Here is a 57,671-nt window from a genome sequence, read left to right as displayed (position 1 = left end):
TCTTTAGCGTGTATTTCAAAGTCAGATGCTTGACCTTGGAAACCACCTAATGGTTGGTGAATCATCACGCGTGAATTAGGTAAACAATAACGTTTGCCTTTTGCACCAGCTGTTAATAAGAATGCACCCATGCTAGCCGCTTGACCAACACAAATTGTACTTACATCTGGTTTAATAAAATTCATGGTGTCGTAGATTGCCATACCCGCAGTCACTGAACCACCCGGTGAATTGATATATAAAAAGATATCTTTTTCTGGGTTTTCTGACTCTAAAAATAACATTTGCGCTAAAATTAGATTCGCCATGTTATCTTCAACTTGGCCCGTTAAAAATATGATTCGCTCTTTTAATAGTCTCGAATAAATATCATACGAGCGCTCGCCTTTTGCTGTCTGTTCAACAACCATTGGAACTAATGCATTTAGAGGATCTGTAATACCAGTGTTCATACTTATTTTATTCCTTATGCGCTTATACTTATCCTTATTATAAGAAAAGCATAGTTATCTTTTTGGCAAAATTGAAGGCCACAAACTAAAATGGCTCGGGCACGCTGCATAAAACAGAGTAACACGAGCCATTTAATCGTTAGCGAGGGCTTAAGTCAATGACTTATTAAGCACCTTGCTGCGGATTCATGATGTCATCAAATGCTTTTTCAACGTCAGTTACATTTGCTTTAGCTAAAATAGCTTCAACAGCTTGCTCTTCCATTGCTACATTACGCATCTGCTGCATAAGTTGATCATTTGCTTTGTAGTATTCTACAACTTCAGTTGGATCTTCGTATGCTGAAGCCACTGTTGCAATTAACGCTTCAACTTTTGAATCATCAACTTTGATCTCGTTCGCTTTAATTACTTCACCTAATAATAGGCCAGTTTTAACGCGTGTTACAGCTTGCTCGTGGAACAATTCAGCTGGAAGCTCAGGCATGTTTTTAGCGTCGCCACCAAAACGTTGTGCAGCTTGCTGACGTAGTGCATCAATTTCTTGATCTACTAGCGCTTTAGGCACGTCGATTTCGTTGTTAGCTAAAAGACCTTTGATTGCTTGGTCTTTCACGTTCGCTTTAACCGCTTGGTCAAGTTCACGTGTCATGTTCTTTTTAACTTCTTCTTTAAGTGCGTCAACGCCGCCTTCAGTTACGCCAAATTTAGTTGCGAACTCTTCGCTTAATTCAGGTAGCTCTTGCGCTTCAACTTTCTTCACAGTGATTGTGAATTGAGCTGCTTTGCCTTTAAGGTTTTCAGCGTGGTAATCTTCAGGGAAAGTTACGTCAGAAACAACTTCTTCGCCTGCTTTTTTACCTACGATGTTATCTTCAAAACCTGGGATCATACGACCTTGGCCAAGTTCTAATGGGAAATCTTCAGCTTTACCGCCTTCGAACACTTCACCGTCGATAGTACCTACGAAATCAACCGTTACACGGTCTTTCTCGCCAGCAGCTGTGTCAACTTCAGCCCATGATGCATGTTGCTTACGAAGTGTTTCTAGCATGTTTGCTAAATCTTCGTCAGTCACTGATACAGCAGGTTTTTCTACAGCAATTTTATCTAAACCTTGAACTTCAACTTCAGGGTAAACTTCAAATGTTGCAGCAAATTCTAAATCTTTACCCGCTTCAAGTGCTTTAGGAGCAAATGTTGGTGCGCCAGCTGGGTTAATTTTTTCAGCTACGATTGCTTCGTAGAAGTTACGTTGCATTAATTCACCAGCTACTTCCTGACGAACTGCGCCACCGTAACGTTTGTTGATTACAGACGTTGGTACTTTACCTGGACGGAAACCATCAATACGCTGGGTTTTAGACAGTTGTTGTAAGCGTTTTTTTACTTCGGTCTCAACGTTCTCTGCAGGAACGGTGATGGTCAGACGGCGCTCAAGGCCTTGAGTCGTCTCAACAGAAACTTGCATGATATACCTCAATCTTCAATTTTGGCGACTGTTCGCCTTCCTTACAAACACGGTGATCACTATGCGGTTTGGTACGTTTGAAGTCATTTAAACAACTTTTCTACGCCATATTCACTATAAGATACCAATGCTGCTCTGCCCTTCGGGCACTATGTTAAACAATAGACGCGGCATTATAACCTAATATTTATGATAGTCGAGTGTAGGGGGCAATTATTTGGTCAGATCACGGATTATAGCAGTTGACTGGGTGAAAAGTAGGCGGTTGTGCTATCAGCTATCAGCTATCAGCTATCAGCTATCAGCTATCAGCTATCAGCTATCAGCTATCAGCTATCAGCTATCAGCTATCCGCTATCAGCTATCAGCTATCAGCTATCAGCTATCAGGAAAAGAATAATGAAACTTTGAGTTAATAAACAATCTTTATAGATGTTAGATGTTAGATGTTACTTATTAGATGCTGAGAAAGTGGTCGGCGATGCAGGATTTGAACCTGCGACCCCTTGGACCCAAACCAAGTGCGCTACCAAACTGCGCTAATCGCCGATATTGAAGACTAAACTTCATATTTCTATTGAATACTTAAATTTTGATTTTAAGACCACTTTTGAGAAAGTGGTCGGCGATGCAGGATTTGAACCTGCGACCCCTTGGACCCAAACCAAGTGCGCTACCAAACTGCGCTAATCGCCGATATTCTTTTTTTGTAAATGGGGTGACTGATGGGGCTCGAACCCACGACAACCGGAATCACAATCCGGGGCTCTACCAACTGAGCTACAACCACCACTGTACTTACATGTTTTCAAAATGGCGCACCCAGAAGGATTCGAACCTTCGACCGACGCCTTAGAAGGGCGTTGCTCTATCCAGCTGAGCTATGGGCGCATCGAAAACTTCATAGCGAACCAATAAGCTTCTCTTTTAATTAAAAAAAGTGGCTAGCGTTTCAGATTTAAACCTGAGACTGCATGAGATATACCCAGACCAACTATCACTATTTTTATCATTAAGAAAGTGGTCGGCGATGCAGGATTTGAACCTGCGACCCCTTGGACCCAAACCAAGTGCGCTACCAAACTGCGCTAATCGCCGATGCTTACTATTGTCTGCGAGTGACCTCGTTGACAACGGGGTGCATAATAGTGATTTGACCGAGTCAGGTCAAACCTTTTTTTAAGAAAATAAATCAATCGGTCATTTTTAGTTCATAATGGCTAAATAATGTAAAAACAAGCTAAAATTTCAACTCTTTTATAGAATTAGCGGCTATATCAGAAAAGCAACTTGGCGCTTTAACGCTTTTCTGCGAAAATAGTGGGCAGATTAAAAACGAGTAATAGAGAACATATTCTTTATTAGCATGATTACCCCTATTTTTGTATGCATTCGTTTTTTAAAGTATCGGTATTAAGTTAACTAACCCCAATTAAAGGTCACCCATGACGGCAAACATCATCGATGGTAAGGCAATAGCTAAACAAGTACGCAGTGCGGTAGCACAACGAGTAACTGAACGTGTTGCAAATGGTCTACGCGCGCCAGGACTTGCAGTAGTACTTGTAGGGCAAGATCCTGCAAGCCAAGTATACGTAGGTTCTAAACGTAAAGCCTGTGAAGAAGTTGGTTTTGTATCAAAATCATTTGATTTACCTATAGATACAAATGAACAGACATTATTAGATTTAATCGATGAGCTAAACGTTGACCAAGAAGTTGATGGGATTTTAGTTCAACTACCATTACCTGCAGGCCTTGATGCTGAGAAAATTCTTGAGCGTATTACCCCACTTAAAGATGTAGATGGCTTTCACCCTTATAATATTGGCCGCCTCGCGCAGCGTATGCCTGCTCTTCGCCCATGTACACCAAAGGGGATCATTACATTACTGGATTCAACCGGCGTAAAATACAAAGGCATGCATGCCGTTGTGGTCGGTGCTTCAAATATTGTTGGTCGCCCTATGGCACTTGAACTATTACTTGCTGGTTGCACTACCACGGTGTGTCATAAATTTACCCAAGATTTAGAAACTCATGTGCGCCGTGCTGACTTACTGGTAGTCGCGGTAGGTAAGCCTGAATTTATTCCAGGTGATTGGGTTAAAGAAGGCGCGATAGTCATTGATGTAGGGATTAACCGCTTAGATACCGGTAAACTTGTTGGTGATGTGCAATACGATGTTGCAGAACAAAAAGCACACTTTATTACTCCAGTGCCAGGTGGCGTTGGTCCAATGACAGTGGCAAGCTTAATTGAAAACACCCTTGAAGCCTGTGAAAAATATCATAGCTAAAAGCCATTAATTTTTGCTTTTATTAATATTAAAAGGGTTGCTGATCAGCAACCCTTTGTTGTTAAGAAAAACAGCTTTGTTAGGCTATTTTTGCTGAGCGCTGGTGCCGTGTTAGTTTTAACAATTGCGGTAGCACAGAGAAAAAAATCATTAACGCCATGAGCGTGTATTGCCACGGTTGATATTGCTCGCCCAATAACACCACTGCGCAAATAATTCCTGCAATTGGGTTTGCTATAGTGCCAAACGTAAATTCAACCACCGTCATTCGCCCAAGTAACCAAACATATAGTGCATAAGCAAGCGCAGTATTAGGCACAACTAACCAAAAAAGTACAAACCATTGGCTTGGTGTAAACGCTTTAGCGAGGACCTGGTAAGCTTGTGGCTCAATATAAAACGCTTGTACTGCTGCGGCAATTAGCAACACTCCACCACCTAGAATGAGTTGCCAAGTTAGTACTGTCCACCAATGAATATGTGTGGTGATCTTTTGTACCAAAGTACTGCCAATCACTATTGTTAATAATGCCCCTATCAACGCAGCAATACCTAACATATTGACTGCAACGTGCTGTGGATCGAATAGCCGCCACGCCAAATAAACTAATGTTAACGCACACATAGATTGTAATAGCGCAGGCCGTTGCCCTTTAAACAACCATGCATACAATAAAGCAACAACAGGCACTGATACCATACCCACCCCAGCAATTGCAGCAGGCAAATTAATCGCCATCACAAAAATAAAACTAAAAAATAAAGCGATATTGACTAAAGCTAATAATATCAAACCTCGCCATTGGTTACGTTTTGGCCACGTTGGCTTGATAAGTAATAATAGTAAACCAGCGGGTAATGCCCGTATTGCACCGAGTAAAACGGGCGGCCAATCTGGTGTTGCATATTTTGTTACCGCATAGGTGGTACCCCATAGAAATGCGGGGATCATAGCAAGAAGAATATTCATTTCATTCCTTTAATAAATTAAGAAATGCAAACATAAAACCTCAAGCTAAGTTGAGGTCAATATACAAAAAATAAAAAAGGTCGCCAATTTGGCAACCTTTTTTAACTTTTTTAACGAATAGACTTACGCTTTACGCCAGGTTGTTTTACCGGCAGAGTCTTCAAGCACTACACCTAATGCGTTAAGTGCATCGCGAGCTTCATCGGCGGCAGCCCAGTCTTTACTTGTTCGCGCTTCATTACGCTTAACGATTAATGCTTCAATTTCTGCCACTTCGTCATCTGCTTGACCGCCTTGTAAGAAGGCCCCTGGTGCTTGTTGTGCAACCCCTAATACTTCACCAAGGCTGCGCAGTACAAATGCTAATTTACTTGCATGCTCTGCATCAGTGTCTTTTACACGGTTCAGCTCTTTGGCTAATTCAAACAACACCGGTAATGCTTCTGGCGTATTAAAATCATCGTTCATGGCTTTTCTAAACTTAGCCACATAGTCGTTGCCGTCAAGCTCACACGCGATAGGTTCAACACCACGCAGTGCAGTATAAATACGTTCAAGTGAAGAACGGGCTTGGTCTAAATTCTCTTGCGAGTAATTTAGCTGACTACGGTAATGGCCTGAGATCAAAAAGTAGCGTACTGATTCAGCATCATACTCTTTAAGCACATCACGCACGGTAAAAAAGTTATCTAATGATTTAGACATTTTTTCTTTATTTACCTGCACCATACCTGTGTGGATCCAGGTATTTACATACTTACCGTTATTTGCACAGCATGATTGCGCAATTTCATTTTCATGGTGTGGAAACTGTAAGTCTGAACCACCACCGTGAATATCAAAATGCTCTCCAAGATGCTTTGAACTCATTGCCGAACATTCGATATGCCAACCAGGGCGACCTTCGCCCCAAGGAGAAGACCACGATGGCTCACCCGCTTTGGCTTTTTTCCACAATACAAAATCAAGCGGATCATCTTTGTCCTGTGCCACTTCAATACGCGAGCCCGCTTGCAACATAGTTAGGTCTTGTTGAGAAAGCGCACCGTATTGCTCAAACGTCGATACGTCAAACAACACATCGCCATCAGCGGCTACATAAGCATGGCCTTTAGTAACAAGGCGTTCAACCATTTCGATAATTTCATCCATGTGGCCTGTCACTGTCGGTTCAATATCAGGGCGAAGCATATTGAGATTATCAAAATCTTCATGCATTGCTTTAGTCATACGTACGGTTAAATCATTGATCGCTTCGCCATTTTCATTAGCTCGCTTGATGATTTTATCGTCTACATCAGTGATATTGCGCACATACTTTAAATCATAACCAACGTGGCGCAGGTAACGAACAATCACGTCAAAGCTTACAAATGTACGTGCATGACCAATATGACAAAAATCATAAATGGTGATACCACACACATACATGTCGATTTTGCCATCGACCATAGGTTTAAATTGCTCTTTTTGACGCGTGAGTGTGTTGTATATATTTACCATTTACTATAAGTCCTTGACTGTTTGCTTGATTGACTATGTTAACACTTGAAAAGCCCCTGCTCTAGCGCTTTATCAATTGAATAAGCACTTTGTTAATCTTAGCTAACTAAGATAAAATAGCGCCAATTAATTCAGCTAATAGGAAACCTCATGGTTGTTCTACACACAAATTTTGGTGATATCACCATTAACATGCACAAAACCGAAGCGCCAAACACAGTTAAAAACTTTTTACAGTATGCAAATGCAGGTTTTTATGACGGCACTATTTTCCACCGTGTAATTGACGGCTTCATGGTACAAGGCGGCGGTTTTGAGCCTGGTATGACGCAAAAAGAAGTACATGACCCTATTCAAAACGAAGCAAACAATGGCCTTTCAAATAACAAAGGTACATTGGCAATGGCACGTACGCCGGATCCACATTCAGCTACTGCACAGTTTTTCATTAACGTGAACGACAATGACTTCTTAAACTTTAGCAGTGAAACTTCACAAGGCTGGGGTTACTGCGTATTTGCTGAAGTTGTAGAAGGCATGGACGTAGTTGAGAAAATTAAAGCCGTTGCTACTGGCAGCACAGGCTTTCATCAAGATGTACCGCTTGATGACGTTATCATCAAAAGCGTAACTGTAGACTAAGTTAGCTTTGTGCTCACTTAGTCTCAAGCTCGCGAATTGGGGCTGGTGGGTATATTATAAAGCGGATGTAGTTATCCGCTTTTTTGTTTCTTCGTTATTAACCACGAGTCCTCATGCGCCAAACATACTTTATTGCCGATCTTCATTTAAGTGAAAACCGTCCAGATATTACGACGGCATTTTTTCAGTTTTTAGAAGCTCATATTCTTGATCAAGATGTTGATGCACTTTACATCTTAGGTGATTTTTTTGAAGTATGGGTAGGCGATGACTATGTCACAGAACTCTCAACAGAAGTTGCAAAGCATTTAAAAGCAGTGCGAGACAATGGCACACCGGTTTACTTTGTATACGGTAACCGTGATTTTATTATGCGCGATAAATACGCCAAACAAGCTGGTATGACTTTATTACCAGAACAGCTGGTGATTGATTTGTATGGCACACCAACAGTTATATTACATGGCGATGAAATGTGTACTCAAGATATTGAGTATCAAAAGTTTCGCAAAAAAGCCCGTGGTTGGTGGTGGCCAAGATTAATGTTGGCTATGCCGCTGTGGTATCGTCGTAAAGTAGCGCAAAACGCCCGAGAAAAATCAAAAATGAACCAAGCTGGCAAAGCGTTAGAGATTTTAGATGTGACCGAGCAGGCTGTTCTTGATGTTTTTGCCAAACATCAAGTAACTAATATGATCCACGGACACACCCACAGGCCCGATGTTCATCATTATCAAGTAAACAATAAAACCCTCACTCGCACGGTGCTTGGTGATTGGTACGACCAAGGCTCTTATTTAGTGGTTAACACCCAAACACAAACCCTAGTTAATAAGCCATTCGCACAAATCTAAATAATTAGCTACGCTTACAATATTGTCAGTTGCAAACACGGGCTACAATGTTAAAACGTTGCTTCATACTAGTTTGGCTACTTTATACAAGCCATGTACACAGCCAAGATAAATGGCTTTTTGTTACTGAGCCTTTCCCTCCCTACTTTGCTGAGCAACTGCCACAACAAGGTTGGTTAGCTGATATTGTGATCAGTGCATTAGCCACTCAAAAGGTTATGGTCGATATTGAATATACAACCTGGGGACGTGCCATCAAGCTACTTGAGCGAAATAAACGAACTGCGGTTCTAGGTGCTTACTTTAGTCCCGAGCGAGAGAAAACCTTCTATTATTCTCGACCACTAGCACGTTCATTCACTGGGTTATTTAAACGAAAAGACAGTGAAATACATTACGATGGTACACTGACTTCTTTATTACCTTACAGTATAAGCATAGGCAGCGATTACATTGTCAGCGATGACTTTAGCACACAACCGGATTTAGCGATTACAGAGACCCAAGATTTGCTCAGCAGCTTACGTATCTTACAGCTTGGACGTGTGGATTTGGTCGCTGGTACTAAAGAAGTAGGTGAGTATTGGTTGAAAAATAACGTCAACTTACAAACTAATAGCAACGCTGATATTGAATATATTGAGCCACATTTAGCTTATCATCATCTTTACATTATTTTTTCTAAGTCTTCTGTACATAGTAAACAGCAGCTTGCCCAGCTTGAAGCTGGCTTAACAACTATAATTATCAATGGTGAAGCAGCTAACGTTCTAGCAAGCCACGGTTTTTCAGAAACTGAGCAAAAGCAATACCTAGAATTTTTAAAGCGTTAATAGCTCAACACGAACCCTTTCATTACAATTAAATCGTCGAAATATCTATAGGTAACAATATTTCAAATTGAGTTGTCATCTCATCTGGCAAATGCTTGTTTTGAACTAAATGCATACGGCCTTGCAAAATTTTCGTCACCCATTGATGGACCATATAGAGCCCTAAACCAGTATGTCCATCCTTACGACCTGTGGTAACAAAAGGGTCGAATAAGTTATCAATTAAACTGCTATCAATCCCTTTACCATTATCAGCAACCGTAATACAGACAATATCTTTTCCTAAATTGACCGCGCGTACTTGAATAACTCCCGACTCACCTTCAGCAAATGCATGCTCAATAGCATTCAAAATCAAATTCTCGATAATCTGCGAAATAATTCCGGGACGACTCATAAGCAATAACGTTACATCTAAGTGCTTTTGAACATCAATTCTAGTGGCTTTAAAACGAGGCGATAAACTAAAAAATAAGTCATCAACTATTTTATTAATATCGCAACTGACCAGTTGGTCGCTTGCCCTATCTATCGCCATTCGTTTAAAGCTTTTAATATGTTGTACTGCTTTATCTAAATTGATTCGAGTAAGCTGCAAATTATCATCCATAGATATGAGGCTTTGCGTTAAAAATGTTTTAGTGACGCCGCTGTCTATTTGCTCTTGCAGCTTTTTACTAATGGCTTGGGTATTAGAGGTAGCAATAACCGCCCCGCCAACAGGTGTATTCATTTCATGTGCTATACCGGCGACCATCATACCCAATGATGATAACTTTTGAGCTTCGACCAAATCATCTTGCAACTGTTGTTGTTGAGTTACATACTTTTTTAACTGTTTATTAGCAGCAGTGAGTTCCAATTGCTCACCCTTAAGCAGTATAGATGCGTTTAATAGCTTTAACTGAAAACGATAGTCACGATATAAATATGCGCCACTAAAAAGTAATAAAATAAAGCTGCATATAAATCCATACATTAATGCCTGATTAAAAGCAGAATCAAAAACATGTACCGCGCTACCCGCCAAAATAATAATATGGTTATCTTGTGCCAAAGATGAATTACTGGTGAAAGTCGCCAACTTAAAAAAGCTCATGAGTGCATCTTCAGAAAAAGACACTATCTTTTCAGCGGCAGAATTATTGATCTTAGCCCATAACGCCGGTGATTCTACCGCTAATGTCTGCTCGTGGAGGCTTAACATGAACCCCCACTCTTTGTCGCGTTGCTTATTTAGCAACCAATAACCATTAGAGTTTAAAACTTGCAACTGGGTTAAGGGCTCAATACTAGCTCTGAGCTGAGTGAACAGTTCAGATAAATCGAAATTGACCACTAATAATCCATTAACTAAATGATCTTCAGCTAATGTACGGTATGTCACACGGATTGTCGGTTGGTATGGGTCCACAATCACTTGATGTTCAATATTTAGATCTAACGCTGATGTATATATATCCGGAGGACTTACCAATATACCTTGCTGAAAATAATACCGAGATAATTAATTTTGCAGCTCATTTCGCGCTACTACCTCATAATTACCTTTAGTAAAATTAACTCGGTACTGCTCTTGTCCTTCGGTATCCAACCAACGTATTTGCGATATATTCCCCGCGGCTTGGCCAAAATCAATAAAGTACTGTTTTAACTGCTCCACTTGCCAGTCATCATCCATGGGCTCAGTTCTTCTAAGCGCTTGATTGGATACAAGCAACTTAACTAATTTTCGAATATTGCCTAACTCTTTACTAAACGCCGTATTTGCATAAATAATACTTTGCTCTTGCGACTGCCTTATTTTCGTTAAATCGTGCTGGTAAGATAGGTGGAACACCAACCAACTAACCAATAATGTGATTAGACAAACAAAACTAAATTTAATAATCGCTCTGTGCGTTATAACGCTGACTTGTTGTTTATTTAATTCCATTTACTGACGGCCATAGTAAGATTCTAACCAACTAAGTACGTCATCAATAAACATCGGTTTTGCGTATAAGTAGCCTTGGCCTTTATTACAGCCAATTGACGCTAGCCAATCATGTTCAAACTCTGTCTCTACACCTTCTGCAATCACCTCAAAATTAAACTTATCAGCAAGCATAATAATCATTTCAATGATGTGCTCACTCGATTTGTTTGTTCGTAAGTTACTTACAAAACACCGATCTATTTTTATCGCATGAGCTGGGATTTCAGCAATATGTGCCAGTGATGAATAGCCAGTGCCAAAATCATCGATACTTATTTTTAAGCCAAGATCTGCGAACCGTTGTAGGCACCGATTAATTTTCTCATAATTATAAATTGCTTGTGTTTCAGTTACTTCTAATTCAAGCAAGTGCGGATTAACGTGCTGACTTGCTATTTTTTCGGCTATATCATCAAAATAGCTTTGTGATAATAAATCATACGTGGAGGCATTAAAGGAAATAGGTAACTCAAACCCCGCAATGCGAAGCGTGTTTATCGCAATTAAGATTTGATCGAATATTTGTTTATCCAAAACGTTAATCAAACCCGCTGTCTCTGCTAACTCTATAAACTCATCAGGCCTAACAAAGCTGCCATCTTCAAGTTGCCAACGTGCTAAAGCTTCAAAACCAACTGGTTCTCTTGTTTGTAAATCAACCTTTGGTTGCAACGCAATGGTAAGCTGTTGTTTTCTGATGGCTGTACGTAATTGTTGTAACAGCGTGTAACGACGTGTTAATGCTTGGCTATCATGACTGGTAAAGCGGATAAACTCAGCAGCTTTAGATTTGTCGTCATTTAATGTTGATTCCGCCAAATTAAATATTTGTGCAGGTGTATTCTGCGCAACATAACTTAAATCCACAGCTAAAACTTTCACATCTAATAACTGGGTAACCCCGTCAACTTTAAATGTTTGTCGTATTAATCCATTGATAACTTGTTGGCTAAATTGAATGTCATTGGCAATTAATACTCCCAAAGCATCTTTATTGAACAACGCAATGCGTGGCTGATTGCCTGCAAACTGCTGCCTTATATTACGCTGTAAGCTTTTTACCAATTTTTTGCAGTAATCAAACCCAAAACTGAATAATTTTTCATCATACTGAAGTATTTCAAATACTAATAGCTGGGTTGCTTGTTGCTCAACGGTGTTCATATTTTCGATTTCACGTTGCAGCCAATTACGATTAGGCATATTCAAGGTCACATCGGCATAAGCTAACTCTGTCAGGCGATTTAATAGAGCAATATTTGAGAACCCCGTACTCACATTTTCACTAAATACCCTGAGTAAATAAATGTTTTGTTCATCTATTGGGTTGACCGACTTAACGATGGTTATATAGTGATTGATATCTATATCATGGGTATCAAAATAAAAAACCGAGTAATGAGAAGTAAAGACATGTTGCTTGGTTTTTATTGCAGTCTGTACATCTAGATAAACCTGCTCCTCAATTATATCTTGAGTCAAGTTTCGCCCTACAATATTTTTAAAGCAACCACTGGTGCTAATTACCTCAGGGACCGCCGCCGATTGACTATTACCAGAGCACAATACCCCACCGCCTTCAGATATTTTCAGTATTTTACCTATTTCCTCTAACACCGCCTGTGAAAAGGAGCGAAGATCATGTTTACTGCTAATACTTCTTGCCGCATCAAGAACCAGCTGCAAGCCGTTTTTAGCATTAGAGATTTGTGCAATATAATTATAAGTTCTTAAATTACTGGTGACGATTGATTGCAGTTTTTCGATATTAATATCTGACTTGTTCCAATACTCATCAATGTCTAATGACTCCATAACTTGGCGTTCAGGCGCAAAACTTGGTTGGCCAGTTAATAGTACAATTCGCATCTCACCATTGCCGATAACATTACGAATGGTATCAACTAGTCGCAAACCTGAGTCATCCTCTTCCATTACAACATCAATAAAAACGAGGGCGATATCTTTGTGGATAGATAAAATAGAGGCCGCTTCGGCCACAGACTGAGCGGTTAATAATTCTAATTGGTAATCACCGTCTATTGAAATGGCCTTGAAACTATTCAGTAATGCACTCTGGTAATTATGATCGTCTTCAACGGTGAGGATTTTCCAACATTGTTGTTTTTTTTCTGTTTGAGTCGTCTCTTGGGCAAACTTAAAATGAGGCTCACTCGTGACCATAAAATTCTCCATGACTAACCGAAAATAAAAACGTGCAGTATTTCCTATTACTAAAACAATAGCCCATAGCTCGAACTTATGACAAAATTTTCCGTCAAATAGTCTTAAAATCACAATAAAAGATGAGGTTATATAATTAGATTTGCAAAAAAGGGGAAGTGAAGCATGACAATGAAGGTAATGATATAAACCTGAACACTCGCTCCAATGCTTTATCAAGCCGGTTCAGGTTAGATAATAGATAACAGTTAAACAGGTACCCCACTGTGGAACTTAAAATCGGTGTCTGGTGTAGCAATCAATTCAGCTTCAATATCGCCAAAAAACGTCACCCGCTCACTAATATCAAAACCAGCAATTTCTTGAGCAAGCGTTAGATAATCTTGGAAATGGCGCGCTTCTGAGCGAAGTAATGAGATATAAAAATCGCCTAAGCGTTTATCTACATGGGGCGCAAGCTTTGCAAAACGTTCACACGAGCGCGCTTCGATGTAAGCACCCACTATGAGCTTATCTACTAGCGCATCAGGCTCAAAGGTTTTTACATGCCTGAGCATGCCTTTAGCGTAACGACACGGAGTAATATTTTGATACTCAACACCGTATTCATCCATAATTTCTAATACTTGATAAAAATGGTGCAACTCTTCTTTGATCAGCATCACCATCTTATCAACCAAATCTTGCCCATAAGCTGAATCAGATTTTGGGATCACGGCTTTAGTCAGTTTATTTTTCGCCGCAAGATCGCGCCAATTCCCTTCCCGCTTATAAATAAGTGTTTCAAATGGCTTAAGCCACTCAAGCAATGCGTCACTGCTGTCTTTATCAACGGCATATTTACGAATCAAAAACATTGCCGACTGCGCGGCCTTAAGCTCACAAATCAGATGATCAATTAAAATAACCGCGAGGTTTTCCTTTTTAACGGCTTCCTCAATCCATGCTTGAGGCGTTTCGCAAATAAGAAACTCATTGATTGGTTGTAAAAGTTGGCTGTATGGCACGGGTTAAGCTGCTCATTAAAATTAAATTCATTGAACGATTATTTTACCACGAAACCATCGAGAGAATAAAACCAAGCTAAATTTTAATGTGGTTATGCCTATATATTTTTCACAGAGCGGTTGCTTGACAAGGCCCCACAACTGAACCATAACTTAATACAAGCTGTATAAAAATAAAACAGCGTCTACTTCCTTTTATGGGGCACACACTATGATATTAAACCATTTATGGGGCATTTATGCTCATCCACTCGAAGAGTGGCAAACAATTGATAATCGTCACGAAAGCTTGACCTATAGCCTTTCGCATATATTACTGATCGCGTTATTTCCTTCAGCAATGGGCTATTATTCGTCCGTTTATTTAGGCTGGAGCATCGGGGCTGGTAATCCAGTATTTTTAACTCATGATAGTGCACTATTAATTGCAGCAGCGATGTATGCGGCTTTAATTGTCGGTGTATTTGCGTTGGCTTATTTAGCGCATTGGATGGCGGTAACATTTGGCGCTGAGCCTACCTTTACCCAAACGCTAGAACTTGCTGCCTACACTTCAACACCGGTATTTATGTCTGCACTGGCGGCATTTTGGCCAGAGTTATGGTTTGTGGTCTGTGCAGGTATGGTTGCCTTAGCTTATTCAGTTTATTTATTGTATACGGGAGTACCAATTTTAATGCACATACCGCAGGAGCGTGGCTTTATTTATGCAAGTTCAGTGGTAACCTGCGGATTGATTTTGTTGGTGATTATTTTAGCTGTCACCGCCATATTGTGGACCAATGGTATTGTAAGTCCTAGTTTTACATAATTCCTAGTTTCACGTTAGCAGCTGTAAAATGTAGTAAAAAGTAGTGTTATTATTTCTTTCCTTCACAAAAAAGGAGCTTAATATAGCTCCTTTTTTTATGTCTAGAATTTAACGAAAGCGTTAATCCGAACCATTTTCTTCTTGGTTATGTAACTCTAAACCAGAAGACATTGCACTTTCACGGCTACTTTTTGCTGAGTCATTGCGTAGTTGTTCGATGCGATTTAAGTAATCTTGGTCAATTCCGCCAGTAATATACTGGCCGTCAAATACTGACGTTTCAAAGCGTGTGATCTCTGGGTTTTCTTGCGATACCGCAGCAATCAAATCAGGCAATGATTGGAAAATCAAACCATCAGCACCAATGCTTGCATTGATGTCTTCAACTTCGCGACCATGAGCAATCAACTCCGCAGCTGATGGCATATCGATACCATAAACGTTCGGGAAGCGAATTTCTGGTGCCGCAGAGGCAAAATAAACGTTTTTAGCGCCAGACTCACGAGCCATTTCAACGATTTGAGCTGAGGTAGTACCACGTACAATTGAGTCATCCACTAATAATACGTTTTTACCTTTGAACTCACGGTCAATCGCATTAAGCTTTTGACGCACTGACTTTTTACGCATTTCTTGGCCAGGCATGATAAACGTGCGACCAATGTAACGGTTTTTAACAAAGCCTTGACGGTACGGTAAATCAAGTACGCGGGCAATTTCCAGTGCAACATCACATGATGTTTCAGGAATTGGAATAACTACATCAATGTCTTTGTCAGCCCATTCACGTGCTATTTTCTCACCTAATTTAGTACCCATATTAACGCGAGTGGCGTAAACAGACATACGGTCAATGTTTGAATCTGGACGTGCGAAATAAACAAACTCAAAAATACACGGTGAGTAAGACGCTTTATCAGCACAGGCTTGTGAATAAAACTCACCGGCTTCAGTTACATAAATTGCTTCACCTGGGGCTACATCGCGGACAAATTCAAAACCGTCGGTTTTAAGTGCCACACTTTCAGAAGCAAACATGTACTCAGTACCGTGTGCGGTTTCACGCTTACCAAATACTAATGGACGAATGCCATTTGGATCGCGAAACGCAACAATACCGTGGCCAATAACCATCGCAATAGTTGCATAACCACCTTGAACTTTATTGATAACTTCAGTAATGCCGTTAAAAATATCTTCTGGGTCAAGCTTTAGTTTGTTTGGTTTACTTAATTCATGAGCCATGATGTTAAGTAAGATTTCAGAATCTGACGTTGTGTTAACGTGGCGACGTGCTTCACAGAACAATTGCTCTTTAAGCTGCTCTGCATTAGTTAAGTTACCATTGTGTGCTAAAGCAATACCGAACGGTGAGTTAACATAGAACGGTTGTGCTTCTGACGAGCTAGACGAACCAGCAGTCGGGTAGCGTACATGACCGATACCAATAGTACCTTGTAAGCGCTTCATATGGCGGGTGTGAAATACATCTTTCACTAAGCCATTCGCTTTACGTAAACTAAAGGTGTTGTTTTCAATGGTAATGATGCCCGCAGCATCTTGGCCACGGTGTTGCAAAACAGTTAAGCCATCATAAATCGCCTGATTTACAGGAGATGTTCCGACTATTCCAACGATACCACACATGAAATTTTTCCTCGCCGATTAACGGTTGACCGAATTTAAAAAGCTTGAATTGTTTTCGAGGTATGAAAAAAACCACTCAACAACAAAGCCAAATTCTGGGATCAAAATAGAGTTACCCCACCAGTGCGTATTGGGTGCACCAGTAAAAGCATCAAGAAAGAAGAGTAACGCGCTCACGACCAACACGCCACGAAGTGCACCAAAGACAATGCCAAAAACACGGTCTGTGCCAGATAAGCCAGTACGATGTACCAGTTCACCCAGCAGGTAGTTTAACAATCCGCCTAACAATAGCGTCGCAAAGAATAATATGGCAATGGCCGCTGCATTTCTTAAAAGGGGTTCAGAAATACTGGTTAGGAAGGAAGCTAAATATTGGTAAAACAAACTAGATATGATGAATGCACCTGCCCATACAGCTAAAGACATTGCTTCTTTTATAAAGCCACGAATTAAACCTATGATAGTAGACAGTGCAATAATGCCAAGTATGGCGTAATCAACCCAGATCATAATAACCAACTAGTCGTTAATTTGGGGCGCATTCTATAAGAGGTCGACACTAAATGCCAGATCATTTTGTTACTTCAAATTGGGTAACTTTACCATTGAGTTTAGTAAGCGCTTTTAATTCAGGGAGTTTGCTCTCAAGCTCCGCCTTATTAAGCGACGGACCCACAAAAACTTTGGTTAAAGTGCCGTTGGGTGTTTTAACTGGACGAGTAAAGGTTTTAAACCCTTTATCACTAAGTTTCGCCTGTAACGATTTAACGTTTGCGGCGTGTGAAAAACTTCCCAGCTGAATTACATAAGCCATTTTAGATAAGTTTTCTTCAGGCTTACGCACGGGCTCTGGTTGCTTTTCAACAGCGTGTGGTTTTGCTGTGGCAGCCACTTGGTTAGTGGAAGCTTCAACAACCTGTTGTTCTGCTGGCGCTGATTCCACGACTACCTCAGCTGCACTGGTGAGCAGCTCATCATCTGCTGAAATATCTTCCTCAGCTTCTGCTTTTGGCTGCTGTGCGTTGGCCACTTGGTCATCTATCGCATCTTGAAGATCGATAGTTTTGAACTCAGGACGTTCAGGAATGGCTTTAAAGCCTTCTTTGTAATGTACTTTTTCGCCATCGAGAATGTTAGGAATAAACACGATAGCTGCAATCACCACAATAGTTGTGCCGACTAAACGATTTATAAAGCCTGAGTTCACCAGATTCCTCTCTATTTTTTCCAATAATTAATGGCAGCTGCAACAGTAAAAAATGAGCCAAATACAATCAGTATCGATTTATCATCTAATTGCGGCAATACCGTATCTAGCGCATCATCAACACTTTGATATTGTTCAATCGGCGCTTGTGTTTGCACATGACTCATCGATTTAGCTAAGTTCTCTACTTTATCGCCACGAAAGCAATTTAGTCCAGCTAAATACCAGATATCCACTACCGAGTTTACTTCATTTAATACCGCAACTTTATCTTTGTCAGCCAGCATAGCGACTAACGCATGAACTTTAAAGCCTTGATCTTGCAGGTGAGCTAACTTTTTAGCTAAATAGCGTGCCGATTCAGGGTTATGCGCCACGTCAGTATAGACCATAGGTTCACTGCTTAGTTGCTGAAAACGCCCTTCAACCACTAAATTTGTTAAACAATTGCGGATCATTGCCTCGTCCGGCAATAAGTTTAACACCGCTAATGTGGTCAGCGCTGTCGCTACGTTTTGACACGGAATAGATGGTTTCGTTAATTCAAGCTGATGCCCTTGATATTGCCAACTAAACGTCTGTTCATTTTCTGCAAAAATAAACTGTTGGCCTGATAAATACATATCAGCATTAATCTCGCGGCCATAATCGGTCACTGTGTGCGGTATATTTAAATCGCCGACAATAGCCGGGGTACCGGTACGAAAAATACCTGCTTTATCATAACCCACTAACTCGCGTGTATCGCCTAGGTATTCTTTATGATCTAAATCGATGGTGGTGATCACACTGGCAAATGGGGTAACAATATTAGTGGCATCGAAACGCCCGCCTAAGCCCACCTCAAGCAGCACATAATCAACAGCATGGCGTTTAAAAATCGCCAATGCGCCTAGTGTACCATATTCAAAATAAGTGAGTGGTGTGTCACCACGACCCTGCTCTAGTAAATCAAATGCATCAACATGGAATTGATCATCAAGCTCTGCGCCATTTATGCGTACGCGTTCGTTGTAATGAATTAGATGAGGTGATGCATAAGTACCCACTGAATAACCTTGAGCAAGAAGCAAAGATTCTAAACAGCGCGCAGTGGTGCCTTTGCCGTTAGTGCCACCAATGAGGATTATTTTGCTAGGTGTGTCGAGTAAGCCTATTGCATTCGCGACGTGGGCAACGCGTTCTAGCCCCATAGCAATATTTGCCGGGTGAACACTTTCTAAATAACAAAGCCAATCATCAAGGCTTGATGATTGGCTAGGAATGTTTTTGGTCATAGCGTGTGATCAGTAAAGCTGAAATTTACGCTACTCTATGCTCTTGTTCCGTAGAAGGCAAGTCCATAAATTTAGCCAGTATACGGGCAAGCGTATCACGCATTTCACGGCGGTCGATGATCATATCGATAGCACCATGCTCTAGCAAGAACTCACTACGCTGGAAGCCTTCCGGTAAGGTTTCACGCACTGTTTGTTCAATAACACGAGGACCCGCAAAGCCAATTAAGGCTTTTGGCTCTGCAACGTTGATATCACCAAGCATGGCGAGTGATGCAGAAACACCACCCATGGTTGGATCAGTCATTACTGAAATAAACGGGAGGCCTTTTTCGCTCATTTTTGCAAGTGCAGCACTGGTTTTAGCCATTTGCATAAGCGACATCAGCGCCTCCTGCATACGTGCGCCACCTGAAGCTGAAAAACAAATTAGCGGCATGTTATGTTCTAAACATTGATCAACCGCATCAACAAAACGTGCTCCAACTACCGATGCCATTGAACCGCCCATAAATGAGAATTCAAATGCAACAGCTGCAACTGGAATGCCTTTTAAGCGCCCTTTCATCGCGACTAACGCGTCTTTTTCACCACTTGATTTTTGCGCGGCTGCAATACGGTCTGAGTATTTTTTTGAGTCTTTAAACTTTAAAATATCTTTTGGTTCGTGTTGCATACCAAGCTCTTGACGATCATTATCATCCAAAAAATGTTCAAGACGTTTACGGCCACTCACACGCATGTGGTGATTGCACTTAGGGCATACATTGAGTGATTTTTCTAATTCCGCTTTATATAAAATCGAATCACAATCTGTACATTTCGCCCAAACACCTTCAGGTATCTCTTTACGAGCCGAAGACTTTGTTGTTTTAGGTAGGATTTTTTCTAACCAACTCATTTGCAACTCTCTTAATACTATTCTGTGCTTTGCTGCGTTCCTGCCAAATAATAATTGGCAGACAAATTTTTTCAATTAAAACATGAATTACGCACTCACGGTATAAAAAACTGGTCTTAGTAGTGAAGTGCCTGCGTAAATGCGTTTAAATTATCACCAATTAAACCTCAGTATCAGCTAAAAATAAAGGGCCTAGCGGTGTTGATGGAATTTCAAACTGCTGTGGATAATCTACATCCACTAAGTATAAACCTGCCGCTTTCGCTGTGGCACTGGCTTTAGCGCGCTCTTTTAAATCAAGTAACTCTTTAAGCCACACGGGTTGCTGCTTATTTAACCCAATATCCATCAAGCAACCGGTGATATTACGCACCATATGGTGCAAGAATGCATTTGCTTTTATATCGATGATCACATAACTGCCCTGGCGTTCAACAGATAAATGATGAATGGTGCGGGTAGCAGTATTAGCTTGGCAATGTAATGCACGAAACGATGTAAAATCATGCTCGCCGATTAAGTACTGACATGCTTGTTGCATTTTAGTTTCATCGAGTGGGTGATGAAAATGCGTCACTCCGTCACTTAAAATAGCACCTCGAAAGGAGTTATTATAGATAACGTAGCGATAACGTCTTGCTGTAGCACTAAAACGAGCATGAAAAGTTTCACTCACAGGTTTTGCGTAGCGAATAGCAATATCTTTCGGTAACAAGGTGTTCATACCCATAGTAAACGCAACCATATCGCGTTCAGCGTGAGTATCAAAATGCACAACCTGCCCAGTACCATGAACTCCCGCATCAGTGCGGCCCGCACAAACGATTTCGACAGGATGATTACAAATACGCGAAAGCGCGGTTTCTACTTCTTGTTGTACGCTATTGACATGCGATTGACGTTGCCAACCACTGTAACGGGCGCCGTTGTATTCAACTCCAAGTGCTACTCGCATAATTACTGCTTTACCTACTGTGCTAAAGGACGGGCATTTTATGCTATATGCTAATCTAATAAAAGTAACTCATAGCAAATAAGCGCCGCAACCCTTTTCAGATTAACGAGTTTAAACTAATTTAGCTTTTAAACTTAGTGCTTCTTCCTGCACTTCTTCAGGGCCGTTGGCAATAACCTCTTCAATGGCATCAAGTGCAGAGTCCATATCACCAATTTCTATGTAAGCACGGGCTAAGTCGAGTTTAGCGGAAAAACCACCACTTTCTAAATCAACATCTGTAGGGTTATCCCCTGCTAACAAAGCGTCAAACTCACTTAAACCAACATCCATATTTACATCATCATAAGGTTCATGATCTAAGCTTGCATCATCACTTTGTTCAAGTAATGAATCTATATCGACAAACTCTTCTGCAATTTTATCATCGTTGATTGGCGCAGTTACTTGCTCACCTTCTTGCTCGGCCGTTTCCATATCATCGGTCGCTGAGAATGCTTCAAGCTCTGCAAGGTCTTCACTAAGCAATGCATTAAAATCAACTTCAAAATCACTGCTATCATCAATTTCTAACGACTCAGGTTCCGCTAATTCACTCAGCAATGCATCAAAATCTGTTTGCGTAAGATCAGCCATAAAATCATCATCAAGCTGATCATCTGATAATTCGTTTTGCTGTGCATCTAAATTACTATCAAGTGCCTGTGGTTGCTCAAGCGGATCGTCAAGTTCAATGTCTAAATCATCGTCAACCGTTAACTCATCAATCGTTTCATTAGCGCTTTGATTTTCACTCTCTAATGGTGTATCAACAGATGCTTTGACATCTTCATCATCAGTAAGCGTCTCGGTAAGTTGTGGCTCTTCGTAAGCAGAGTCATCTTCGCTTACTAATTCATCTTCGCTTGCTAATTCATCTTCGCTTGCTGATTCATCTTCGCTTGCTGATTCATCTTCGCTTGCTGATTCATCTTCGCTTGCTGATTCATCTTCGCTTACTAGTTCATCTTCGCTTACTAGTTCATCTTCGCTTACTAGTTCATCTTCGCTTAAGAGCTCATCTTCAATTAATAATTCATCGTCAAAATCTTGCTCTAAACTATCTAAATCTTGCCCAGCCGCCATTGCATTGGCTAGATCTTGCTCTGCTTGGCTAAGTTGCAGCTCAGGGGAGTCATCATTAGATCCCTCATCGAGTAACTCGTTTTCATCACTTTCTTGATCATCGAGCTCAAGCTCTGGGTAACCGTCAAGCTCTACACTGGGTGTCACTGTATCAGCGTTTAGAGGCTCATCTTCTAGCGTTAAATCAAATTCATCGCCAAGCTCGTCATCTGCAAGCGGGTCATCCCCTAAGTCTATTTCAACTTCCTCAATTTCATCATTGAGCTCATCAACGTCAGACCATTCTGGCGGCTCAACGTAATCATCTTCTTGCTGTAATTCATTGAGTAAATCATCAACGCTTTTTAGTGAGGGATCATCATACTCATCTAATAAATCTTCTTCGTCGAGTAGCTCATCGCTAGACTCTTCACTGGTTTGTGCCAATAAATCATCATCTAAATCTGCAAGTTCTGACTCAGGTTCAACGTCATCAACAAGACTAGATGCTATAGATTCAACCTCTTCTGCACCCAGTTCATCTTCTACATTCGATAACTCTTCGATAGAATCAGATAACGCTTCATCAAGCTGCGTGCTGTGCGTTTCATCCGTTAAACTATCACTGCCCTCTAACTCATTCTCAGCTTCAGCTTCGATATGGTCAGTGCCAACTTCGGGTTCAGACTTATCACCTACGGGTTGGTCTAATAAACTATCAATATCACCAAAATCAAACTCATCGTATTCGTCGATAAGCTCAGGCTCAGCATCTTCTGCAGCCGCTTCATCGATAAGACTGTCTATATCATCTACTTCAAGTTCGTCATCTTCTAAAACAGGCTGTGGCTCAGCGTCCTCTGCAACTGGCTCTGGCTCAGCATCTTCTGCAGCCGCTTCATTAATAAGACTGTCGATATCATCTATATCAAGTTCGTCATCTTTTAAAGCAGCAGGCTCTGGCTCAGCGTCTTCTGCAACTGGCTCTGGCTCAGCTTCTTCTGCAACCGCTTCATCAATAAGACTGTCGATATCCTCTATATCAAGTTCATCAGCGTCTTCTAAGGCTGGCTCTGGCTCAGCATCTTCTGCAGCCGCTTCATCGATAAGACTGTCTATATCATCTATATCATCTATATCAAGTTCGTCATCTTCTAAAGCAGACTCCGGCTCAGCATCTTCTGCAGCCGCTTCATCGATAAGACTGTCTATATCAAGTTCGTCATCTTCTAAAGCAGGCTCTGGCTCAGCGTCTTCTGCAACTGGCTCTGGCTCAATATCTTCTGCAGCCGCTTCATCAATAAGGCTGTCGTTATCATCTATATCAAGTTTATCATCTTCTAAAGCAGCCTCCGGCTCAGCATCTTCTGCAGCCGCTTCATCGATAAGACTGTCTATATCATCTATATCAAGTTCGTCATCGTCTTCTTCAACTAGTTCAGGCGCTGCAGCAGTGGTGTCACTCGCCGCTTCATCAATCAGGCTGTCGATATCATCTAAATCAAACTCGTCGTCTTCTTCAACTAGTTCAGGCGCGGCTTCAGTGGTGTCACTCGCCGCTTCATCAATCAGGCTGTCGATGTCATCTAAATCAAAGTCGTCGTCTTCTTCAACTAGTTCAGGCGCTGCAGCAGTGGTGTCACTCGTCGCTTCATCAATCAGGCCGTCGATATCATCTAAATCAAACTCGTCGTCTTCTTCAACTAGTTCAGGCGCTGCTTCAGTGGTGTCACTCGCCGCTTCATCAATCAGGCTGTCGATGTCATCTAAATCAAACTCGTCATCTTCCTCAACTAGCTCAGGCGCTGCTGCGGTATTGTCACTCGCTGCTTCATCAATCAGGCTGTCGATATCGTCTAAATCAAACTCGTCGTCTTGTTCAACCGGCTCAGGCGTTGCTGCAGTATTTTCAACCGCTGCTTCATCAATCAGGCCGTCGATGTCGTCTAAATCAAACTCGTCGTCTTGTGCTGTCGATTCAGGCTTAGCGGGTTGATCACTGCTTTGCTCATCAATCAATGCATCAATATCAAAATCATCATCTGCTAATTCTTCACTCAACGCTGCTAAATCGTCATCTGAATCAAGTGAATCATCGGTATCTGCCGTTGCTGGCTGTTCCACGTCATTAGCAAATAAATCATCTAAATCTGCGGCGCTTAATATATCACCATCGTCAGAGTCAGCTTTCATATCTAAGTCGATATCATCGCCTAAGCTATCATCATCTGTTTGATCAAAATCTTGCTGCATGAAAATATCGAGCTCATCATCTTGCTCTTTATGTTCATCATCAAAGACGATGTCATCACTAAGTAGGCCATCAAGTTCATCTTGATTTAATAAGCTATCGCCATCTTCAAATGCTTCATCGATACTATCATCAAAAATAATGTCATCGTCGTCGGGTAAAATATCGTTATTTTCATCATCCAGCTGCACACTTAAGTCATCAATATCACTGGGCACTGGATCGGGAATAATTGGATCAAGTGAAGGACCCAAATCAATATCTTCATCGGCAGTGTAACTTGGGCTTTGTGGTAAAAACTCATCATCATCAATCTCTTCATCTTGCTTGTTATTGCGCTTACGCAAAAACATCACAATTGCAAAGATGATCAATAATGCAGGTATCGTCATTAATAGAATGAGAACTAGCGGATTGGCTAATAGTCCAGCAAAGTCAAATTCGCTAGTCTCTTCGAGCTTTTTTGCATTTTGTTGCTCTATAATTTCGTTTTGCTTGGCAATTAATTCTTTCAGTTGTCGTTGAATTTCGCTGTCTTGGCCGAGCTGTTCACGGATGTTTTCAAGCTCTTTAGAAACACCGGTCAGTTGTTGCTTTAATTTATTATTTTCAACTAAGATTTCTTCAACGTTATCCACTGATGATTTGAACTGTTTTTGTAGTTCAACCAGTTGCGTACCTTGCTGCGTTTTAATGCTGTTGATTTCTTGTTTTAGCTCTTGTTTTGCTTCATCAACATCCACTTTACGCGCTTGAGTAACTTTCTTTTGCGATGCATTGATTTCGCTTGTTGTCAGCGTGCCATTTTTCTTTTTTTCCCACAATTCATCATCTTGCTCAGAACGTTGCTTGGCAAGCTCAGGACTAACACCTTGAATTTCAGTTAAGGTAGGGATTTTTAGATACGCGCCATCACGCATATGATTCAAGTTTTGATCTAGAAATGACTGTGGATTTTTTTCATACAAAGCCTGCATAACCTGATAAATACTTACCGAGTTATCTGGCCGTACTTTTGCTGCAATACGCCATAACGTATCAGTTGGCTTTATTGGCCCAATTGAACGCCCTTGAACGCCATAATCGACACCCTTAGGCCCTTTTAATTGAGCTCCGTCTTGGGAATATATCGGTGTTGCCACCAATGCAGACGCTAATAAGAGGAGTGAAGCTAAACCGCGCATGCTGATCCTTTAATGTTTAAATGTTAACGCAGCACCTTACATTTAGGCGCTTAAACATTGATTATTTCGTACAGAAATAACTTACATAAATAAATAGTTAATTGAGTTTTTCTTGCAAGCTCTATTCCAGTTGCTGACTATAAACCAGTTGCAGCCTAATATCCATCGCAACACTTTGATACGTAATGGCTTAAAATTTATCAGCTGAAAGAGTTTGTTTTCGTTAAGATTAAGTTTATACGCTTTTAGCGGCTATGCGGCAATTATTTGGCAGTTAAAAACTAAAAAAGCGGCAAACTGCCGCTTTTTTAAGCTTAAATTAAAGGTAGTTAGCGATTAACTCTTCGGCTATTTGCACACTATTAGTTGCAGCCCCTTTACGGGTATTATCACTAACAACCCACATATTTAAGCCATGTGGATGAGAGATATCTTGGCGTAAACGGCCAACATACACGGTATCATTGCCACTGGCATCTGAAACCGGTGTTGGGTAATCGCCTTCATCATCTATTAGTTCAAGCCCAGGCGCATCGTTAAGTAGTTGTTTAACATGTTCAAAGTCATAAGGCATACGGGTTTCAATATTAATCGCTTCAGAGTGACCAAAAAATACCGGCACGCGGACACATGTTGGATTAACAGCTATCGTTGTATCGCCCAAGATTTTGTGAGTTTCGTTAACCATTTTCATTTCTTCGCGGGTGTAGCCGTTATCTTCAAAAACATCTATTTGCGGGATAACATTGAATGCCATTTGTTTTGGGAATAATTCGCTATCTATCGGGCGAGCATTCATTAAATTAGCCGTTTGTTTAGCAAGCTCATCAACCGCTTGTTTACCCGCACCAGATACTGCTTGATACGTTGATACATTGATACGATCAATACCATAAGCATCATAAATTGGTTTTAACGCCACCATCATTTGAATGGTTGAGCAATTAGGATTAGCAATAATATTGCGATTTCTAAAGTCAGCAAGACTTGCTGCGTTAACCTCTGGTACAACTAATGGCACTTCAAAGTCGTTTCTAAAGTGTGAGGTGTTATCAATAACAACGCAACCTGCATCAGCAGCAATTGGCGCGTATTTTTCTGACACGCTGCCGCCTGCTGAAAATAAGCCAATATGTGCTTGACTAAAATCGAACCCTGCAACGTCTTGCACTTCGATAGTTTCACCACGAAATTTAATATCTTCGCCGGCACTTCGGCTACTTGCCAATAAAAATAATTGATCAACTGGAAATTTACGATCTTCTAACGTTTCAATAATTTGGCGGCCAACAAGACCTGTAGCGCCAAGTACGGCAACATTATATTTTTGTGACATGTGTATTCCTCGTTTAACAACCGCCCTTATGGCCGCTGTTTAAAATTATATTATTCGGTTACGAAACCAAGCCCTGATAACAGTGCTTTATTATGTTTCGCGCCTGTGACATTTACAGTGCTAAATTCACGACGGATTGGGTAGTTTTTGCGTAATCTATCAAAACCATCTGTTGCTAAATTACGACGTAAAATACCATCATCACGGCGTACATCGTAGACAAGATGGATCAATTGACCCAAATCCGCAAAGCTGAATGTTTCTTGTAAAGCGACGTGTGTAATGGCTGGTATTGGTAAAAAATCAGCTAAGGTTTTATTTGCTTCTACGTCTTTCAACTCACACAACTTTTGATAGAGCATTTGCGTGCCGCGAGCCTTGCCCTCAAGGGTATGCCCGCCAATGTGGACACTGGCAAAACGCACATAATCAAGCAGCTCAGTGAGTATATTCGGCTCGTTTTCCCATACATCTAACACTAAATCCAATTTAGCACCGCTTTGCATTACCTCAAGTAAGGCTTGATTATCAATGACATCGCCACGACTGGCATTGATCACGATAGTGCCTGATTTAAGTGAGGCAAGGCGAGCTTTATCCATTAAATGCAAGGTTTTGTGTTTACCTGTAGTGACCAGCGGCACATGAAAGGTAACGATGTCTGCTTTAGCTAGTAGCTCATCAATATCAATATGCTCTGCTAGTTGCCCTGCTTCATGCTTAGGCGGATCACACAGCAGCACAGTGACATCAAGTGCAGCGAGTTTTTCTCGCAAACAACTGCCTATACTACCAACACCAACAATACCGATAGTTTTGCCTTGTAAACTGCTCGCATTTTCTTGGCTCAGTGCAAATAAACTGCTGATCACGTACTCTGCAACCGCAACCGCATTACACCCAGGGGCACTAGTAAAAGTGATACCACGCTGATTGAGTAAATCAGTGTCAACATGATCGATGCCAATGGTCGCGGTACCGACGAACTGTAATTTATTAGCGTGACTCAACAGTGCTTGGTTCACGGGAGTGACTGAACGAGTTAGTAATACATCAACATCTATTAGCTGTTCACTTTGCAATGTACGACCGTCAAAACGCGTTACTTCACCAAAATCAGCAAAGTATTGCTCAACGAGTGGCATGTTTTGGTCCGCAAGAATTTTCATTAACAAGTCCAGTTGGCACGAAGAGCCGCTATTGTAACGAACATAGGCCACTTTTGAAAACGAAAAAGCCGAGCAAGTTGCTCGGCTTCTAAACTAATTAGCTTTAACCAAATTAGCCTTTATATTTACTCATTACTAATGTGGCATTAGTGCCACCAAAACCAAAGCTGTTAGACATAACAGTATTTAGTTCAACGTCTTTACGCTCAGTGATGATGTTTAAGCCTGCGGCTTGCTCATCTAACTCATCAATATTAATTGAAGGAGCAACAAAGCTGTGCTCTAACATAAGCAGTGAGAAAATAGCTTCATGCACACCAGCCGCACCCAGTGCGTGACCTGTCATGGCTTTAGTTGCGCTGATCATTGGTGACTTACCACCAAATACTTCTTGAATTGCGCCAAGCTCTTTAACATCACCAACCGGTGTAGATGTACCATGCGTATTTAAGTAATCAATGCTGTCTACGCCTTGCATTGCTTGACGCATGCAACGTGCAGCACCTTCGCCAGAAGGAGCAACCATGTCATAACCGTCTGATGTTGCGCCGTAGCCAACCACTTCAGCATAAATGTGAGCACCACGTGCAAGTGCATGTTCAAGCTCTTCAACAACAACAATACCGCCGCCGCCAGAGATAACAAAACCATCGCGGTTAGCATCATAAGTACGAGACGCTTTTTCTGGCGTTTCGTTGTACTTAGTTGAAAGTGCACCCATGGCGTCAAACTCCATCGCTAACGTCCAGTGCAGCTCTTCACCGCCACCAGCAAAAACAACATCTTGTTTGCCTAATTGGATTTGTTCTACTGCGTTACCAATACAATGTGCAGAAGTTGCACACGCTGAACTGATTGAGTAGTTAACGCCTTTAATTTTAAATGGTGTCGCTAAACAGGCCGAGGTCGTACTGGCCATAGTACGTGGAACCATATAAGGACCAACACGTTTTACGCCTTTTTCACGTAAAATGTCAGCAGCTTCTACTTGCCATTTAGATGAACCACCACCAGAACCCACAATGATCCCGGTGCGCTCATTTGATACTTGCTCATCAGACAACCCTGAATCTGCGATAGCTTCAGCCATAGAGATATATGAATAAGCTGCGGCATCGCCCATAAAGCGCATTGCTTTACGGTCAACAAACTCTTTTACGTCAATATCAATTTTGCCCGATACGTTACTACGTAACTTATATTCAGCAAATTCTGGGTTAAAAGCGATACCACTCTTACCTGTTTTTAACGATTCTAATACTTCTTCTTTGTTGTTACCGATGCTTGATACAACACCGATGCCCGTAATAACGGCTCTTCTCATGGGTAATTACCTTAGCTTGATACTAAATTGTATTCTATTTTACGCTGAAACTTACGACAAAGTGGTCAGCTTTCTAGCGTACACTTGTACTCTGAACCTCTAGCTTATAAATAACGCCAGACTATTTCAAAGAAAACACGTAAAATAATGAAAAAAAGTACTCATTTATTGCATGCCATGATCAAAAACGCTGAAATCCACTTTAATAACTTAGGTACACCCGTCGCAGACAATTTTAACGATGTCTATTTTTCAAACGATGATGGCCTGTCTGAGTCCGATTATGTCTTTTATCAACAAAATAATATGCCGTATCGGTTACAAAATCATGACCAAACTCATTTTGTTATTGCAGAAACAGGTTTTGGTACTGGACTTAATTTTTTAAATACCTGGCAGCAATTTAAAAATCATTTAACCAATAGGCAGCATCCTAATCGAGAAGTTCACAATTTAGAACAACAAAACGTGAAACGCTTACATTTTATTTCCTTTGAAAAGTATCCGATTAAAGCGACAGAGCTAAAAAAAGCCTTGCAAGTGTGGCCAACTTTAGCCCCTTTAACTGACCAGTTATTAAAAAAATATCCGATAAACCTCGCTGGCTGCCATCGTCTTGAATTTGATAATGGCCAGATTATTCTCGATTTACATTTTGGTGATGTACAAGAATCGATAGCTGCAATGAGTAACCCTGCGCAGGGGCTTATCGATGCGTGGTATCTTGATGGTTTTGCACCGAGTAAAAACCCCGAAATGTGGCAACAATCACTATTTAACGCAATGGTGAATCTTTCTCGCACTAGTGCAACCTTTGCCACCTTCACAGCAGCAGGTTTTGTACGCAGAGGGCTTGCAGAGGCCGGATTTACAGTACAAAAAGTAAAAGGCCACGGTAATAAAAGAGAAATGCTAACTGGTTATTTAACACAAGCTAATGATGCACACTCTACGCCAGCTTACTTTGCTCATCAGCCAAGTGCATTAAGCAATGTCGCGGTTATTGGCGGGGGAATTGCCAGTAGCGCGGTTATATATAGCTTAGCCAAGCGCGGCATCGACGCTCAGTTATTTTGCCAAGACTCGCAACTTGCAATGGGCGCATCACATAATGTGCAGGGCGCAGTTTACCCACACTTACAAGCCAAGAATTCACCGCACAGTGAACTATTTGCACATAGCTTTTTATATGCAAAGCGACTTTATCAGCAACTTACTGAGAATGGCTTTCACTATGATCACCAATGGTGTGGGGTCCTGCAGCATGCAGTAAAACAACCCCTGGCCGAACGTCATCAAAATATTGAAAACAAACAGCTGTGGCCAACTGAGCTCATGCACAGCGTAACGCCAGAGCAAGGTGATGAAATTGCCGGTGTATGCACAGGCTATTCTGGTGTGTACTTTCCACTGGGTGGTTGGGTAAATCCCCCTCAATTAGTGAATGCGCTGTTTCAACAAGCTCAAGCGCTTACTGCTATTCAGAGCCATTTTAATTGTGACATCGAAGCACTAGAGAAAACCTCACAAGGTTGGTTACTAAAAAGTCACGGACAACTATTTGGCCCATTTAGTGATGTTATTATTTGCGCGGGTGAGCACAGCGATCGCTTTGCACAAACTCAGTCTTTGCCGATTGTTGGCGTGCGTGGTCAAGTGTCTCATGTGCAAGCAAGCGCAGCATCACGCCAGCTAAAAACAGTGTTATGCCATAAAGGTTATTTTACTCCCGCATACTTAGACCACCATTGCATGGGCGCAACGTTCGAGAAAAATTCAAAAAGCCGAGCGGTCACCGAGCAAGACAACCAAACTAACCGAGAGCAACTACTGAACTTTTATGGGCAAACCGACTTTGCCAGTAATTTAGGTAAAATCACTGCGGCCAAAGCCGCGGTACGCTGTAGCTTTATTGATCACCTTCCGATGGCTGGAGAATGGCCGCAGCAAAGTGATTATATTCAAGCGTTTGCCAATTTACGCTTGGGCAAACGTTATCAATATCACGCTTTGCAAAAACCGCAACAAGGTTTGCACCTATTAACCGGGTTTGGTGCTCGCGGCTTGTGCAGCGCGCCTTTGTGTGCGGAACATTTAATTGCTGCTCTTAACGATGAACCACTGCCATTAAGTGAGCGAGTAAGCCAAGCAATCCACCCTGCTCGTTTTATTGTTCGCGATTTAATCCGTAATAAAATTTAACTTAACAAACATAGCGTGTCGGAACTCAAAAAATAATAACAGCTTGACGACGAAGTGGCTTGAATACGTATGCATAAAACAAACTGTTGAGCTTATAACAAAAGCGTCGTAGTTTATTATTAACACAATAATAACAACACGGCCTTTATGCGCTATTTACTCTATATATTGATATTCTTCGGCAGTCACTATTGCAACGCCGCCGCAATCAAATTACAAAGTTATTCAGGTGATACTTCGTTACCGCACAAGCTATTACTAACCGCATTAGCAAGGCAAAACCTTACCTATATCCATCCTTATGAAAGTGATAAAGACATTTCAAATGCGCGTATTTTAAATGATGTAAAAAATGGTCAGTTAGATGTGATGTGGAGTATGACCTCCCAACAACTTGAGCAAGACTATCAAGCTATTTATATTCCGCTATTTAGAGGCTTGCTTGGCATGCGGGTCGCCATTGTCACCCAGCAAAATCGCGATATATTTAAACATGTAACCCAACTTTCTGAACTTAAAGAATTTTCTGCCGGACAAGGGAAAACTTGGCCCGATACACAAATTTTAAAAGCCAATGGTTTAGAGGTACTTACCACGCTTAAATACCCTAACCTTTTCCCTATGCTTGAAGGTAATCGTTTTGACTACTTCCCTCGTGGTGTCAACGAACCATGGGATGAAATAGCCACTCATCAAGAATTAAATCTGACCGTTGACCCCTATATTTTATTAAAGTACACCGCACCGCTATATTTTTTTGTTGCGAAAGATAACCACACTCTCGCTAACCAGCTTAGTAACGCATTACAAGCGATGATTGCCGATGGTACTTTTTCCAGTATGTTTTTTGACGACAGCCAAGTGCAAATGGTACTAGCTAAAGCAAACTTAGCAGCGCGCACAGTGATCCCATTAGAAAATCCTAGTTTGTCATCAGACACGCCGCTATCACAGCCTTCTCTGTGGTTTGATCCACTTAACGAAAGCAGCAACACACCATGAAATCATTACAAAGAAAAATAATCACCGCGCTGAGTATATGTTTACTTGTTACTTTTAGTTTTGTAATTGGGGCTAATTACATGTTGCTAAAGAATGATGAAACACAGCAATGGCACAACAATATTGATGCGATAAAACAGCAATTAACGGTTATTTTAGCTGAGCCGGTATTTTCCTATGATAAACCCCTGATAGCACAAATATTGCACGCTTTTGCCAAAAACTCAGATATTCAACAGCTCACTGTTATTGATCATCGAGGTATTGAACTCGGACGACTCGATAAACCCAGTACTGCAACGGAGCAATTGCTCAAACAACACATCGCACTGACATTTTCAGAGCAACAAATTGGCACGATTCATATTAGCTTTAGCCAAGATCAATTAAATAACAGCATCAACAAAGCATTAAGTACCATGGTTATCACTCTTGCCATTTCATTTGCTTTGTTAGGCATTATTATTCTTAGCGTATGCCGCATACTGATCATTAAACCGATTGTCAGCGTTAATCTATTGGTGGATGAACTTGCCCGTGGCTCTGGCGATTTAACTCAACGTATCAACTATCAATCAAGTGACGAAATAGGACATTTAGTCGCAGGGTTTAATCGCTTTATTAATGAGGTTCAACAGATCATCGCCAGTCTTGGCCAAACAGCCACTGAGCTTGAAGTGATTGCCGCAGCAGTCAACGAAGCAACAGTGCGCTCTAAACATGAAGCCGAGCAAGAATACCAATTAACCGATGCCGCTACCTTGTCACTCAGCCAATTAACATCTGCCACCAAGGAGATTGCACTTGGCGCGACGCAAACAGCAGAGCAAACAGTACAAGTACAAGGACTCTGCCAAGACGGTGAGCTATCGATGGGTAATAACAGCAGCTTGATAAGCGATCTTGAAAATCAATTAGATCATACTTCAACAGTGGTAGAGCAACTTGATAGTCGCAGCAGCGAGATAAGCCAAGTACTTGATGTAATTAAAAGTATAGCCGAACAAACTAACTTACTGGCGCTTAACGCTGCCATTGAAGCCGCTCGGGCGGGAGAGTCTGGTCGTGGCTTTGCTGTGGTGGCTGATGAAGTTCGCGCACTTGCAAGCAAAACCTATCATTCCACATCTGAAATCGAAAACATTATTACTGCACTGCAAACCAACGCCAGTGAATGTGTTGCTGCTACACAAAAAAGTAAACATGTAAGTAATCAAGTGACGACTGCAAACCAACAAAGCCAGCGCATTTTTCATAACATTGCGCAGCAAGTTGATGAAATTAATCTGATGAATGAACGCATTGCGGCAAGCTCAGAAGAGCAAACGTTTGTTACACAAGGAATATTAGTCACTATGGAAAAAATCAATCATGGCGCAAAATCGCTTGCCCAAGAAGCTGAGCACCTCGACGATACGATAAAGCAACTCAATGATCTTGAACAAGGGATTGTCGCAAAACTGGGGTTATTTAAATACTAAATTTCATAATGGCATTTAAAATGAAACTGATATCACTTGTTAGTTCGAGCACTTAATAACACTGGCACGTTAACTATCGACATTGTTATTGCCGATAGTTAACTTTAAAGATCACTAAAATTGATACTGTAAACCAAGAGTCCATTCGTTTACGTCATTCTCACTCAATTGGTAATGAGTGTAATTTAGTGTAATGGCTGTACTTTCGATGAGTGAGTAAGCTAATTGCGCGCCAAAATATGGCCGAGTATTGCTCTCATAGTGCTCAGATATTGGCTGCGAATTTAGTTGACTGTTGATTGTATAATGGTACCTAAATGCGCCCACATATACTTTGCTTTTCAACTGAGTAAATAGCGGCAGCACATATCCCAGTTGTACTGCTGGTCCTTGTGACAAGATAGGTGCGGTAGTTGCCAAGTCTGCTTGTGCTTTTACGGGATCGAGCGTGTCGCCAATAAACGTATTCTGAGCCTCACCTAAATTGATATAACGCACTCCAAACTGCCAATTCGTTGGCAAAGTATAATATGCGCCAATAGACCAGCTAACATCACTATCGTCATACTCACTGCGCACTAATTCATCTTGCTCCTTATAGCTGATAGCGCCCGCAACGGCGGCTTTCCCAAGTGTGCCATCAACAGACCAGTTACTTGCATATACAGGCGGGTTAATGATACTAACCGTTGCAAGTAATGCCCAAGGCGCAAGTTTTGGCTGACGACGAAGGAGCACGGCGCCAATTATAAGCAACACAATCCCCCCACCTAAACTCCCAGAAGAGCTATTTTCAATTATAGTGGCTTGATAAGCTTTAACAGTCACTTTCACCTCACCTTTAGCGGTTGCCCCTTTACTATCTGAAACTGTATATTCAACGAGGTCAATACCTTCAAAACCTGCTTTTGGCTGATAGCTCAATGTACTATCGGCGTTGATAGTCACCGAACCTTGTACAGCCGTTGCATTTGTAACAGTTAATAGGTCGCCATCTATATCACTATCGTTACTTAAAACATCAATAACTATTTGTGTGCGATCATTGGTTGCCGCTGTATCAGCTGCCGTTGTGGGTGCACTGTTGACAATAATGCTCACCTTCGCATTATCAAATGCGGTGCCGCCTTGGCCATCGGAGATACTGTAAGTGAGCGTATCTGTACCAATAAAGTCAGCAGGTGCGCGGTAACGTATTTGGTTATCAACAATACTTATCTGGCCAAAGTCCGCTATGGCACCCGTTAATATGAGTGTATCACCATCCGCATCAGTGTCATTACTAAGTACATCAAACATCATTTGCTCACCAACCGCGATGGTGATTGAGTCAGGCTGAGTGATTGGCTGTGTATTTTCGCCCATTAATACTGCAACACCGCCAGGATCAAGAATTTGCCCATTTTGAATTCCGTCTGCATCATTATCGCCACCATCGGTGATTAGTAATTGCACACACCAGTCTCCTTCTTTTAAGCCAACTTGCCACTGTGTACTTCCCGGTGCAGGGCAGTAACCACGTTCGCCATGGGCAGAATAGACCTGATCGCCATTGTCAGTATTAAAGTTTATCCATTCACCATTAATAAACTTACGATATACAGCCATTGCAGGGATTGGCATCCGTTGTGGGAATACGATTCGATAGCTATCTCCTATACGTTCAAGCTCAGATACAACAAAACTGAAATACCCACCTGTATTTATCATTGCGAGATCTTCAGGAAGCTGATCGGCAAATATTTGCATTGCTGCAGTAATATTTTCGGTCTGGGTAAAGGTTTTTCTTAAACATGCTCCAGTTTCACCTTCCACAAGGAATTGCGATGTTTCAGCTATTTGCTCAGGCATCACATTACATGCGCTAATTGCGTCTAAATGATCAACTAAGCCATTATTATCAAAATCTTGATAGCCTTCAAAATTATCAGGCAATAAGTCATTGTCTGTATCTGTGCTAGTCAACTCAGGCAATCCAGCCACAACTTCAAAGTAGGCCGTAACTGTAGTTGCCAGACTTTGCGAAGCATCGTCGGTTGCTGTCACTTGCACTGTGTAGACGCCAATATCGAGATCTTTGGCTGAGAAAGTAAACTCATGCTCAGAACTTGCTTGTTTGATAATTCGCTCTTCATCAGCAAGCCAGCTGATTGATGTGCTATCGTCAGGATTGTTATCGGATACCATAGCTGTAATTGTAACCAAGTCATCATTAGCGAGTACAAAGGGCCTTTGCTCACTACCTTGACTGATCATGACACTAACATTAGGCGCTATATTCGCCTCAGATATGGTGATGGTATTAGAAGATTGACCTCCTAAATTAAGGCTTTCATCTAATGTAATTATAAGGGTTTCATCTGCCTCAACGACGTTATCAGCAAACACGGTGAAATTAATGTCTGCCATCACACCCGATTCAATGACAACTTCACCGCTAACTAAGTCATGGTCGTCTGCATCAGCACTGCCAGAAATGGTATAAGGCACCACCATTGGATAATCCAATGCCGGCCCATTTAAGTAAACATGGGTTGTATAGTTTTGTTGCTCCGCCACAATTCTATTTTTAGCTAAAGACACTTGCGGGTTAACCCTAACCTGCTGACTCGCAATCGCTACTCGACCATTACTATCAACCGCTTGCCAATATACTTGATGGATACCAGGTGCGAAGATGACCTTATTATCGAGCACAGATACCGCAAGTGGATTACCTTGGCTATCAATGGCCATCGCAGTGCCTAGATCAACTCGGGTAAATAAGCCGGTTGCATTAACTAAAATATCTGCAGGGGCTGTAATACTAGGTGCATTTTCGGCCCCATCAGTGATTGTTACAATTGCAGTGCCAGTACTTAGTGCTTGCTCAGGATCTGTGATTATATACTCAATTGTTACACTACCTTGAATGCTGGCCGACAGCTCATACTGTAACTGTTGCTCAACAATACTTAGCGTTCCGACCGATGCCTTAGCGCCAACAATCGTAATAGCATGACCATCAACATCACTATCATTTGCTAACACATCAAGCATATACCGACCACTTTGCTGATAAGGCAGGCTAAAGCTATCAGGCTCCGCAACAGGGGTATCATTGATTGAGCGAATAGTAATTGCTGCGGTGGCGATAGCTGACCTTGCTTCACCATCCGTAACTAAATAACTAAAACTATCATTGCCATGATAATCAGCTTGCGGCTGATAGCTAAACACTTGGCCCTGTAGCATTAAACTACCAAATTGTGGTTGCGTTACCACTTCAATCACTAAATTATCATTGTCGCTATCACTAACATCTGCGCTAATACTGATATTCGTGTCTTCATCAATAGTAAGCTGCATATCATTAGCAACAGGGGGGGCATTGACATAAGTAACATCAATACTAAATGGGCTAAGTGTATTACTGAGATCTCCGTCTGTTACGGTGATCAAAATATTACTGTGGATACCAACATCAGTGCGACTTGGCACCCCGGTTAGTAAACCCGTTGCGCTATTAAACGTGGCCCAATTTGGTTTATTAACAATGGTAAACATGAGGTTTGAATTATCAATATCTGACACCGTTGGCATAAAGCTGTAGCTCACATCTTGAGCAACTGTAAGCGTTGGTGTACCACTGATCATCGGTGCATCATTAACATTTACCACGGTGAGTGTGAATGGCGTTAAACTTTGCGTTGCAACTCCATCACTCACTGATAAGGTAATATCAGTGTAACTACCAACATCTGCATTACTAGGCACACCTAAAAGCTGCCCAGTTGTTGTATCAAATGCTAACCACTGCGGTTGATTTTCAATACTAAAACTAAGATTGTCGCCATCGTTATCAGTGGCCGTTGGCATAAAGCTATACTGCGAATTTTCATTGACTGCGCCACTAGGCACACCTGTTATAGTCGGTATGTCATTAACACTGTTGATAGTGACTGATACTGTGCTCGGCGCTGAATCAAGCTGTCCATCATTGGCAATATAGCTAAACTCATCTTCTCCAAAGTAATTTGCATTACTTTGATAAGTCAGTTGTTCACCAGAGATAGTCGCCGTGCCGTGAGCTGGCTGTTCAACAATTGAATACGTTAAGGTGTCTCCTTCTATATCATTACCGAGCAAATTAATGACCACCGCTGTATCTTCGTCAACATTGGCACTTTGTGCACTGAGCGTTGGTGCATCATTTACTGCAGTAATAACTAACGAAACAGCTGTAGTTGCAGAATCTAACTGTCCATCATTAACAACAAAACTAAAGCTATCGCTGCCGTTGTAATTAGTGTTTGGCGTATATAACCAACTATCATTACTTTGTTGTACCAGCGCACCATGTAATGCGCCCTCTTCAATGCGATAGCTCAATACATCGTTTTCAATATCTGAGCCAATCAAGGTGATCAGTAGAGTATCATCTTCTGCTAACACTAGACTCTGTGCTATACCAAGCGGCGCATCGTTGACTGGTTCTACCGTCATAGTGACAGTAGCAACATTGGATACTGCGCCGTTGCTGTCTTTGACTGTGTAACTAAAGCTGTCGCTACCGAAGTAATTGGCGTTGGCTGTGTAAATAATTGCGCCTGTTACGGTTACTTGCGTTTGTCCATTGCTGGGCGCACTGACCACAGTAACACTACTGATATCTAAGCTATCACCGCTGTCAATATCACTGTCGTTACCCAGTATATTAACTTCAAACGAGCCTTCTTCTTGCAGTTGCGCGGTGTTATCAACGGCCACTGGCGCGTCATTCACTGCATTAATTGTTAACGTCACTGTGGCTGGAGTGGAGCTTAAGCCATCACTGTCCGTCAAGGTGTATGTAAAGCTAAACACCCCGTTGACATCTTGGCTCGGCGTTATCGCTAAGCTGCCATCAAGATTAACACTCACCTCAGCAAAGTCGTACATGCCGGCGCCTGTGCCTTTATTCTCTAAGCTGACGTTGGCAGCATTAAAGCCACTGTCTTCTACGTCTGAGTCGTTGGCTAAAATAGCCACCGTTGTTACAGTGTCTTCATCGGTGCTAATACTGTCATCAGCCACCACTGGGCGGTCATTCACAGCACCAATATTCACAGTCACCGTGGCGGGCAATGAGACCCCGCCTTCGCTGTCGGTAATCGTATAACTGAAACTATCTTGTCCTGTCACGTTGGCATCTGGCGTGTACACAAAGGTGCCTGCAACTTGATCTAACACCACTTGCCCTGACGTTGGGCTGCTAACAATGGTGATATCCCCTGTTGGCGTAGTGTCTTCTACATCCGTTGCTAAACTGCGCAGTGCTGTTGCCACTGAGGGCGTGTCTTCATCCACATTGATATTCACAGCCTGTACCACAGGCATATCGTTCACTGGAGTAATAGTCACGGTGGCGGTTGCCGCGGCCGAAGTGTTCAACGCCGCATCTTTAACGGTGTAGGTAAAGGTATCAACCCCGGTTTCATTGGCGTTTGGAGTATACGTGGCAATGCCATTGGTGATACTCACCATGCCTTTACTCGCAGGTAAAACAATCGCTGCTGAGGCGGCCACTAAGTCCCCTTCGGCATCAATGTCATTATCCACCAAACTAAAGTTAATCGCGGTGTCTTCCGCCGTGGTAGCGGTGTCATCCACGGCAATCGGTGCATCGGCCACCGCTGTAATCGTCAGGGTCACTGTCTGCACTGCTGATAAAGCTCCGTCGCTATCGCGTACTTGGAAAGTAAAGCTGTCGGCATGATTTTCACTGCCGTCATGTTGATAGCTAAAACTGCCATCACTGTTGAGTGTTAAGCTGCCAAATTGTGGTTGACTCACCCCGACCGCTGTCAGTGTATCACCCGTGTCATCATCCGTTGCATTGCTCAATAAACCATTAGCAAGTGCCACGGTTAAGGTGGCTGCTTCATCAAGGTTAAAGCTGAAGTTCTGCCCAACCGGCGCATCATTGGTGTTGGTGACCATTAAGGTAAACGGCGCTAAGCTGGCACTTGCCGTACCATCGCTAACACCAATGGTGATATTGGCGTAGCTGCCCACATTACTGTTATCTGGCGTGCCCGATAACTCACCTGTATTGGTATTAAAATCAGCCCAGCTAGGTTTATTACTGATGCTGAAGCTCAAACTGTCACCATCAATATCATTTACTGAGGGTATAAATTGATACAGACTGTCTTCGCTTACCGTGGTATTAGCTGTACCGCTGATCGTAGGGGCATCATTCACATTGTTCACTGTAATATTAAAGCCACTCAATGCGGTGATAATTGCACCATCGGATACTGAAATTACAACATTGCTGGTCATACCTACATCGTCATTACTCGGCGTACCAGATAACTGCCCGGTGTTATTATCAAAACCAGCCCAGCTTGGTTTATTGGCTATGCTAAAGCTTAAGCTATCACCATCAATATCATTTGCTGTTGGGGTAAAGCTATATAATGCATCTTGATCCACATTGAGTGCCGGAGTACCGCTAATCATTGGCGCGTCATTGACGTTGACAACCGTTACGTTAAAGGCCGGTAAACTCACGGTATCCATGCCATCGCTGACACTGATAATAATATTGCTGTACACGCCAACATCACTATTACTTGCGGTGCCACTTAATAGCCCGGTAGTGCCATTGAAGCTCAACCAACTTGGTTTATTGGTAATGCTAAAGGTGAGGCTATCGCCTTCCGTATCGGCCGCAGTTGGAGTAAAGCTATACGCGATTTTCTCACTGATCGACAAGGTAGGCGTGCCGCTGATCACTGGCACGTCGTTCACACTAGTCACATTCACGCTAATGTCTGCCGGTGCTGAATCCACCGTGCCGTCGTTAGCAATAAAGCTAAATGAGTCTGTACCAAAAAAGTGGCTATCCCCTTGATACACAGCTTGTGAGCCTGTAAGTGTAACAGCGCCATTTTGTGGCTGTGTACTAATTTGATAGGTTAAAGTATCACCTTCTATATCACTCGCAGCAAGGCTGATAGTTATTGCACTATCTTCATTAACAGACACACTATCGGCGGTGGCGACCGGTGCATCATTGACTGCATTTACGGTCAAGTTTACGTTCACTGGTGCAGAATCTAACGCGCCATCATTAGCAATAAACGTAAAACTATCACTGCCATTGAAATCAGGGGTTGGTGTGTACAACCAGCTATCACTGCTTTGCTGGCTCAGCGTTCCTTGTGTTACATCATTATCGATACGATACGTTAAACTGTCATTTTCAATATCTGTTGCAAGTAAGGTAATCAATAAACTTGCATCTTCATCCAGGCTAAGCGTTTGCGCTTGTGCCACCGGCGCATCGTTGACTGGTTCTACCGTCATAGTGACAGTAGCAACATTGGATACTGCGCCGTTGCTGTCTTTGACTGTGTAACTAAAGCTGTCGCTACCGAAGTAATTGGCGTTGGCTGTGTAAATAATTGCGCCTGTTACGGTTACTTGCGTTTGTCCATTGCTGGGCGCACTGACCACAGTAACACTACTGATATCTAAGCTATCACCGCTGTCAATATCACTGTCATTACCCAGTATATTAACTTCAAACGAGCCTTCTTCTTGCAGTTGCGCGGTGTTATCAACGGCCACTGGCGCGTCATTCACTGCATTAATTGTTAACGTCACTGTGGCTGGAGTGGAGCTTAAGCCATCACTGTCCGTCAAGGTGTATGTAAAGCTAAACACCCCGTTGACATCTTGGCTCGGCGTTATCGCTAAGCTGCCATCAAGATTAACACTCACCTCAGCAAAGTCGTACATGCCGGCGCCTGTGCCTTTATTCTCTAAGCTGACGTTGGCAGCATTAAAGCCACTGTCTTCTACGTCTGAGTCGTTGGCTAAAATAGCCACCGTTGTTACAGTGTCTTCATCGGTGCTAATACTGTCATCAGCCACCACTGGGCGGTCATTCACAGCACCAATATTCACAGTCACCGTGGCGGGCAATGAGACCCCGCCTTCGCTGTCGGTAATCGTATAACTGAAACTATCTTGTCCTGTCACGTTGGCATCTGGCGTGTACACAAAGGTGCCTGCAACTTGATCTAACACCACTTGCCCTGACGTTGGGCTGCTAACAATGGTGATATCCCCTGTTGGCGTAGTGTCTTCTACATCCGTTGCTAAACTGCGCAGTGCTGTTGCCACTGAGGGCGTGTCTTCATCCACATTGATATTCACAGCCTGTACCACAGGCATATCGTTCACTGGAGTAATAGTCACGGTGGCGGTTGCCGCGGCCGAAGTGTTCAACGCCGCATCTTTAACGGTGTAGGTAAAGGTATCAACCCCGGTTTCATTGGCGTTTGGAGTATACGTGGCAATGCCATTGGTGATACTCACCATGCCTTTACTCGCAGGTAAAACAATCGCTGCTGAGGCGGCCACTAAGTCCCCTTCGGCATCAATGTCATTATCCACCAAACTAAAGTTAATCGCGGTGTCTTCCGCCGTGGTAGCGGTGTCATCCACGGCAATCGGTGCATCGGCCACCGCTGTAATCGTCAGGGTCACTGTCTGCACTGCTGATAAAGCTCCGTCGCTATCGCGTACTTGGAAAGTAAAGCTGTCGGCATGATTTTCACTGCCGTCATGTTGATAGCTAAAACTGCCATCACTGTTGAGTGTTAAGCTGCCAAATTGTGGTTGACTCACCCCGACCGCTGTCAGTGTATCACCCGTGTCATCATCCGTTGCATTGCTCAATAAGCCATTAGCAAGTGCCACGGTTAAGGTGGCTGCTTCATCAAGGTTAAAGCTGAAGTTCTGCCCAACCGGCGCATCATTGGTGTTGGTGACCATTAAGGTAAACGGCGCTAAGCTGGCACTTGCCGTACCATCGCTAACACCAATGGTGATATTGGCGTAGCTGCCCACATTACTGTTATCTGGCGTGCCCGATAACTCACCTGTATTGGTATTAAAATCAGCCCAGCTAGGTTTATTGATAATACTAAAGGTATGAGTATCCCCTGTATCGCTGTCGGTTAGTGTGGGTATAAAACTATACGCCGCGTCTTCTGCTGTTGTTGTGCTGGGTGAGCCACTTAACACCGGTGCGACATTGTATTTTTTAGTTACTGTGGCAGTTACTGCTGCGCTGGCATTACCTGCAGCGTCTGTAATTATTGCAGAGATCGTTAACACTCCCTCTGCCAGTGTTGTAACATCGATACCCGTAATTTGCTGTGCCACAGCACTAATAGTTGCTATACCGCTGACCGAGTTACTACCATCACTCACTTGATATGTCAGCGAGCCACTCCCTTCAAGGTTCGTTAACGTAACACTCATCGCGGATTCATTACTGACATTTATTACACTCTGATCCACACTTACCGCATGGCCTGTTGGCGCAGTATTATCCAATGTAATGGTTGTGGTTGCTGCCGGTGACATATTACCAGCGCTATCAGTTTGCGTTGCCGATACTGTTAATGTGCCATTACTTAGAGCACTGATATCTAATTCACTCCCGCTGAGTGTCCAGTTGCCACTGGCATCGGCGGTGACAGACTGACTCTGCCCACCTATATTTACATTCACGCTGGTATTTGCTTCAGCACCAGCACCTGTCACTAATACACTGTCATCTTCACTAGCATTAACAATGTCATCAACTTCTATGGGGGTATTGATCGTAACTGCTGTTGGTGCGCTATTATCTAAGGTGATTGTAGTGGTAGCTGCTACAGAGGTATTACCTGCGTTATCCGTTTGCGTTGCCGATACCGTTAATGCGCCATTACTTAGCGCACTAATATCTAATTCATTGCCGCTGAGGGTCCAGTTACCACTAGCATCCGCGGTAACAGACTGACTCTGCGCACCTATATTTACATTAACGCTGGCATTGGCTTCAGCACCAGCCCCCGTGACTAATACACTGTCATCTTCACTAGCATTAACAATATCATCAACTTCAATCGGGGTATTAATAGTCAACGCCGTTGGCGCAATGTTGTCCAATGTGATGATTGTGGTTGCAGCGGGTGAAACATTGCCCGCACTATCGGTTTGCGTTGCCGATACCGTTAATGCGCCATTAACTAGCGCACTGATATCTAATTCACTGCCACTGAGGGTCCAGTTACCGCTAGCATCAGCTGTGACCGAGGTATTCACGCCGCCAATATTAACATTAACCGTAGCACCCGCTTCGGCGCCCGCACCGTTGATCACCAGAGCATCGTCTTCTGCTGCGTTTACCACGTCATCACCAGCAATCGGGGTATTAATTGTCACTGCTGTTGGCGCAGTGTTGTCTAAGGTGATCGTGGTAGTAGTGGCGACAGAGGTATTGCCTGCGCTATCAGTTTGCGTTGCCGATACCGTTAATGTGCCATTATTTAATGCACTGATATCTAATTCATTCCCGCTGAGTGTCCAGTTGCCACTGCCATCTGCGGTCGTTGCGGCATTCACTGCGTCTATACTTATATTAACCGCGGCATTCGCTTCAGCGCCTGCTCCCGTTATCAGTACAGTGTCGTCTTCATTCGCATTAACAATATCGTCGCCTTCAATGGGGGTGTTGATTGTTAAACTAGCTGGGGCACTTTTATCTAATAACAAAGTCAGGCTACTGTTGTTCAAGCTATTGTTTGCTGGATCTGTAGCGATAAAAGTAACCGCAATTGCGCTACCTTCTTGCATATTACCATTACTATTAAGTGCTGCTGTGGTAATGCTATAGGTACCATCACTATTATCGGTTAATGATGAAGAACTACTAAAGTCGCTATCTAGCACAGTTAGATCTGCAGTGACAATTAACCCCGCCTCCCCTAAATTTAAATTAAAGGTGATAATCTCACCGGATTTATAGCTGCCATCGCCAGTTTGTATCACTGATGTATATACGGGTGCTGTGGTATCAATCGTAAATGCTGGGATACTTAATACACTACTGGTATTATTCGCCGCATCGGTAACCGTCACACTACAGTTATTGTAAGTGCCATCGGCGAGTACACTGTTATTATCTGTCTGAGTTAGCGTAACCGTATTATTTCCTACTGACGCAGTTGTTGAGCTAGATAAACCACAACTTCCTGCAACACTAATTGTGCCAGCTTCATTACTAGAAAATATAAAATTCGGAGTACTATTGTTAGTCGGTGTAGTCACTGCCGTGACTAAAGCAATCACAGGCGCGGTGTTATCATCGTCATCTAAAATAGTCAGTGTTTGTTGCTGTATACCACTTTCACTAGCGCTGCCGCCTGAAACAGAGCTTAGATCAATGACAATCGTTTCTGTTCCTTCCTCGGTAGCATCATCAATACTCGCTATGGCTGTAGTTGTATTAATATCTCCTGCAAATATAGTCATACTACTAACAGGCGTATTATAGTCACTACCTGAAGTTGCTGTTCCTGAATAACCCAAATTAACAGTTACATTTTCATATGTCGGCACACTCAATGTTGCCGAAAGCGTACTAGAACCGCTATTTTCAGTAAGGTTAGTATCAGTCAAGCCAAGAGACACCACAGGGGCAGACTCCGCATCAATGATTGTCACAGTCACCGCAGAGCCCGTAATAGTTCCAGCGCTCGCAGAGCTAAGACTCACCGCGAAGTTTTCGTTTACAGCAGCATCATAAAATGTGTCGGGCTTACCTGTCGCAGTTACACTACCACTTGTACTTCCGGCATTTATCGTTACTGTCGCACTATCAACTATATAATCTAGATCGCTACCACTATTATTAGTGTCGTTAAATGCAAGCGCCGTAGTAATCGCAACAGGCCATTGATTGTTCAAACTATTACTGAGAGACACCGTAATTACCTCAGTGTCACCGTCTTCGCCTAAGTTACCATCTGCAGTCGATACACTCACATTGGGTAAATTAGCGTAAATAGCATCATTTGCCTGTGTAATAGCAGTGTTATAAGTACTACTGGTATTACCCGAAGAATCACTCAAGGTAATACTAACAGGCACATTTGAGCCGGCAGCAATATCTTGTCCACCATCTGTAATGGTGAACTGAGCGGTATAGGTCGAGTTATTGGTTTTGCTTAAATTGGTCACCGAATAACCGGCAATAGTGCCTGAAATTCCACCACTGCCTGTTGTATAATTATCACTATCGTTACTGACAGTAATTGTTGCGGTAACTGTATCACCCACTTTAGCGCTACTATTTGCAATACTTACATTGCTTATGGCTGGAGCTGTTGTATCTACACCAGTACCTTGTAAAGCGATGTTATACGAAGATTCATCGCTGTCATTACTGGTAATACGTAAATTACCGCTCACTGAAGCAAGCGACGTAGTTGCAAAAGCAACGACCACACTGCAAGAAGCACCCGATACTAAGGTTGCAGGAAAAGGACCACAACCATTATTTTGAACAGAGAAATGGCTCGCTCCTGCTGTTATGGCTATATTAGAGAGAGTTAGGTTGGCATTACCCGTATTTTTAACTAAAAACGTTTTTGTTATAGCAGAGCTACCATTAGCCTCGACATTGCCAAAATTCTCACTGAGTGTCGTGCTACCATTTTCAAGTACATCAATTTCAGGCGCAGGTGCTGGGCCACCACAAAACCCGAAAGTACCACCTTGGATATTACAGCTAAAGGTTCCGGTTACGTAAGTAAGGCAATAGCCAGTTGTTAATAAGCAATAATCATCAAATGCAAATACTTTTCTTATCATTGTATCGCTGGCACTGATGTCACTATCACCTGACACTATACTTGTTTCTGTAACTGAGGTATTTAACAAACCTTGCTCGCGCAAAAACGCCATAGTTTGTTGGGCATCGTTATTATCTGCAGTACCCGCTTGCACATTTTGTGTTGCTTTTTTATTGCCAGCGGCAAATGCATCAAATGGATTAACCTTATTACTTTGCTTTTTAATTTCATAAGGTTGAAATTTACTTTCCATATTATTCATGCGTATACTACGGCGTGATGAAGCCACAGAAGCAAACGCACCACCACTTAGTAACACTGGCAGTACTGCACTTAATATGGTTCTTTTTACTGGCACAACATTCATGTCATTGACTCCTGATAAAACTCAAACAAGTGGCTTGCTAAGCTATCTGAGCTTTGAATAATTTCTGGTACTAGAGTATTTGGGAGTACAGCAATATCGTAAAGCTGCTGTACATCGCCGTTAAATTCCACGCTGGCGATAATTTCGCCATTTTTCACATCAATTAACCATACGCCACAACGACTATTTTCAGCGCCTAACTGCTCATCAAGCGGTATTTTATTGCGATGTTTACTCGCACGAATTTTACTTGTTGCAACAATTAATAAATCACCAAAAAAAATCATTCCACGGGTAAAACCGGGTAAAACACACAGCACTTTTGTTTCACCATTACTCGGGTTGTATGATTGCACTTCGCCTCGTCCTGACTCACAGTAGTAAACCAAGCCTTGGTAACACCTTGGCGAGTGCGGCATGATCAACCCTGTTTTTAATATTTTATTCGTTTTTATATCAATCAAGGTGCCATCTAATTGATTGGATGTTCGCCAAGCATCTTTTTGATTAGCTTGGTTAAACGTTGTGACATAACGCGGCTCGCCCGCCAATAAAGCCATACCATTAAGATGACAACGATCCTCTGCCACCAGCTCTGAAATAAACGGTGGTTGCCAGCAAGCAACAAAACTATAGTCTGAGTTCAATTTAGAAATACATGAAAAGGCCGAATTCACCACCCATAACCCTTCATTTCCCCATGCAATATCGTGGATATTAATCATTCCAGTAGTTAAAGCAGCACGTTGTGTAAATAGCGAATCAGCCTGTTTAATCGCATTGAGTTGTGCAGCCCGTTGCTGCAATTGCTCGGTCATTTCTGGATTTTGCAGCTTCGCAGGCAATGTTTCTAAGTTATCTAAATATCCCGATTTCACACTTTTTAGAGAAATATCACTACGTTGAAAATTAATAACCTGATTTAATGTACCTATCGTTATGCGATTTTTATCAGCATAAATTCCCATCGGCCTTGGGAATGCAATTAGATTGGTATCTAATTTACCTTTAACTGTACGCAACAAAATAAGCCGCTGTGCTTGGTAACTCGTCACTGCTAACGTAACCCCTAACAGAGATAAAATAGCGGGTAAGTTGCTTGTATAGTTACTTTTAAAATCAAACGGTTGTTGACTGCCACTCGATTCCCTATCATGTGTTTCCATGCTATACCTATAAATAAATACTCAACCAACAACAGCTAACTCAAATTAAGTTATGCTAACTAGCTGTTACAAAAGAGTTATTCCAATACATATTAAGCTGCTGTAATGTCGGCTGCACATCACACGCTAAAGCCTGTGCAAGTGATGCCGACACTAATGCTGCGGACGAGGACGTACCACCAAATAAACGATAGCCATCACGATCTGTAGTGAGTACGCCAAACGGAGCGAATACATCAACGCACGGACCAAAGTTTGAGAAATTTGCCACTGTGCCTTGTGCCGTTTTCGCCCCTACAACAATCACCGAATCTAATTGTGCTAGGTGATTAGCTTCACACGCTGGGCGCGCTTCATTTCCTGCTGCAACAACAATATAAGGTCGGTGCTGCATAGCGGCTAATTCATCAATCACATTCATTGCCAAGTCCGACATAAAGGGCATAACCCAACTACAGTTAATCACCTGCGCTTTCATCATTTTGGCCACGTTAAATGCAATTATTAGCGACGAGGTCCACGTAGTAACCTGACGAATAGCAATCAATTCACTATCAGGTGCCCCACCATCAACTACGCTACCATCTTGTTTCGCCACAATAAGCCCCGCCACTAAATTGCCATGGTAGTCACGGCTACTTTGCGGCGTTGCAACTAAAGCCATTGTTTCTACGTCGTAGGAAAATAAAACATTAAGATCACTAAACTCCTGGTGTGAAAAATCAAAACCATCATCAATAATCGCCACTCGCACAGCTTTAGGAGTCTTACATTGTCTGGTTATAGCTACCGGTGCTAACAGTTGAGGTATCGTTTGACTAAGAGGATGACTGGCAGCGCTTTTTCCTTGCGGTGCAACATCTGGCTGTACTGCAATAATTTCAGTTATTGCTTGCAAGGTCGTTAATACTGCGGGCAGGGTATTAGGCTTTAAGGTTAACCAATAAATATTAGCCTCGCGCAGCTTTGCCAATATTTGCAAATTTGTAATATCTTTATGTAAAGTTTTGATTTGCTCTGCTGATAATTTGCTTTTAACAATTAGCCGTTGATTTAGCGAAAATAATTGCCCGTTTATATCACTCAATACTGTGTCTTGTAATTGCCCAAACAGAGCCACTCGCTCACCATTATTGGCAAACGTTAAAACAGGCTGGGGCTGCTGGCTCAACACTTTACTGTGCAAAAAAAGCACAGCAAGCAGCAAAAACACCTTCGCAATTATCACAGTATCCTCCGAGTAAAAAGACGGCCCCCCTTTCACTATAGACCAATATAGGTACAAGCCATGTTTAAATTCTATTTAAATCACACATAACAGTTTCGCTCATGTCCATTGAATAAATATTGCTGTAATCATTACCCACGCGAGGGATAAAGACCTGTTAGTGCAATACAAAAACGCATCGCAAGTAAAGGCTGTCTATTTTCGTGGCCTTGACTCCCTCCGGCATTACCAAGACTATTACTGGCCATCGTCGTGTTGGTCACTTGATTTTGTTCCGCGGTATAACGTATTACCCCAGTGCCTGCCCCCACATCAACAGCTAAATGATTATTAGCCGGACTACTACTATTACCCTGCTCGGAATAGCCAAATAATGTATGTCTATGCTGTGGTAACTGAGCTTGATTCAGCGTTACCTGCTCCGTACCAGCTGATTCACCCACCATTCTCGTAGATAGCCCTGGTCCATGACCAAAGTGCATAGGAGACCTACCTTGCAGATCAGGTAAATTAAACGAAGAGGTACCATCACCCCCATAAAGGATACCGATCAATGAAAACAGCGCTGTATTTTGATTAATAGCAATTGTTTGGCCGTCACAACCTGCCCAGCCGCGAGGGTTAAAAGTACTCCCCCAGATACGAATTTCTGCAATAAATGGTTCTGCCATGTGCTCAACTCCTAACTTCTTGACGGGTAAATACCAGCAAGGCTGATAATAAAATTAATGCAGGTATAGGGCATCATATTAGAGTGTGCTGCACTATGTCCTGAAATCTGGACAGTCTGCTCTGCGAGCATCTGAGGCGGCTGAGTAGGATTACCAGAGTAGTATATATTTTCGTCGCTCGGACTGGGGGCAAACACATTATTCTCTGGGTTTTGTGTTGTTCCAGGCTCTGTACTTGATAGCAACTGATGACTATGATTTGGTAAATTCATCAACGTTAAAGTGACATTTTCAAGACCATTTTTTTGCCCTAATCGATAATGGGACAAACCATTTCCTTGGCCATATTTAACAGGTAATCGACCTCGCATATCAGGGTATGCGAAACTAGTACGACCATCGCCCCCATAAGTCGTACCCAGTAAAGAAAACAGCGCGTCTTGTTGCGCAATAGCAACTAACTGCCCATTACAAAAAGCCCAGTTACGAGGTGCAAAATTTGCTCCGAACATTTTTACTTCACCAAGAAAAGGATCTGCCATAATCAACCTCCATTAATTTCGACTTGGAAACACACCAACCAATGCAATACAAAAATTAATTGCTGCTGTTGGTTGAACGTTCGTATGAGGCAGATTACCTCCAGTATTTAACACCATATTGTCAGCAAATGCGGTTAGAGCTGTTGCTGCAGCATAAATGTTAGGATCCCCTCTACCTGGTGCATCAATAGCTCTAGAAAACACTCTGTTGGTGAAAATTGGTGGATTCACACCATCGTCCGTAGTGGCTGTTAATAAATGACTGTGAGCGGGTATTTCTGCCGTTGTAAGCGTTACTTGTTCCACTCCCGCCGTCATGCCAGCATCATAGCCATTACCTATACCAACAGGCACTCGGCTACGTAAATCTGGCAATTTAAAATTAGTTCGCCCATCACCGCCATACTGAGTATCAAGCAATGAAAACAGAGCTTGATTTTGACTGATTGCTAACAATTGCCCATCACACCAAGCCCAACCTTTAGGTGCAAAATCAAAAGCGAAAGGCCTTATTTCAGATATAAATGGATCCGCCATCACATTCTCCTAATTTGCTATTTTTCTCGATACATGAATTTCATATTCGGTTGAACTATTTGGTGAAATCAATAACTCAACACTATCAAATGCATCATGCTTGAGTGTGTAAGTGCCTTGCATCAACGGACAGTCCTCAGAGCCTTTCATAACGACACAAAAAGCATCCCACTGATTGCCATGTAAACTCGTGCGTTCAACGGCATCAATAGTCAGTTCCGTTTCACCCTGTTCAGCACTGACTTTCGCCGTAGAACCAACGATGCCAAGCAAATTGTCGTAATTAAATTTTTCCATTTTCTTTCCTTTTTACTACTTGCAATTGCATTACGGGTTTACGCTTTTTAATTTGCAAAACCGCTAGAATAAATCAGTAGTTAACCACTAATTTTTTCATCGCTGCTGGATACCAAATCATAAATTCGTAAGGAGCTGAAACCGACTCACTAACAAAACCAAGGCGCAAATAAAGCGCTTTAGCGACAAAGTTACTTTGCTCAACAGTAAGCGTTAATGGGGTGCATGAATCAGCGGCTGCATGCTGAAATGACTGAATAATTGCCGCGCCAAAACCATGACCTCGCGCTTGAGTAATGAAACCGATATCAATAATACGCACCTCATTAACACCAAAATCTATGGTTACCTTGCCAATTGGTTGGTGGTGTTTTTCAATAATAAAGTACATTGCATTAGGGAACTTTTCGCCATATCCCTCGGTTTGTGCTTTAAACTGCATATCAACAATCGACTCGATAAAGTCTTGATCCGCATTGATCTGCTGCAAGTCCTGACGCACCTCTGAATGTAAACGCCGAATAAATGCAGCATCGCTAGGCTTGGATGGGCGAATATTTAATCCATCAGGAATAGAAAAGTGACTCATCACCATGTCCTTTCTAAATGTCTAATAAAGAGGCTGTAAACAACAAAATAGCAAATAAAGTTATAAAAACGTTGAGTAACAAACTGAACTTAAGCTTTACACGCATTTAACAAAAAAAACATTACACGGCATTACAGCGCAGTGAGTTATATAGCTATCAAGCCAAAGCAGAAAAGTAATTAGCCCTTGCCCTTTAAATAAACTGTTTACACCCCAAGCTCTTATGTATTCCTAAGCAATCTATAAGTGCATACTGCTTAAACGTTTATTTGCCCGTATGACTTACAGCCTAGTGGTTGCTTTAAACTCAGCAAAAGGAGTTAAACATGAAAACCTTAATCATTGGCGCAACAGGCCAAATTGGTAAAATGACCACCCAAAAAATGCTGCAAGCTGGTCATCAAGTAGTGGCTCTCGTTAGAAATAAAGACAAACTAGCCGATATTCACAACCCGCATATAAGCGTGATAGAGCAAGATCTAGAAAATGATTTTAGCCATGCCTTTAAAGACTGCGATCAAGTCATTTTTACTGCGGGTTCAGGCGGTGGCACAGGAGCAGAGAAGACCATACTCATTGATCTATGGGCCGCCGTGAAAGCGATAAATTATGCTAAGCAACATAATATTCAACACTTCATTATGATCAGCTCGATTGGCGCCGATACACCAGACAGCATTGAAAGCAGTATTAAACCCTATTTAGTTGCCAAACATATGGCTGATCAGTATTTGCTAAGCAGCGGACTTAAATACACCATCTTACGCCCAGGCACGTTATTGGATGAGCCTGCCAGTAAAGGCTTTAGCTTTAAGCGCCCCAACAGTCGCGCAGATGCAATGATCAGCCGAGAAAACGTGGCAGAGGCCTTAAACTTTGTAGCCACAAAATCACCTAACGACTCAGTCATCGTTGAGCTATTCGATGGCGATAACAAATTAGAGTCGTTTTTCCATTAAACTAAATACGTATACATAGAAGATTCTATTGCGCTTAGCACTAAAGCACCGTTGTTATTCTCACAGTAATAACAACGGTGCTTTAAGCTGCGCTATCAGAGACATATTAAAACCTCACTGCTATTTCCAAGGCCTAGTATTACTCCCCTCCATGGCCATGTTTTGGTGACGGCGCCATATGCGACCGCGCCGTTAGATTCATGCACGCAGAGCACACACCAAATACTGCGGTAGGGGCATATTTATTTTTACCAAAGTCTGTGTAACTTATAGTATTGCTGCAACTGCCCTGTAATGATGTGTAATAGAAAAGCCTGTCACCTCCCATATACTCCTTAACGAGTCAAGCATTTAGCTGCAACTCACAACCTATTCAAATAAACAATTTAAGGAGAAATTTATGGCTACATTTAAAGTGAATATCCCAGCGGGTCCTATTTGGGATCAAAAAGATGCTGAAGAAAAAGCCCCAGCCGTTGCCGCAGCACATCAAGGCAAATGGACAGGCCAATGGAATACCGTAGTAGAGAGTCAAATGAGTGTTGTTGAAGTTGAGCTTGAAGTAACAAACTCAGGCAGTAACTCATTCAAAACTACTGTATTAGCCGGCCCTCTTTGGAGCAATGACGAAGCCCAAAAAATAGGCAAAACAATTGCCGCTTCATATGGTGCAGAGTTTACCGGTGAATGGAAAACCATCGTCAATGGCGTGATGAGTGTTATTGAAATAGAGTATAAATTCTAACTAGTTAGAATTTATAAAGCGCTATAATACCTAGGCTTATGGCGCTTTAACTGCACTTCCGACTAAAAGGCTTGCAACCCCTGCCATGCCAATTGCAGCGCAAGTAAGGTTAAAATAGCCCGAAAAATACGTTTAAATTTATCAGCAGAAATACGCTGTAATAACTGCAAACCAAGCCAAGTGCCAAGCGCACCACTGATGATCATTGCCGCAACCAAAGGCAACCACTGCCAAAACGAAAAGCCTACAAAGCCATACAAAATAGCTTTAAAGGTATGCTGCACACTCATACAAGCGGAGAAAGTAGCAGTATATTTTAACTTCTCGTAATTATTAACATACAAACAACTGCCCACTAACGGGCCACTCGCCCCAACAAACATCGATAAAAATGTTGTCACAGCACCAGCAGCACTGCGCCATAAAGCTGAGGTTTCACGCAACTTTGGCGTCACGCCCCACAATAAATAAAGTACAAACCCCGCCACGACAATTTTCATCAATTCAAGTGGAATACGTGTCACAATAGCCGACGCAGCAAACGCACCAATAATCCCACCAAGTGAAAAGTATACAAACATACTTTTATCAAGGTGCTTAAAAGTCAGCATAAACCTGTTGGCATTTGAACCCAACTGCACTAACCCATGCACCGGAATAACAATACTCATAGGTAATAACGACGCCATCACCACCAACAACATCAACCCGCCACCAGCACCAAAAGCCGCAGAAATCATCGACGTAACAGCCGACAAAATAATAAGCCCAACTACGCTGAGCGGCGTTAATAAATCGCCAGCTAAAAATTCCATCTAAGACCACTTGGCAAGTAAAAAATAATAATGACGTTAGCATGATTAAAAACAACAAGCGAGTAGCCAAAGCACTAGTAAAATGAAACGCTTATTACAACAAAGAGCAACATGCCACCAGCTATTCAAACAATAAAACACCTCGCGATAAGCATAAAAAACCCACCGATTTGATTGCTCAAATTGGTGGGTTTTTAAATAATTTATCTAACTGCAGTAGTATTCGTAATACTAAAAAGCTTTCTTATAATCAAATCACAAAGCAAAACTTACTCATTGAATCATAATAACTTTTTGTTTTACATTTCTTCCCATAGACTATCAGCATCTAATTTCGAGTCTTTTTTAGTGATTACTTCTTTTGTATCTTCAGGCCACGCAATATCACAGCCTCTTATTAAACCCTCCAATGTAGTGTATGCAATAACGTTCCCTTCGTATTCTGTTAACCATTTTCTGCCATCCCATTCTACGAAGTCGAATGTGCCAGCTCCTTCACCATACTTTACAGCTACAAAGTGAAGGCCTATTTCTGATGGTTTATCAGTAAACCAATTGATGCTGCTCATAAATACTCTCTATCTAAAATTTTTCTCTAAACACTTCAGCTCGTTCAGCCAAGTATTCTAAATATAAAGATTTAACTCGGTATGTTTCATGTGCATTTTCTAAAATTGAAATTAAAAAATAACAATTTTTTGAACCGCACCTTGGCAATAAATTAAAGCAGTATTACTCGTTTTACTAAACGATACTTTTTTAAGGTGCCAATTTTTTGATGTTGAGTAGGGTGACACTAACTATGGTACTAAAAATAGTGAATATGGGTAAACCTTTAGGAATATTACAGGCAATAAAAAGCCGATATTGGTGAAGCGGGGAGATTTGCCCCGTCCGAAAGCCTCGATTATTACAGGCAACCAATAAAAACAAAGGCTTATTTTAAAATCAAAAACTTGATTTCTTATGCTATCTCTTGATGTCTATTAGAGTCTGTTCATTATGGACAACTTGTGGTCACACATCTGCCCGCTTGCTTTTATTTATTACTTAGAATATATTGATTTTGCGCGAGTGTTCCACTCGCATGCTGCAACCAACTTTAAAAAATATTGATTGTTAGCTTCTTTAATGAAGCGACTCTTTTGGAGTCTCAGCTGCAAGGTCCACGGTCGTTAAAACAAACGAGACCGACAATAGCACCTCCTTCGTCGGAGCCTATTGCCGTTTTGTTTAAACGGACACTCCTTCGTCGCTTGGATGAACCGACTTGATGAATACAAGCCGAACTTCAATGTTTGTTGGTGTAAGCATATTGTATTCATCCTGATATTAAAATATCTAAGGGCTATAGCTTAAGTCGGCATCCACCCAAGTCATATACACGGAAAGTAAATTGTGATTTTACCTAAATATAAATCTGGACCTATAAAAGACTTAAACCAGCTAGCTTCCACACTATCCTACCCATTAAATGAACTTATTACTCTACTTAGTACACCTGATGATAAAAGGTATTCAGAACCTTCTCAGCCTGCATATAAAAAAGATGGCTCAATAAGAAAGATTAAAAACCCGTCAGCTGATTTTAGAAGAGTTCAAGGTAGAATTAACCATAGGATTTTTAAACAAGGAATAGAATGGCCCTCTTACTTGTTTGGTTCAATTCCCAAAGAAAGTGCAGGAAGAGAGACTGATTACATTGAGTGTGCAAGGAGGCATGTCGAGGCAAAAAGTATTTGTAAAATTGATATTACAAATTTCTTCGATAATATCCACGAAGTTTTTGTTTATGAGATGTTTTTAGAATTATTTAGGTTTCCAGAACCAGTAGCTAAAGCACTTACAAACTTATGTTGTTACGATAAATCTTTAGTTCAAGGTGCCAGAACATCCAGTTACATAGCTACCCTTATTCTCTGGAAAAAAGAGGGCTTTGTTGTTGAGCGGCTATCGAGGAAAAACTTAGAGTACACAAGGTTGATTGATGACATTACTGTATCTTCTAAGATCGCAAATTATAATTTTGATGTTCCAAAAAAACACATAGAAAATATGCTCCTTGAAATTGATCTACCAGTTAACGAAGATAAATTTAAAATACAGTATACTTCTATGACACCACTGGAGGTGCATGGTGTAAGAGTCACATACTCTAAACCTTCTTTCTCGAAATCAGAAATGATGAACATTAAAGCTGCGGTTCATCACTTAGAAGTACTTGTTAAGACCCCTAACACTAGAACTGAAATGTGGTATAGAAAAGACTACAACAGATGCATGGGCCGTGTAAATAAATTAGCTAGGGTAAAAAGCCCTCGACATAAGAAGTTAGTTAAAAAATTAAAAGCTATCAGACCCTTACCCTCTCTTAAAGATTTAAATTATTCTAAAATAAGATTAAAAAACCTAAAAGAAGATTCTAAAAATTCAAAAAAAATAACTTCATATAGCTATTATAAAAGATACTTTCTTCTAATGAATAGAACTAACCTAATTAAACTAACTTATCCTGATAAAGCAAAAGCTTTAAGAAATGAACTTTATAAAATAAAACCACTGTATGACCCAAGGGATTTTAAATAATGATGCAAAATGCAAAAAACTCAATAGGGTTTTATACTAAGATTCTTGTAGGAACTCTCTGTGCAATGCTTTTAATTTCATTAATATCAATAAGCTATTCATTTTACAACAATGACAACTTAACCTTTGGACTATGTATAACTGAAGAGTGTGCAGGAGTCATAGCTAGTAACTTTCCAAACATACTGTCACTATTAAATACTGTTACAACCTTTGCTCTATCAGCTTTTGCTGTTGTGGGTATATTAATTGCTGCTAAGTCTTACCAGTTATCAGTATCAAGCTCACTGATTAATAACCATATTAATAACTTTAATTTGTTCAGTGACTTTGTTCATAAATATGTTGGGTCAAACTCTTACCTCACAATCAAAAATATAGATGTTTACTTACTGTATGAATCAATACACCCTCAATCTAGGGATGGTGAGTTTAAAGATTATCGAGAATATTATG

General features: G+C 41.8%; 40 protein-coding genes and 5 tRNA genes (1 of these 45 running past the window's edge). 12 read left to right on the top strand and 33 right to left on the bottom strand.

The window, feature by feature from the left end; genetic code table 11:
• The 7 genes from clpP to V7783_RS09500 all read right to left on the bottom strand — a co-directional run.
• On the bottom strand, positions 1-452 hold the 5' portion of the coding sequence (gene clpP, locus V7783_RS09530; RefSeq protein WP_064668127.1) for an ATP-dependent Clp endopeptidase proteolytic subunit ClpP. 166 nt of this gene lie to the left of the window's left edge; 452 of the gene's 618 nt are visible here — the first part of the coding sequence; the start codon lies at positions 450-452; its stop codon lies off the left edge, out of view.
• Between the two features lie 166 nt (positions 453-618).
• Positions 619-1,923: a trigger factor gene (tig, locus tag V7783_RS09525; RefSeq protein WP_182718146.1), complete on the bottom strand. Its 1,305-nt coding sequence runs from the start codon at positions 1,921-1,923 to the stop codon at positions 619-621.
• A 472-nt stretch (positions 1,924-2,395) separates the two neighbouring features.
• A tRNA-Pro gene (locus tag V7783_RS09520) sits at positions 2,396-2,472 on the bottom strand.
• 70 nt (positions 2,473-2,542) lie between these two features.
• Positions 2,543-2,619 (bottom strand) — tRNA-Pro (locus tag V7783_RS09515).
• Positions 2,620-2,637: 18 nt separating this feature from the next.
• Positions 2,638-2,713 (bottom strand) — tRNA-His (locus V7783_RS09510).
• Between the two features lie 24 nt (positions 2,714-2,737).
• A tRNA-Arg gene (locus V7783_RS09505) sits at positions 2,738-2,814 on the bottom strand.
• A 130-nt stretch (positions 2,815-2,944) separates the two neighbouring features.
• Positions 2,945-3,021, bottom strand: a tRNA-Pro gene (locus tag V7783_RS09500).
• 347 nt (positions 3,022-3,368) lie between these two features.
• On the opposite strand from V7783_RS09500, the gene folD reads away from it, so the two are divergent.
• Positions 3,369-4,223 carry a bifunctional methylenetetrahydrofolate dehydrogenase/methenyltetrahydrofolate cyclohydrolase FolD gene (folD, locus tag V7783_RS09495; RefSeq protein ID WP_335678529.1) on the top strand — a complete coding sequence of 285 codons (855 nt, stop codon included), beginning with the start codon at positions 3,369-3,371 and terminating at the stop codon, positions 4,221-4,223.
• Between the two features lie 79 nt (positions 4,224-4,302).
• Here folD and V7783_RS09490 read toward each other — a convergent pair whose 3' ends face one another.
• Together V7783_RS09490 and cysS are read right to left on the bottom strand one after the other, a co-directional pair.
• Positions 4,303-5,193 (bottom strand): DMT family transporter, encoded by an 891-nt coding sequence (locus tag V7783_RS09490; RefSeq protein WP_335678528.1) that lies wholly within the window; start codon positions 5,191-5,193, stop codon positions 4,303-4,305.
• A gap of 123 nt (positions 5,194-5,316) precedes the next feature.
• Positions 5,317-6,696, bottom strand: coding sequence for a cysteine--tRNA ligase (gene cysS, locus V7783_RS09485; RefSeq protein WP_335678527.1), 1,380 nt, complete (start codon positions 6,694-6,696; stop codon positions 5,317-5,319).
• 150 nt (positions 6,697-6,846) lie between these two features.
• Here cysS and V7783_RS09480 point away from each other — a divergent pair, with 150 nt between their 5' ends.
• The 3 genes from V7783_RS09480 to V7783_RS09470 all read left to right on the top strand — a co-directional run bounded on the left by V7783_RS09480 (position 6,847) and on the right by V7783_RS09470 (position 9,025).
• Entirely contained in the window at positions 6,847-7,338 is a 492-nt protein-coding gene (locus tag V7783_RS09480; protein ID WP_335678526.1) for a peptidylprolyl isomerase, read from the top strand.
• A gap of 113 nt (positions 7,339-7,451) precedes the next feature.
• A complete protein-coding gene (locus V7783_RS09475) occupies positions 7,452-8,192 on the top strand; it encodes a UDP-2,3-diacylglucosamine diphosphatase (RefSeq protein WP_335678525.1) in 741 nt (246 codons plus the stop codon).
• A gap of 47 nt (positions 8,193-8,239) precedes the next feature.
• Positions 8,240-9,025: a substrate-binding periplasmic protein gene (locus V7783_RS09470; protein ID WP_335678524.1), complete on the top strand. Its 786-nt coding sequence runs from the start codon at positions 8,240-8,242 to the stop codon at positions 9,023-9,025.
• A gap of 28 nt (positions 9,026-9,053) precedes the next feature.
• Here V7783_RS09470 and V7783_RS09465 read toward each other — a convergent pair whose 3' ends face one another.
• The 4 genes from V7783_RS09465 to miaE all read right to left on the bottom strand — a co-directional run bounded on the left by V7783_RS09465 (position 9,054) and on the right by miaE (position 14,194).
• Positions 9,054-10,502 (bottom strand): sensor histidine kinase, encoded by a 1,449-nt coding sequence (locus V7783_RS09465; protein WP_335678523.1) that lies wholly within the window; start codon positions 10,500-10,502, stop codon positions 9,054-9,056.
• A gap of 30 nt (positions 10,503-10,532) precedes the next feature.
• A complete protein-coding gene (locus V7783_RS09460) occupies positions 10,533-10,961 on the bottom strand; it encodes a hypothetical protein (RefSeq protein WP_335678522.1) in 429 nt (142 codons plus the stop codon).
• Positions 10,962-13,187, bottom strand: a complete 2,226-nt coding sequence (locus tag V7783_RS09455) for a GGDEF/EAL domain-containing response regulator (protein WP_335678521.1) — start codon at positions 13,185-13,187, stop codon at positions 10,962-10,964.
• 248 nt (positions 13,188-13,435) lie between these two features.
• Entirely contained in the window at positions 13,436-14,194 is a 759-nt protein-coding gene (miaE, locus tag V7783_RS09450) for a tRNA isopentenyl-2-thiomethyl-A-37 hydroxylase MiaE (RefSeq protein ID WP_335678520.1), read from the bottom strand.
• 211 nt (positions 14,195-14,405) lie between these two features.
• Between miaE and V7783_RS09445 the strand changes: the two genes are divergently transcribed.
• Positions 14,406-15,005 carry a Yip1 family protein gene (locus V7783_RS09445; protein WP_335678519.1) on the top strand — a complete coding sequence of 200 codons (600 nt, stop codon included), beginning with the start codon at positions 14,406-14,408 and terminating at the stop codon, positions 15,003-15,005.
• A gap of 120 nt (positions 15,006-15,125) precedes the next feature.
• On the opposite strand, the gene purF is transcribed toward V7783_RS09445, so the two are convergent.
• From purF to fabB, 10 genes are all read right to left on the bottom strand, one after another.
• Positions 15,126-16,652 (bottom strand): amidophosphoribosyltransferase, encoded by a 1,527-nt coding sequence (gene purF, locus V7783_RS09440; protein WP_335678518.1) that lies wholly within the window; start codon positions 16,650-16,652, stop codon positions 15,126-15,128.
• 18 nt (positions 16,653-16,670) lie between these two features.
• Positions 16,671-17,165 carry a CvpA family protein gene (locus V7783_RS09435; RefSeq protein WP_016710222.1) on the bottom strand — a complete coding sequence of 165 codons (495 nt, stop codon included), beginning with the start codon at positions 17,163-17,165 and terminating at the stop codon, positions 16,671-16,673.
• 61 nt (positions 17,166-17,226) lie between these two features.
• Positions 17,227-17,862 carry an SPOR domain-containing protein gene (locus V7783_RS09430; protein ID WP_335678517.1) on the bottom strand — a complete coding sequence of 212 codons (636 nt, stop codon included), beginning with the start codon at positions 17,860-17,862 and terminating at the stop codon, positions 17,227-17,229.
• Between the two features lie 11 nt (positions 17,863-17,873).
• Positions 17,874-19,139 (bottom strand): bifunctional tetrahydrofolate synthase/dihydrofolate synthase, encoded by a 1,266-nt coding sequence (folC, locus tag V7783_RS09425; protein WP_335678516.1) that lies wholly within the window; start codon positions 19,137-19,139, stop codon positions 17,874-17,876.
• A 25-nt stretch (positions 19,140-19,164) separates the two neighbouring features.
• Positions 19,165-20,040: an acetyl-CoA carboxylase, carboxyltransferase subunit beta gene (gene accD, locus V7783_RS09420; protein ID WP_335678515.1), complete on the bottom strand. Its 876-nt coding sequence runs from the start codon at positions 20,038-20,040 to the stop codon at positions 19,165-19,167.
• A gap of 160 nt (positions 20,041-20,200) precedes the next feature.
• Positions 20,201-20,995: a tRNA pseudouridine(38-40) synthase TruA gene (gene truA / locus V7783_RS09415; RefSeq protein WP_335678514.1), complete on the bottom strand. Its 795-nt coding sequence runs from the start codon at positions 20,993-20,995 to the stop codon at positions 20,201-20,203.
• 111 nt (positions 20,996-21,106) lie between these two features.
• Positions 21,107-25,534 (bottom strand): FimV/HubP family polar landmark protein, encoded by a 4,428-nt coding sequence (locus V7783_RS09410; RefSeq protein WP_335678513.1) that lies wholly within the window; start codon positions 25,532-25,534, stop codon positions 21,107-21,109.
• 319 nt (positions 25,535-25,853) lie between these two features.
• Positions 25,854-26,870, bottom strand: coding sequence for an aspartate-semialdehyde dehydrogenase (locus tag V7783_RS09405; protein ID WP_335678512.1), 1,017 nt, complete (start codon positions 26,868-26,870; stop codon positions 25,854-25,856).
• Between the two features lie 50 nt (positions 26,871-26,920).
• Complete coding sequence (locus V7783_RS09400) at positions 26,921-28,039, bottom strand: 4-phosphoerythronate dehydrogenase (protein WP_335678511.1); 1,119 nt, start codon at positions 28,037-28,039, stop codon at positions 26,921-26,923.
• A 112-nt stretch (positions 28,040-28,151) separates the two neighbouring features.
• Positions 28,152-29,363, bottom strand: a complete 1,212-nt coding sequence (fabB, locus tag V7783_RS09395) for a beta-ketoacyl-ACP synthase I (RefSeq protein WP_335678510.1) — start codon at positions 29,361-29,363, stop codon at positions 28,152-28,154.
• Positions 29,364-29,540: 177 nt separating this feature from the next.
• On the opposite strand from fabB, the gene mnmC reads away from it, so the two are divergent.
• The 3 genes from mnmC to V7783_RS09380 all read left to right on the top strand — a co-directional run bounded on the left by mnmC (position 29,541) and on the right by V7783_RS09380 (position 34,048).
• Positions 29,541-31,565 (top strand): bifunctional tRNA (5-methylaminomethyl-2-thiouridine)(34)-methyltransferase MnmD/FAD-dependent 5-carboxymethylaminomethyl-2-thiouridine(34) oxidoreductase MnmC, encoded by a 2,025-nt coding sequence (mnmC, locus tag V7783_RS09390; RefSeq protein WP_335678599.1) that lies wholly within the window; start codon positions 29,541-29,543, stop codon positions 31,563-31,565.
• Positions 31,566-31,712: 147 nt separating this feature from the next.
• On the top strand, positions 31,713-32,567 hold the full coding sequence (locus V7783_RS09385) for a transporter substrate-binding domain-containing protein (RefSeq protein ID WP_192542704.1): 855 nt from the start codon (positions 31,713-31,715) through the stop codon (positions 32,565-32,567).
• Complete coding sequence (locus tag V7783_RS09380; RefSeq protein ID WP_335678509.1) at positions 32,564-34,048, top strand: methyl-accepting chemotaxis protein; 1,485 nt, start codon at positions 32,564-32,566, stop codon at positions 34,046-34,048. The genes V7783_RS09385 and V7783_RS09380 overlap by 4 nt, the downstream gene beginning before the upstream one ends.
• A 114-nt stretch (positions 34,049-34,162) precedes the next feature.
• Here V7783_RS09380 and V7783_RS09375 read toward each other — a convergent pair whose 3' ends face one another.
• The 8 genes from V7783_RS09375 to V7783_RS09340 all read right to left on the bottom strand — a co-directional run bounded on the left by V7783_RS09375 (position 34,163) and on the right by V7783_RS09340 (position 52,110).
• Entirely contained in the window at positions 34,163-47,080 is a 12,918-nt protein-coding gene (locus V7783_RS09375; RefSeq protein WP_335678508.1) for a tandem-95 repeat protein, read from the bottom strand.
• Positions 47,077-48,246: a TIGR03032 family protein gene (locus V7783_RS09370; RefSeq protein WP_084448074.1), complete on the bottom strand. Its 1,170-nt coding sequence runs from the start codon at positions 48,244-48,246 to the stop codon at positions 47,077-47,079. The genes V7783_RS09375 and V7783_RS09370 overlap by 4 nt, the downstream gene beginning before the upstream one ends.
• 55 nt (positions 48,247-48,301) lie before the next feature.
• On the bottom strand, positions 48,302-49,474 hold the full coding sequence (locus tag V7783_RS09365) for a S8 family peptidase (RefSeq protein WP_335678507.1): 1,173 nt from the start codon (positions 49,472-49,474) through the stop codon (positions 48,302-48,304).
• A 131-nt stretch (positions 49,475-49,605) separates the two neighbouring features.
• On the bottom strand, positions 49,606-50,145 hold the full coding sequence (locus tag V7783_RS09360) for a phage tail protein (RefSeq protein ID WP_335678506.1): 540 nt from the start codon (positions 50,143-50,145) through the stop codon (positions 49,606-49,608).
• An 11-nt stretch (positions 50,146-50,156) separates the two neighbouring features.
• Positions 50,157-50,687, bottom strand: a complete 531-nt coding sequence (locus tag V7783_RS09355) for a phage tail protein (protein ID WP_335678505.1) — start codon at positions 50,685-50,687, stop codon at positions 50,157-50,159.
• 12 nt (positions 50,688-50,699) lie between these two features.
• A complete protein-coding gene (locus V7783_RS09350) occupies positions 50,700-51,224 on the bottom strand; it encodes a phage tail protein (RefSeq protein WP_064665879.1) in 525 nt (174 codons plus the stop codon).
• Between the two features lie 9 nt (positions 51,225-51,233).
• Positions 51,234-51,521, bottom strand: coding sequence for a DUF6916 family protein (locus V7783_RS09345; RefSeq protein ID WP_064665878.1), 288 nt, complete (start codon positions 51,519-51,521; stop codon positions 51,234-51,236).
• 73 nt (positions 51,522-51,594) lie between these two features.
• Entirely contained in the window at positions 51,595-52,110 is a 516-nt protein-coding gene (locus V7783_RS09340) for a GNAT family N-acetyltransferase (protein WP_064665877.1), read from the bottom strand.
• 326 nt (positions 52,111-52,436) lie between these two features.
• Here V7783_RS09340 and V7783_RS09335 point away from each other — a divergent pair, with 326 nt between their 5' ends.
• Both V7783_RS09335 and V7783_RS09330 read left to right on the top strand, forming a co-directional pair.
• Positions 52,437-53,069: an NAD(P)-binding oxidoreductase gene (locus V7783_RS09335; protein ID WP_335678504.1), complete on the top strand. Its 633-nt coding sequence runs from the start codon at positions 52,437-52,439 to the stop codon at positions 53,067-53,069.
• A gap of 400 nt (positions 53,070-53,469) precedes the next feature.
• On the top strand, positions 53,470-53,814 hold the full coding sequence (locus tag V7783_RS09330; RefSeq protein ID WP_335678503.1) for a mannan-binding lectin: 345 nt from the start codon (positions 53,470-53,472) through the stop codon (positions 53,812-53,814).
• Between the two features lie 62 nt (positions 53,815-53,876).
• Here V7783_RS09330 and V7783_RS09325 read toward each other — a convergent pair whose 3' ends face one another.
• Together V7783_RS09325 and V7783_RS09320 are read right to left on the bottom strand one after the other, a co-directional pair.
• Entirely contained in the window at positions 53,877-54,629 is a 753-nt protein-coding gene (locus V7783_RS09325; RefSeq protein ID WP_064665874.1) for a sulfite exporter TauE/SafE family protein, read from the bottom strand.
• A 299-nt stretch (positions 54,630-54,928) separates the two neighbouring features.
• Positions 54,929-55,198 carry a hypothetical protein gene (locus V7783_RS09320; RefSeq protein WP_335678502.1) on the bottom strand — a complete coding sequence of 90 codons (270 nt, stop codon included), beginning with the start codon at positions 55,196-55,198 and terminating at the stop codon, positions 54,929-54,931.
• A gap of 829 nt (positions 55,199-56,027) precedes the next feature.
• Between V7783_RS09320 and V7783_RS09315 the strand changes: the two genes are divergently transcribed.
• Positions 56,028-57,215 (top strand): reverse transcriptase family protein, encoded by a 1,188-nt coding sequence (locus tag V7783_RS09315; RefSeq protein ID WP_335678501.1) that lies wholly within the window; start codon positions 56,028-56,030, stop codon positions 57,213-57,215.
• Positions 57,215-57,671: retron Ec48 family effector membrane protein (locus V7783_RS09310; RefSeq protein WP_335678500.1), on the top strand; the 457-nt coding region annotated here is incomplete at its 3' end. The genes V7783_RS09315 and V7783_RS09310, both read left to right, overlap by 1 nt.

Source organism: Pseudoalteromonas sp., from assembly GCF_036960685.1.
Lineage (GTDB): Bacteria > Pseudomonadota > Gammaproteobacteria > Enterobacterales > Alteromonadaceae > Pseudoalteromonas.
The sequence above is the reverse complement of the archived record's forward strand: the minus strand, read 5'-3'. Positions and strand labels throughout refer to the sequence as shown.

Bases quoted from the DNA above. Each gene is read 5' to 3' on its own strand.
- V7783_RS09345 (WP_064665878.1), bottom strand. From the start codon at position 51,521: ATGGAAAAATTTAATTACGACAATTTGCTTGGCATCGTTGGTTCTACG.
- V7783_RS09435 (WP_016710222.1), bottom strand. From the start codon at position 17,165: ATGATCTGGGTTGATTACGCCATACTTGGCATTATTGCACTGTCTACT.
- mnmC (WP_335678599.1), top strand. From the start codon at position 29,541: ATGATCAAAAACGCTGAAATCCACTTTAATAACTTAGGTACACCCGTC.
- V7783_RS09380 (WP_335678509.1), top strand. From the start codon at position 32,564: ATGAAATCATTACAAAGAAAAATAATCACCGCGCTGAGTATATGTTTA.
- V7783_RS09400 (WP_335678511.1), bottom strand. From the start codon at position 28,039: ATGAAAATTCTTGCGGACCAAAACATGCCACTCGTTGAGCAATACTTT.
- V7783_RS09375 (WP_335678508.1), bottom strand. From the start codon at position 47,080: ATGAATGTTGTGCCAGTAAAAAGAACCATATTAAGTGCAGTACTGCCA.
- V7783_RS09385 (WP_192542704.1), top strand. From the start codon at position 31,713: ATGCGCTATTTACTCTATATATTGATATTCTTCGGCAGTCACTATTGC.
- fabB (WP_335678510.1), bottom strand. From the start codon at position 29,363: ATGAGAAGAGCCGTTATTACGGGCATCGGTGTTGTATCAAGCATCGGT.
- accD (WP_335678515.1), bottom strand. From the start codon at position 20,040: ATGAGTTGGTTAGAAAAAATCCTACCTAAAACAACAAAGTCTTCGGCT.
- V7783_RS09350 (WP_064665879.1), bottom strand. From the start codon at position 51,224: ATGGCGGATCCATTTATATCTGAAATAAGGCCTTTCGCTTTTGATTTT.
- V7783_RS09340 (WP_064665877.1), bottom strand. From the start codon at position 52,110: ATGAGTCACTTTTCTATTCCTGATGGATTAAATATTCGCCCATCCAAG.
- V7783_RS09460 (WP_335678522.1), bottom strand. From the start codon at position 10,961: ATGGAATTAAATAAACAACAAGTCAGCGTTATAACGCACAGAGCGATT.
- V7783_RS09320 (WP_335678502.1), bottom strand. From the start codon at position 55,198: ATGAGCAGCATCAATTGGTTTACTGATAAACCATCAGAAATAGGCCTT.
- V7783_RS09475 (WP_335678525.1), top strand. From the start codon at position 7,452: ATGCGCCAAACATACTTTATTGCCGATCTTCATTTAAGTGAAAACCGT.
- V7783_RS09480 (WP_335678526.1), top strand. From the start codon at position 6,847: ATGGTTGTTCTACACACAAATTTTGGTGATATCACCATTAACATGCAC.
- V7783_RS09325 (WP_064665874.1), bottom strand. From the start codon at position 54,629: ATGGAATTTTTAGCTGGCGATTTATTAACGCCGCTCAGCGTAGTTGGG.
- V7783_RS09470 (WP_335678524.1), top strand. From the start codon at position 8,240: ATGTTAAAACGTTGCTTCATACTAGTTTGGCTACTTTATACAAGCCAT.
- V7783_RS09445 (WP_335678519.1), top strand. From the start codon at position 14,406: ATGATATTAAACCATTTATGGGGCATTTATGCTCATCCACTCGAAGAG.
- folD (WP_335678529.1), top strand. From the start codon at position 3,369: ATGACGGCAAACATCATCGATGGTAAGGCAATAGCTAAACAAGTACGC.
- V7783_RS09360 (WP_335678506.1), bottom strand. From the start codon at position 50,145: ATGGCAGAACCATTTATTGCAGAAATTCGTATCTGGGGGAGTACTTTT.
- V7783_RS09370 (WP_084448074.1), bottom strand. From the start codon at position 48,246: ATGGAAACACATGATAGGGAATCGAGTGGCAGTCAACAACCGTTTGAT.
- V7783_RS09490 (WP_335678528.1), bottom strand. From the start codon at position 5,193: ATGAATATTCTTCTTGCTATGATCCCCGCATTTCTATGGGGTACCACC.
- V7783_RS09410 (WP_335678513.1), bottom strand. From the start codon at position 25,534: ATGCGCGGTTTAGCTTCACTCCTCTTATTAGCGTCTGCATTGGTGGCA.
- folC (WP_335678516.1), bottom strand. From the start codon at position 19,139: ATGACCAAAAACATTCCTAGCCAATCATCAAGCCTTGATGATTGGCTT.
- V7783_RS09355 (WP_335678505.1), bottom strand. From the start codon at position 50,687: ATGGCAGATCCTTTTCTTGGTGAAGTAAAAATGTTCGGAGCAAATTTT.
- cysS (WP_335678527.1), bottom strand. From the start codon at position 6,696: ATGGTAAATATATACAACACACTCACGCGTCAAAAAGAGCAATTTAAA.
- truA (WP_335678514.1), bottom strand. From the start codon at position 20,995: ATGCGAGTAGCACTTGGAGTTGAATACAACGGCGCCCGTTACAGTGGT.
- purF (WP_335678518.1), bottom strand. From the start codon at position 16,652: ATGTGTGGTATCGTTGGAATAGTCGGAACATCTCCTGTAAATCAGGCG.
- V7783_RS09330 (WP_335678503.1), top strand. From the start codon at position 53,470: ATGGCTACATTTAAAGTGAATATCCCAGCGGGTCCTATTTGGGATCAA.
- V7783_RS09335 (WP_335678504.1), top strand. From the start codon at position 52,437: ATGAAAACCTTAATCATTGGCGCAACAGGCCAAATTGGTAAAATGACC.
- tig (WP_182718146.1), bottom strand. From the start codon at position 1,923: ATGCAAGTTTCTGTTGAGACGACTCAAGGCCTTGAGCGCCGTCTGACC.
- V7783_RS09405 (WP_335678512.1), bottom strand. From the start codon at position 26,870: ATGTCACAAAAATATAATGTTGCCGTACTTGGCGCTACAGGTCTTGTT.
- V7783_RS09455 (WP_335678521.1), bottom strand. From the start codon at position 13,187: ATGGTCACGAGTGAGCCTCATTTTAAGTTTGCCCAAGAGACGACTCAA.